Here is a 55,029-nt window from a genome sequence, read left to right as displayed (position 1 = left end):
GCGTCGACGTCGTCTGGGCGCGGGCCATACAGGTCGGCGGCACCTCGATCGCCTCCTTCTGCTTCGCCGCCGCGCCCGAGGACCGGCGGCGGGAGATCGAGGCGGCGGTGCTGGCCGCCGTCTGAGTAGTTGTCCCTAGTTCGACCGGGGGCGATCACGCTCCTGGGCTTTCGTCCGGTTCGCGATGCTGGAACCCGCACAACGGGGAGGGTGTGCGGACTCGGGACTGGGCTCGTCGAGGGGTCGAGCCCGTCCCGACGTCCATACCCGGGGAGCGGCTACCCTCGACGTCGTGTTCGACACTCTTTCCGACCGGCTCACCTCGGTCCTGCAGAACCTGCGCGGCCGGGGCCGGCTGTCCGACGCCGACATCGACGCCACCGCGCGCGAGATCAGGATCGCGCTGCTGGAGGCCGACGTCGCCCTGCCCGTGGTGCGGACGTTCATCGCGAACGTCAAGGAACGCGCCAAGGGAGCCGAGGTCTCCGGGGCGCTCAACCCGGCGCAGCAGGTCGTCAAGATCGTCAACGAGGAGCTCGTCGGCATCCTCGGCGGCGAGACCAGGCGGCTGAGCCTGGCCAAGACGCCGCCGACCGTGATCATGCTCGCCGGCCTGCAGGGTTCCGGTAAGACCACGCTCGCCGGCAAGCTCGCCAAGCACCTGGTCGGCCAGGGCCACACGCCACTGCTCGTCGCCTGCGACCTCCAGCGGCCCAACGCGGTCACCCAGCTGCAGGTCGTCGGCGAGCGCGCCGGCGTGCCGACGTTCGCGCCCGAACCGGGCAACGGCGTCGGCGACCCGGTCGACGTGGCGCGCCGGTCGATCGAGGAGGCCAAGCGCGCCCAGCACGACATCGTCATCGTCGACACCGCCGGCCGGCTGGGCGTGGACGAGGAGATGATGCGCCAGGCCGCCGACATCCGCGAGGTCGTGCAGCCCGACGAGGTGCTGTTCGTGGTCGACGCGATGATCGGCCAGGACGCGGTCAGCACGGCCGAGGCGTTCCGCGATGGCGTCGGCTTCACCGGCGTGGTCCTCACCAAGCTCGACGGCGACGCCCGGGGTGGCGCCGCGCTGTCGGTCCGCGAGGTCACCGGTCAGCCGATCATGTTCGCGTCGAACGGCGAGAAGCTCGAGGACTTCGACACCTTCCACCCCGACCGGATGGCCTCGCGCATCCTCGGCATGGGCGACGTGCTCACCCTGATCGAGCAGGCCGAGCAGGCGTTTGACCAGGAGCAGGCCGAGGCCGCCGCGGCGAAGATCGGCACCGGCGAGCTGACCCTGGAGGACTTCCTGGAGCAGATGCTCGCGGTCCGCAAGATGGGCCCGATCGCGAACCTGCTCGGCATGCTGCCCGGCGCCGGCCAGATGAAGGACCAGCTCGCCCAGGTCGACGACAAGCACCTCGACCGGCTGCAGGCGATCATCCGCGGCATGACCCCCGCGGAGCGGGACAACCCCAAGATCATCAACGCCTCCCGCCGGCAACGCATCGCCAAGGGCTCCGGCGTCGCGATCCGCGAGGTCAACGACCTGGTGAACCGGTTCTACGAGGCCCGCAAGATGATGCAGCAGATGGCCGGCCGGTTCGGCCTGCCCGGCGGCAACCGGGGCAGCAAGTCCCGCAAGGGCAAGAAGGGGAAGAAGGGCAAGGGGCGCGGCCCGACGCCGCCCAAGGTGCGCGGCGGCCTGCCCGGCATGATGCCGCCCGGCGGCGCGATGCCCGACCTGTCGAAGATGCCGCCCGGCCTCAACCAGCTGCCGCCGGGACTCGCCGGCCTCGACCAGCTCCCGCCGGGCTTCGACCCCAAGAACATCAAGCTGCCGAAGGACGGCAAGGGCAAGGGCAAGTGACCGCTCTCCACCTGCGCGGCGTCGTGCTCCCCGAGGAGGAGGAGCGCGACCTCTGGATCGTCAACGGCCGGATCCGCACCGAGCCGGTGCCGGGCGCGCGGACCGTGGTCGACGGCGGCTACCTGCTGCCCGGCCTGGTGGACGCCCACTGCCACGTCGGCATCGCCGAGGACCTGGCGGAGGCGGCGACCCAGGCGGTCACCGACCGCGACGCGGGCGCCCTGCTGATCCGCGACTGCGGCTCACCGATCGACACCAGCCCCCTGCAGGAACGCCTCGACCTGCCCAGGCTGATCCGCGCCGGCCGGCACATCGCCCGCCCCAAGCGCTACATCCGGGGGATGGCCGAGGAACTCGACGACCCGTCGCTGCTGCCCGACGTCGTCGCCGAGCAGGCCGCCAACGGCGACGGCTGGGTGAAGCTCGTCGGCGACTACATCGACCGCGAGGTCGGCGACCTCGCGCCGCTCTGGCCGGACGACATCCTCGCCGAGGCCATCCGCGTCGCCCACGCCGCCGGCGCGCGGGTGACCGCCCACGTCTTCGGCTCCGACGCGCTGCTGCCCCTGATCGAGGCCGGCATCGACTGCATCGAGCACGGCACCGGCCTCACCGACGACACCGTCGCCGCCATGGTCGACCACGGCACCGCCCTGGTCCCGACCCTGATCAACATCGAGACGTTCCCCGGCATCGCCGCCGGCGCGAGCAAGTACCCGCGCTACGCCGGCCACATGCTCGACCTCTACGGCCGCGTCCGCCGCACCGTCGGCACCGCCATCGAGGCCGGTATCCCCGTCTACGCCGGCACCGACGCCGGGGGCGGCATCGCCCACGGCCGCATCGTCGACGAGATCGTCGCCCTGCACGAGACCGGCATGACCCGCGAACAGGCCATCGCCGCCGCGTCCTGGAACGCCCGCTCGTGGCTCGGCTGGTCCGGCATCCAGGACTCCTCCGCCGCCGACATCGTCGCCTACGCCACCGACCCCCGCGAGAACCTGGACACGCTCCGCACCCCCACGCACCTGATCCTCCGCGGCCGCCTGCTCCCACGCTGAACCCGCGAGTCGTACGTTCCCGTCCCGCGAGTCGTACGTTCCCGTCCGGCGAGTCGTACGTTCCCGTCCTGCTTCATCCCCGAAAGCCCCAGCTTGTCCGGTTGCGCGCGGCCGAACGGACTACTCTCGAACAAGTGACGACCGAACGGGAAGCGACGGAGGCCGCGGCGACGGACCGCACCGACCCGCCGACCCGGACACACCGCTGGGGGTTCGGCGCCTTCCTCGTCGTCTACGCCGTCTTCGTTCTCTCCGCGGTCGTCATCGGCGCCCTCGTCGGCGTCGTCGCCCCGGACGCCCCCACCTCCAGCACCGTCGTCCTGCTCGGCACCATGGTGCCCACCGTCCTCGCCGCGGTCACCGCGGTGCTGGTCACCAAGCTCCGCGGCAACGGGCCCAAGCTCGACCTGCGCTGGTCGTTCCACCGCGAGGACCTCCGCGCCGGGTTCAAGTTCGGCGCGATCGGCCTGGTCTGCACCACGGTCGGGGCCGTCGTGTGGACCAACGTCGTCGGCGACGAGAACGCGTCCTCCGCCGTCGGCCGCCTCGTCGAGAACGAGCGGATGCCCCTGGCCGCCGCGATCACCATGTTCCTGTTCGTCTGGCTGGTCGCGCCGGTCTGCGAGGAGGTCATCTACCGCGGCCTGCTCTGGGGCGCGCTCGAACGGCTCAAGTGGGGCCGGTGGGCGGTGTTCACCCTGACCACGGTCATCTTCGCGATCAGCCACCTCGAGCCGCTGCGTACCTCGCTGCTGCTCGTGATCGGCATTCCGATCGGTCTCGCGCGCCTGTTCACCGGCCGGCTCGGCGCGAGCATCGTCGCCCACCAGATCAACAACTTCCTGCCCGCGCTCGCGGCGCTGCTGGTCGCGGTCGGGGCCATGCCGGCCTGACCGGACCGGTCTGGCAGAATGTACGGCTGTCCGTCGTGGCCGGACCCTCTCACCGCGCCATGACGCCACCGAACTTCGGGCACCAGCGGTTCCGCAGTCCCCACGCGGGCAGCCGGCGCCCTGAACCATCACCAGTTGAGGAGCACCACCACCCGTGGCAGTCAAGATCAAGCTGCAGCGTCTCGGCAAGATCCGGGCGCCGTACTACCGCGTCATCGTCTCCGACGCCCGCACCCGCCGCAGCGGCAAGGCGATCGAGACGATCGGCCGGTACCACCCGAAGGACGAGCCGAGCCTGATCGAGGTCGACTCCGAGCGCACCCAGTACTGGCTGGGTGTCGGCGCGCAGCCCACCGAGTCGGTCCAGCGGATCCTGGAGATCACCGGCGACTGGCAGAAGTTCAAGGGCCTGCCGGGCAGCGAGGGCACGCTGAAGCACGCGGAGGCCAAGCCGACCAAGCAGGAGCTGTTCGAGGCCGCCCTCAAGGCCGCGGGCGAGGAGCCGACCACCGAGGCCACCACCCCGAAGAAGAAGGGTGGCGCGGCCAAGAAGAAGGCCGATGACAAGGCCGACGCGAAGACCGACGCGAAGGCCGACGAGAAGGCCGAGAAGCCGGCTGACGAGGGTGCCAAGGAAGAGTCGTGAGTTTCTTGGCTGATGCTCTCGAACACCTGGTACGTGGCATCGTCGACAACCCGGACGACGTGCGTGTCGAGCTGGTGACCACCCGCCGCGGCCGCACCCTCGAACTGCACGTCAACCCGGACGATCTCGGCAAGGTCATCGGCCGGGGCGGCCGCACCGCCACCTCGCTGCGCACCGTGATGGCCGGCATCGGCGGTCGCGGCATCCGAGTGGACGTCGTCGACACCGACCAGTAGATGACCGATCTGCTCCTGGTCGGCCGCGTTGCCAAGGCACACGGCATCGCCGGCGAGCTGGCCGTCGACATCCACACCGACGCGCCGGATGAACGTTTCGCCCCCGGGGCCGTGCTCTCCGCACGGCTCCGGGACCGTTCGCGCCGCGCGCTCACGGTTTCGTCGGTGCGCCACCACTCCGGCCGCCTGCTGGTCCGCTTCGACGAGGTTCCCGACCGCGACGCCGCCGAGACCCTCCGCGGCGCGCAACTGCTGGTCGACGCGGCCGAACTGCCGCCGTCCGACGACCCGGACGCCTTCTACGACCACGAGCTCGAGGGCCTGGTCGCCGTCCTCGCCGACGGCACCGAGGTCGGCCGGGTCGCCGAGATCGCCCGCGGGCCCGGCGGCGAACTGCTCGTCCTGCGCCGGGACGACGAAACCGAGGTGCTGGTGCCGTTCGTCCGCGCGATCGTTCCCGAGGTCGACGTCGCCGGCGGCCGCGTGGTCCTGGACCCGCCGGAAGGCCTGCTGTAAGTGCGCATCGACGTCGTGACGATCTTCCCCGAGTACCTGGACCCGTTGCGCCAGGCGCTCCTCGGCCGCGCGATCGAGCGCGGCCTGCTCTCCCTGGACGTCCACGACCTGCGCAAGTGGACCCACGACGTGCACAAGGCCGTCGACGACAGCCCCTACGGCGGCGGTCCCGGCATGGTGATGAAGCCCCAGGTCTGGGGCGAGGCCCTGGACGAGCTGTGCGCCACCGGCACCCCGCGGCTCGTCGTGCCAACCCCCGCCGGCCGCCCGTTCACCCAGGCCCTCGCCCGCGAGTACGCGGGGGAGGAGTGGCTGCTGTTCGCCTGCGGCCGCTACGAGGGCATCGACCAGCGTGTGCTCGACGACGCCGCCCGCCGGATGCCGGTCGACGAGGTCTCCGTCGGCGACTACGTGCTGGTCGGCGGCGAGGTCGCGGTGATGACGATGGTCGAGGCCGTCGCCCGCCTGCTGCCCGGCGTGCTCGGCAACCCCGCCTCCGCCGAACAGGACTCGTTCTCCGACGGCCTGCTCGAAGGCCCGAGCTACACCCGACCCGAGGTGTGGCGCGACCTCGCGGTCCCGGACGTGCTGCGCTCCGGCAACCACGGCGCGATCGCCCGCTGGCGGCGTGACCAGGCGCTGGAGCGCACGTTCCACCGCCGCCCCGACCTGTTGGACGCCCTGCCGGACGGGTCGCTGGACAAGCACGACCTCGCCACGCTGGAGCGACTGCGCGCCGACGGCTGATCCCCCCGCGCCCGTCGACTAATCGCGCGTGACATAATCGGTGGGTTGCTGCGACCGGGTGGCGTCTCGGGCGCGCTCGACGTTGACTTCCCTCAAGGTTGATCTGGACTCGTACCGAGCCTTGGGGACGCACGAACGACATGAGGACGGATACACCGATGAACACCCTGGATGCCCTGGACGCGAAGTCGCTGCGCTCCGACGTCCCGGCTTTCCGCCCGGGCGACACGCTGAAGGTCCACGTCCGCGTCATCGAGGGCTCCCGCGAGCGGACCCAGGTCTTCAAGGGCGCCGTCATCCGCCGGCAGGGCGGTGGCATCCGCGAGACCTTCACGGTGCGCAAGATCTCCTTCGGCGTCGGCGTGGAGCGCACCTTCCCGGTGCACTCCCCGAACATCGCGAAGATCGAGGTCGACCGCCGGGGTGACGTGCGCCGCGCGAAGCTGTACTACCTGCGCGAGCTGCGCGGCAAGGCCGCCAAGATCAAGGAGAAGCGCGAGACGGCGCCGACCTCCTGACCGGGAGCCACGGTTCGCGATCTCCCGTAGCCTGGTTTCGTGGTCACCCCTGTGCATGCTCAATCGCCTGAGGATGACCCGGACCGCACCGAGCAGATCCCGACGGTCGGCGGGAACGACCCCGCCGACCACTCCGATCGCCCGGCACCAGGGGAGTCGCCCGCCGACGAACCGGCCGACGCGCCAACCGACGACACCCGCCGGTCGAAACGCCGTGGCCGGCACCGCCGCCCCCCGAAGAAGCAGCCGCTGTGGCGTGAGCTGCTGACCCTGGTCGCGGTGGCGGTACTGCTCACCTTCCTGATCCAGCAGTTCATCGGTCGCGTCTACTCCATCCCGTCCGGCTCCATGGAGAAGACGCTGCACGGCTGCCCCGGCTGCACGGGCGACCGCGTCCTCGTCGACAAGCTCGTCTACACGTTCGGCGACCCGGAACCCGGCGACGTCGTCGTCTTCAAGGGCCCCGACGCGTGGACGGAGAACGACGTCGCCGAGCCCGAGTCCGACAACGTCGTGGTCGACGCCCTGCGCCAGATCGGCGCCCTGGTCGGCCTGGCGCCCCCGGACGAGCGCGACTTCGTCAAGCGGGTGATCGCGGTCGGCGGCCAGACCGTCCAGTGCTGCGACGACCAGTGGCGGGTCCTGGTCGACGGCCGGCCGCTCGACGAGCCGTACATCTATTGGCAGAACGGCGAACCGGACGCCCAGCAGCGGTTCGAGCCGGTCCTGGTCCCCGAGGGCACCCTGTGGGTGATGGGGGACAACCGCAGCGACTCGTGCGACTCCCGCTGCCAGGGTGGCGGCGGCATTCGGGGTGTGGTTCCGCTGGACAACGTGATCGGCAAGGCGCGGTACATCGTGCTGCCGCCGTCCCGCTGGCGCGGGGTCGGCGATCACAACCCGCAGGCCGGCATCCCGATGGCGATGGGCGCCCCGGCGTGGCAGGCCGGCCTGCCCGCGACCGTCGGTCTGGTGGCCGCGTGGCCGGCGTTGTGGCTGACTCGCCGCCTGCGCTGGGTGGTCCGCCCACCCCGCCGGTCCGACCCTTCCTCCTAGGTACCCTGCACAAGTGGCAGACGTCGCACACTCCGGAAACAACAGGGACAACGAGGACGAGGGGGACGACCGGCCGGAGCCGGATCGCGAAGAGACCCTCGGACGCAAGAACCGGCGCAAGAAGAAGCAGCGATCCTTTTGGAAGGAGCTGCCGATCCTCATCGGGGTCGCGCTCCTGCTGGCGCTGCTCATCCAGACCTTCCTGGCCCGGGTCTTCGTGATCCCGTCCGAGTCGATGGAGCAGACGCTGCACGGCTGCGCCGGCTGCTACGGCGACCGCGTGCTGGTCGACAAACTGGTCTTCAACTTCGGCGAGCCGGAGCCGGGCGAGGTCGTGGTGTTCGAGCGGCCGGACACCTGGAACCAGTCCGAGTTCAGGTCCGAGCGCTCCAGCAACGCGTTCGTCTCCTGGCTGCAGGACATCGGCGCCGCGTTCGGCCTCGCCTCACCCGACGAGGACGACGTCGTGAAGCGCGTCGTGGCCGTCGGTGGCCAGACCGTGGAGTGCTGCGACGAGCAGAACCGGGTGCTGGTCGACGGCCGGCCACTGGACGAGCCGTACATCTACTGGGCGCCAGGGTCGGGGGAGCAGGAACAGTTCCCGCCGATCAACGTGCCGGACGGCTACCTGTGGGTGCTCGGCGACAACCGGAACAACTCGTGTGACTCCCGCTGCCAGGGCGGCGGTGGCCGCAACGGCCTGGTGCCGGTGGACAACGTGATCGGCAAGGCGCGGTACATCGTGCTGCCGCCGTCGCGCTGGCAGGGCGTCGGCGACCACGACCCGCAGGTCGACAACGTCGCCCTGTCCTTCGTTCTGCCGTCCAGCCTGCCGCTCGGCGTCGGTCTCGTCGCCGCCTGGCCGACCCTCTGGCTCGGCCGCCGGGTCCGCAACACCGTAAAGTCCATCCGATCGAGTGAATCTCCGGGATCGGGAGACAAGCAGTGACCCGGGCCCATCTCGACTGGCTGGAGTCCCGCCCCCCGCGGGCGATCATGCGGCGGGACTCCGGCAACTGGGCGTTGCAGGCCGCCCTCGACCGCCGCGGCCTCGGCCCGGTCGCCGGCGTGGACGAGGCGGGCCGAGGCGCGTGCGCCGGTCCGCTCGTGGTCGCCTCGTGCGTGCTCCGCCCCGGCGACGCGGCCCGCTTCGAGGGCCTGACCGACTCGAAGCTGCTGACCGCGGCCGCCCGCGACCGCATGTTCGACCTCGTGCGCAAGCGCGCCCTCGACTACTCCGTGGTGATCGTCCCGGTGGAGGAAGTCGACCTGATCGGGGTACACGTGTCGAACATCGAGGGCATGCGCCGCGCGATCGCGCGCCTCCGGACGCATCCTGGATACGTGCTGATCGACGGTTTCCGGGTGCCGGGGCTCACCGCACCGAGCATGCCGGTGGTCAAGGGCGACCAGGCCGTGGCGTGTGTGGCGGCGGCGTCCGTGCTGGCCAAGGTGACCCGTGACCGCATCATGGCCGAGCTCCACGAGTCGCTGCCGGCGTACGGCTTCGACGAGCACAAGGGCTACTGCACGGGGGCGCACAGCGCGGCGTTGGCGGCTCACGGCCCCAGCCACGCGCACCGCTGGTCGTACGTGAACGTGGCCGCGGCGGGCCTGGCCCACGGGATGCGCGCGCCACACCCGGTGGCCTTGAGTGTGGCGGCGGCCGCCGTGGTTCAGAATGGGAGGTCGACACCAGTCGAGCAGGAGGAGCGCGAAACCGCATGAGCGCGGAGGATCTCGAGAAGTACGAGACCGAGATGGAGCTGCAGCTCTACCGGGAGTATCGCGACATCGTCAGCCAGTTCTCCTACGTGGTGGAGACGGAACGGCGGTTCTACCTGGCCAACGGGGTCGACGTGCAGGTACGCGACTCCGACGGTGAGGTCTACTTCGAGGTGCGGATGTCCGACGCGTGGGTGTGGGACATGTACCGCCCCGCCCGGTTCGTGAAGAACGTCCGAGTGATCACGTTCAAGGACGTCAACGTGGAGGAGCTGGACAAGCCCGAGCTCCGCCTGCCAGAAGAAGGCCCCTTCGGCACCTGACCGCTGGCAGCGCCCGCTACCACACCCACCGTCCCATCCCACCCCGGCTATCCACAGCCGCCGCCAACCCCCCGGGTTGTCCACAGCTGAGCGCACCCCCATGGCCCCCGTCCCCATGAACCGGGACGGTGAGTGCCATGACGACCCACACCACCCCCACAGCCCCGCACCTACGCACCGGCGCGAAAGGCGAAGTCCTGGCCGCCCGGTACCTGGAGCGCCAGGGCCTGATCGTGCTGTCCAAGAACTGGCGGTGTCCCGAGGGTGAGCTGGACCTGGTGGCCACCGACAGGCACAACCTGATCATCTGCGAGGTCAAGACCAGAACCAGCACCAACTACGGCCACCCCGCCGAGGCCGTGACCTTCGAGAAAGGCCTCCGAATACGCCGCCTGGCGCGCCGCTGGCGAGCCGACCACCACGTCAGATGGTGCCCGGAACGCTTCGACATCATCGCCATCACGTGGCCCCGGAACGAGCCCCCGAAGCTCCAACACTTCAAGGCGGCGTTCTGATGCCCACGCCACCGAGGCCCACGCTGAACTCCCGGCCGTCCCCCGCTCCGATCCTCCCAACACCCCCCTCACCGACACGCGCACGGCCCGCACCGGCCCTCGCTCAGTGCGCCCCATCGACCCTGTCCTCAACCCCGACCCCACGACCCACACCAAACCCAGCACGAACCCGCCGACAATCTCCGATCCCCGTCCCGACCCTCGTGGTCATGCGCGAGCGGACCACCTGGCCCGCGTCGTCTCCCGACCAGGGCCCCGCGTCGCGACCCGAACCCAGCCCGGGCCGTCATCGCACGATCGGAGCCGCGTGATGCCACTCGCTCGTGCCTGGTCCGTCGCCCTGTTCGGCGTGGACGGCGTCGCCGTCGAGATCGAAGCCGACATCGGCGGCGGGCGCCCGAGAACCCAGATCGTCGGCCTTCCCGACGCCTCCCTCAACGAGGCGAAGGAACGCGTCCGAGCCGCCATCCGCAACAGCTCCGAGGAATGGCCGGGCGAACTCGTCACCCTGGCACTGTCCCCGGCCGCACTGCCGAAGGGCGGTTCCGGCTACGACCTGGCCCTGGCCTGCGCGGTCCTCGTCGCCGCGGACCGCGTGCCAACAGACCGCCTGTCCGGCACCGTCATGATCGGCGAACTCGCCCTCGACGGCCGGGTCCGCCCGGTCCGGGGCGTCCTCCCCGGTCTGCTCGCCGCCCGCAAGGCCGGCCTGCGCCGCGCCATCGTGCCCGAGCCCGCACTGCCCGAGGCAGCGCTGGTCACCGGCCTGGAGATCCTCGGCGCCCGCACCCTCCTGGACACCCTGACCTGGCTCCGCGGCGACGACGCCGCCCTGCGCACCCCCGACCCCGAACGCGTCCACCCGCCCCCCGAGATCCCGGACCTCCGCGACGTCATCGGCCAACCCGAGGCCCGCTGGGCACTGGAGGTCGCCGCCGCGGGCGGCCATCACATCCTGCTCACCGGCCCACCCGGCACCGGCAAGACCATGCTCGCCGAACGCCTCCCGGGCCTCCTCCCACCCCTGACCGACGAACAAGCCCTGGAGGTCACCGCGATCCGGTCGATCGCCGGCACCCTGGCCCCCGACTCGCCGCTGATCACGGTGGCGCCGTTCGTCGCCCCACACCACTCGACGTCGGTCTCCGGCCTCATCGGCGGCGGCGCCGGCATGGCCAAACCAGGCGCGATCAGCCAGGCCCACCACGGCATCTTGTTCATGGACGAAGCCTGCGAGTTCGGACCCCACCGCCTCGAGTCCCTCCGAACCGCACTCGAACAGGGCGAGATCCGCCTGGCGAGGCGGGACGGCGTGTCCCGCTACCCCGCCAACTTCCAACTGGTGTTGGCGACCAACACCTGCCCCTGCGCCCCGCCGAGGGACTCCGACTGCACCTGCTCCCCGCACGCCAGACGCAGGTACTTCGGCCGTCTCTCGGGCCCTCTCCTGGACCGAGTGGACCTCAGAGTCCGAATGCGCCCGATGACAGCGATGTCCGCCGAACTGGACACGCCTGAGTCGACAGCCCAGGTCCGAACAAGAGTCGACAAGGCCCGCCGCCGAGCCGTCGAACGCTGGCAGCAACACGGCTGGCTCACCAATGCTCAGGCGCCGGGCCCCGCCCTACGCCGCGAGTTCGCCTTACCCAGAAAGACAACCGCCCTCCTGGACCGAGGCCTGGACATCGGCGCCGTCACCGCCCGAGGCGCCGACAGATGTCTGAGAGTCGCCTGGACCCTCAGCGACCTCGCCGAAGCCGACCGTCCAGGCCCCGACCACGTAGCCGCCGCCCTCGAATTCCGCGACCGGAGAGCAGTATGACCAGCCCTAGCCCTAGCCCCAGCCTCGTCGAACGTCTACTGGCCAGGCAGTGCACCGCCACCAAGACCCGCACCCCACTCCCGACCACCGACCACGTCACCCCAGCCCCAGCCACCGAGAAGCCCACCTCCGCCGAGTCTGGTCCCGTCGGACCCACCTCCGATAGCTCCAGTTCCGACGTTTCAACCTCCGCCGAGCCCAGCCCCGCCGAGCTCATACCCGCCGTCGCGGAGTCCGGTCTCGCGAAGCGCGACTCCATGGGACGCGGCACCGTGGAGACCGGCACCGTTCTGGCCGGAACGGTGCAACCTCACGTTGTCGAGCTTGGTGGCCTGCCGTCTGGAGCCGTGGAGCCTCGCGATGTCGAGCCCACCGCCGTACCGCCCGGGAGCGGGGAACCCACCGCCGTCGAGCCCACCGAGGTCGAGCCCACCGAGGTCGAGCCCACCGAGGTCGAGCCCACCGAGGTCGAGCCCACCGCCGTACCGCCCGGGAGCGGGAAGCCCGCCGACGTCGAGTCCGCCGACGTCGAGCTCACTCCCACCCTCACCGCGTCGACCGGCACCGATCGCGGCTCGACGCGCAAGCCTCGGAAAGGCCCACGCCGCGCCGACCTCAAGCTGCCGCACCTCGGCCCAACCAGTGGAACCGCTCCTGCCCAGGACCACCTTGCCGACCGAGAGCCTCCGCAACCCGACCCTGCACACCCCGCTCCTCCACAACCCGACCGCCGCGAAGACGCGCGCTCCGAGGATGAACGCTCCGAACCCGCGCCATCCGCTCCCGAACCGGGGAAAACAGCCGAGCCCGCACGAGAACGCGCCGATCCCACCTCCGGCCCTCCAGAACCCGGAACCGGCTGGCCAACCCCGCGTACCGACACCCGCCGGCACAAACCCGATGCGCTTCGGCTCGCTCGCGCGTACCTGATGCGGGTCGCCGAACCGCCGGCGCCCGCGCTCGTCGCCTTCATCGACGCGGTCGGCCCGATCGAAGCCGAGGCGGCCGTACGTGCGGCGGAAGTTCCGCCGCGGGTTCTGGCCGAGACCGCAGCGCGTCGCCACCTCGACCTCGCCGCCGGCGACATCGCCGACGCCGAACGAGTGGGCGCCCGGCTCGTCGTGCCCGAGGACGACGAGTGGCCGGCCTGGCCCCTGCTCAGCCTCGCCGCCGCCTCCGATCGAGGCCAGCGCTGGGCCGGATCCGCCGTCGGCCTGTGGGCGAAGGGCACGGCACGTCTCGGCGACAGCGTCGACCGCGCCGTCTCCATCGTCGGCTCGCGGTCGGCGACCGGGTACGGCGAGTTCGTCGCCTCCGACCTCGCTCACACCATGGCTCTTGCCGGCACGACGATCGTGTCCGGGGCCGCGTACGGCATCGACGGGGCCGCCCACCGGGGCGCGCTCGCCGCCGACGGGGTCACCATCGCCGTGCTCGGGTGCGGGATCGACGTCGGCTACCCGGCCGGCCACGCGGACCTGCTCAAGCGCATCACTCCGCGCGGTCTGGTGCTCAGCGAGTACCCACCGGGCACCCCGCCGGCCCGCTACCGCTTCCTCGTCCGCAACCGGCTGATCGCCGCGCTGTCGAGTGGCACGGTCGTGGTCGAGGCCGGCATCCGCAGCGGTGCGCGCAACACCGCGACCACCGCCGCCGCGCTGGGCAAGGTCGTGCTCGCCGTGCCTGGACCGATCACCTCCGCGCAGTCCGCCGGCTGTCACGACCTGCTGCGCACCGGCGGCGCGATCCTCGCCGGCTCGGTGTCCGAGGTCCTCGAAGCCGTCAGCCCGGTCGGTGAGCACCTGGCCGACCGTCCGGAGAGCCCGACCCGCCGGACCGACGGCCTCGGGACCGAAGCCCTGCGCGTCCACGAGGCCCTCCGCCGCCGCGCGGCGCGCACCCCCGCACAGGTCGCGGTCGACTCCGGCGTGTCCATCGACCGGGTACGCGCGCTGCTGCCCGAACTGGAGCTGACCGGCCTGGCGGAACGATGTGAGGAGGGCTGGCGCCAGGCACCCAAACCATGACAACCGCCACCGGCGCGTGGCGGTGCTTGACTCACCTCACGGTCATGACGCAGCGTCGCTTCCATGGCAGGAAGACGGGCGGCAGGCAACCGAGTCGATCTCCATCGGGTCCGCGCCGAGCTGCCGGCCCCCGTCCAGGACCTCGTGCACGAGTACGAGCGCCACCTCGCGCTCGAACGAGGCCTGTCCACGCACACGGTCCGCGCTTACACGGGTGACGTCGTCTCCCTGCTCGGCTTTCTCCACGGCCTACCCGTCACCCCCACCGACGGGACCGGCTCGGAACCCGCTGGTCGGGCTGGCCAGGACGACGACACACCGGACGAACCCCACGGGCGGCCGGTTGCCGAGCTCGACCTGCCGGCGCTGCGTGCCTGGCTCGCCGCCCTGCGTGCCGCGGGCACCGGGCGGACCACGCTCGCCCGGCGGTCGGCGGCCGCGCGCACCTTCACCGCCTGGGCGCACCGGCGCGGCCACCTGGCCACCGACCCTGGCGTTCGGCTGGCGGCGCCGCGGGCTCGGCGTGCGCTGCCGTCCGTGCTGCGGCAGGACCAGGCCGGCGACCTGATGCGGGCCTCCGAGTCCGGTGCCGCCGAGCGCGATCCGGTCGCTCTGCGTGATCGCGCAGTGCTCGAACTGCTGTACGCGACCGGGGTACGGGTCTCCGAGCTGAGTGGGCTCGACGTCGATGATGTCGATCTTGATCGGCGGGTCGTGGTGGTGCTCGGAAAAGGCGGTCGGGAACGTACGGTGCCGTTCGGCGAACCAGCGGCTCGGGCGGTTCGGGAGTGGCTCGCGCACGGCCGGCCGGCGCTTGCCCGACCCACTTCACCACCTGCTCTTCTGTTGGGCGCACGTGGTGGCCGGTTCCAACCGAGCAGTGTTCGACGTATCGTGCACGAAGCGCTGGGTTCGGTTCCGGGCGCTCCCGTCATGGGCCCGCACGGACTGCGTCACACTGCCGCGACTCATCTGCTGGAGGGGGGTGCCGATCTTCGTAGCGTCCAGGAGCTTCTTGGTCACGCTACGCTCGCAACGACCCAGCTATACACACATGTGACCGTCGAACGGCTGAAGGCGATACATGACCGAGCCCACCCCCGCTCCCAATGATCCAGGGGAAGACTGTGGGAAACCGGGGCCGACGCCCACCGCCGGGGCCGGCGCGCCCGGTGCGTCGACCAACGGTCATTCCGTGTCGTTCGGGTTCGGCGAGACCGCCGGCGTGCTGCCCGGTGACCACCGCACCTTCGACGACATCGAAGCCGGCATCGTCGCGCTCTGGCGGGCTTTCGGCCAGCGGCGGGAACAGCCGCTGCGCGACCGGCTGGTGCTGCACTACGCGCCCCTGGTCAAGTACGTCGCCGGCCGCGTCGGCACCGGTTTGCCCGCGCACGTCGAGGTCGCCGACCTGATCCAGTCCGGGATCTTCGGCCTCGTCGACGCCATCGAGAAGTTCGAGCCGGAGCGCGGCCTGAAGTTCGAGACCTACGCCATGCAGCGCATCCGCGGCGCCATCCTCGACGACCTGCGCGCCCAGGACTGGGTGCCGCGTTCGGTCCGCGGCCGCGCCCGCGAGGTCGAGCGCGCGCTCGAACGCCTCGGCGCCCAGCTCCGCCGCACCCCGACCGACGCCGAGCTGGCCGAGGAGCTCGGCATGACGGTCGGCGAGCTCCGCGAGGTCTACGCCCAGCTGCAGCTCACCAGCGTCGTCGCGCTCGACGAGTTGGCCGCCGCCGGGCGCGGTGTCACCCCGCTCGCCGACATCCTCGAGGACCAGGAGGCGCCCGACCCCGCCGCCCTGCTGGTGGACCAGGACAACCGGCGGCAGCTCGCCGAGGCCATCCGGCACCTCACCGAGCGGGACCGGGTCGTGGTGACCCTGTACTACTTCGAGAACCTCACCCTCGCCGAGATCGGGCGGGTTCTCGGGGTCACCGAGTCGCGGGTCTGCCAGCTGCACACCCGAGCCGTGCTGCGGCTGCGCGCGAAGCTCCTCGAGAAGACCGAGGTCTGAGCACCCGAGCTAGTCGTCCTCCTTCCACGGAAGCAGCCGGACGCGGCTGACCGACACCAGGACGAGCGGGTCCAGGTACTCCGCCTGACGTCGCACACCCCAGTGCAGGCACGCCGGCGCTCCGGGGCAACCGGCGTGCCCTGGCCGCAGGTGACCGAGCACGGCACCGGCCGCGACGCGCTGCCCGGCGGTGACCGAGGGGACCACCGGCTCGTAGGTCGTGCGCAGCCCGTTCGCGTGGTCGACCGACACCACGCAGCGATCGACCACCTGGCCGGCGAACACGACCACGCCCTCGGCGGCGGCCAGCACCGCCTCGTCGACCGAGCCACCGAGGTCGACGCCGCGGTGCCCGGGGCCGTAGGGGGAGAGGGGCGCCTCGAACGGCCGGAGCACAGGATGTGGGGGCGCCAGCGGCCACCGGAAACGGCCGGGCTGCCGTGCGGACGGGAGTGGGGGCGCGGGTTGCGACGGTCGAGCGCGGCAGAGCGGACCCGCCCGGGGTACGTGGCTGGACCACACGCCCGCGCCGAGCACCGTCGGGCCGGCTCGCGGAGGCGAACCGACCCGCAGGGAACCTGCATACACCGGGGAGCCCGCGTGGGGAGGCCCGCTGACGTGGGGAGGCCCGCTGACGTGGGGAGGCCCGCTGGCGTGCGGGGTCGAGTCGTGGTGCGGGGTCGAGTCGGGGTGCGAGGTCGAGTCGACGTGCGAGGTCGAGTCGGCGTGCGGGGTCGAGTCGGCGTGCGAGGTCGAACCGACGTACGGGGTCGAACTGGTGTGCGGGGTCGGCCCGGCATGTGGGGACCCGCCGCCGGGCGGCGGATCGGTGAGCACCTGGTGGGTGTCGAGCGGTGCCGGGGGAGGGGCGGTCGCCATGGCCAGCAGTAGCGGGCTCGTGAGCAGGGCGCACACGACGGCGGAGGTCACGGCGGTCGCGCGGGGCGACGGGATCGAGGTCATGCGTCCACACTGCCGCCGAGTGCCTGGCGTCGCGGGGGGCGGAGGGGAATCTGTGGGCAACCGGAGTGGTTGTGGATAACTGGCAGGTGGAGAGGCGGGTGTGTCGGGCGACGACACCTCGACCGCGTACACTGCCATCGCGGTCCGTGGCAGCGCGGATCGACTTCGCGTGCCAGTGCTCCAGCTCAGCGCGGAACGGCATCCGGCGGTCCCTCGGCAACACCCTTGTCGCGGGTCCGGCTGCCGGCACCGGCACCAGGGCGGCTCCCACCGCGGGACGCCGCGACAACCGACCCCGCACCTGGGCGAACGCCCGGGCGCGCTGACCAGAAGAAGGTGCGAACAAGGCCATGGCCGTCGTCACCATGAAGCAGCTGTTGGATTCCGGCGTGCACTTCGGGCACCAGACCCGCCGCTGGAACCCGAAGATGAAGCGCTACATCCTCACCGAGCGCAACGGCATCTACATCATCGACCTCGAGCAGACGCTGTCCTACATCGGCCGCGCCTACGAGTTCATCAAGGAGACCGTCGCGCACGGCGGCTCCATCCTCTTCGTCGGCACCAAGAAGCAGGCGCAGGAGGCCATCGCCAACGAGGCGCTTCGCGTCGGCATGCCGTTCGTCAACCAGCGCTGGCTCGGCGGGATGCTCACCAACTTCTCCACCGTGCACAAGCGCCTCCAGCGGCTCAAGGAACTCGAGTCGATGGAGCAGACCGGCGGCTTCCAGGGTCTCACCAAGAAGGAGATCCTGATGCTCACCCGCGAGAAGGACAAGCTCGAGCGCACCCTCGGCGGCATCCGCGACATGGCGAAGGTTCCCTCCGCCGTCTGGATCGTGGACACCAAGAAGGAACACATCGCCGTCGGCGAGGCGCGCAAGCTCAACATCCCCGTGGTCGCGATCCTCGACACCAACTGCGACCCCGACGAGGTCGACTACCCGATCCCGGGCAACGACGACGCGATCCGCTCCGCCGCGCTGCTGACCAAGGTCGTCGCCGAGGCCGCGGCCGCCGGGCTGATGGCCCGCGCCGGCGTGCGCAACGGCGTGCCGGACGGCCAGGACAAGCCGGCCCCGGGCGTCGCCACCGACGAGCCGCTGCCCGAGTGGGAGCAGGAGCTTCTCGTCGGCCAGAACGCGCCGGGCGCCGACGCCGGCGGCAAGCCGGCTGACGCCCCGAGCGAGTCCTGAGCACGTACCGAAAGAAGGATGGACAAGAGCCACGATGGCGAACTACACCACCGATGACCTCAAGCGGCTCCGGGAGCTCACCGGCGCCGGCATGATGGCCTGCAAGAAGGCCCTCGACGAGGCTGACGGCGACTTCGACAAGGCCGTCGAGTTCCTGCGCATCAAGGGCGCCAAGGACGTCGGCAAGCGCGCCGAGCGCACCACCGCCAACGGCCTGGTCGCCGCCGACGGCACCGCCATGATCGAGCTGAACTGCGAGACCGACTTCGTCGCCAAGAACGCCGACTTCATGGAGCTGGCGAACCGGATCCTCGCGGTCGCCAAGGCCACCAAGCCGGCCGACCTGGACGCCCTCGCCAACGCCGACCTGGACGGCAAGCCGGTCACCGACGCCGTGCAGGCGCTGTCGGCCAAGATCGGTGAGAAGCTGGAGCTGCGCCGGGTCGTCGTGTTCGACGGCCCCGTCGTCACCTACCTGCACCGTCGCGACCCCGACCTGCCGCCGACCGTCGGCGTGCTGGTCGAGTACACCGGCGACGACGCGGAGGCGGCACGCGGCGCGGCCATGCAGATCGCCGCGATGAAGCCGCGCTACGTCACCCGCGACGAGGTGCCCGAGGACGTCGTGGCCAGCGAGCGGCGCATCGCCGAGGAGACCGCCCGCGAGGAGGGCAAGCCGGAGGCCGCGCTGCCCAAGATCGTCGAGGGCCGCGTCAACGGCTTCTTCAAGGACAGCGTGCTGCTCGAGCAGGCGTCCGTGCAGGAGTCCAAGAAGACCGTCAAGGCCGTCCTCGACACGGCCGGCGTGACCGTCACGCGGTTCGCCCGCTTCGAGATCGGCCAGTCCTGACCCCGCGATCAGGATGCGAGGCAGTGCCCCGCCCCCGCGTTCGCAGGGGGCGGGGCACGCTCCTGTAATCAGTCGCTCGCACGCCAGAGAGGACGTCGTCATGGAAGGCCGTAGGCACGGTTTCCGCCGGGTGCTGCTCAAACTGGGTGGCGAGATGTTCGGTGGGGGCCAGGTCGGCGTCGACCCGGACGTGGTGGCCGCCGTAGCCCGCCAGATCGCCGAGGTCGTGCGGGATGGGGTCCAGGTCTCGGTGGTGATCGGCGGCGGCAACTACTTCCGTGGCGCGGAGCTGTCCCAGCGCGGCATGGACCGCGACCGGGCCGACTACATGGCCATGCTCGGCACCGTGATGAACTGCCTCGCTTTACAGGACTTTCTGGAGAAGCTCGGTATCGACACCCGGGTGCAGACCGCCATCACCATGGGCCAGGTCGCCGAGCCCTACATCCCCCGGCGGGCCGAGCGGCACCTCGAGAAGGGCCGGGTCGTCATCTTCGCCGGCGGGGTCGGCATGCCCTACTTCTCCACCGACACCGCCGCCGCCCAGCGCGCGCTGGAGATCGGCTGCGAGGTCGTCCTCATGGCCAAGTCCGTCGACGGGGTCTACACCGCCGACCCCAAGACCACCCCGGACGCCGAGATGTTCGAACACATCACGCACCGGGCCGTGCTGGAGAAGGGCCTGAAGGTCGCCGACGCCACCGCGTTCAGCCTCTGCATGGACAACAACATGCCGATCATCGTCTTCAACCTGCTTGTCGAGGGGAACATCGCGCGCGCGGTGCGTGGTGAGAGGATCGGAACGGTCGTCAGCACTCCCTGACAGCGGCTGGGGAGACAACTACAGGAGCAGCTTTGATCGACGAGACACTCCTCGACGCCGAGGAGAAAATGGAAAAGGCCGTCTCGGTGGCCAAGGAGGAGCTCGGCTCGGTGCGCACCGGGCGCGCGAACCCGGCGATGTTCGCGCGCATCGTCGTCGACTACTACGGCGCGCCGACGCCGCTGAACCAGGTGGCCGGGGTCAGCATCCCGGAGGCCAGGATGGCCGTGGTGAAGCCGTACGACGCGACCCAGCTCAACGCGATCGAGAAGGCCATCCGCGACTCCGACCTCGGGGTGAACCCGTCCAACGACGGCACGATCATCCGCGTGGTGATCCCCCAGCTGTCCGAGGAGCGCCGCCGCGAGATGGTCAAGGTGGCCAAGGGCAAGGGCGAGGACGCCAAGATCTCCATCCGCAACGTGCGGCGCAAGGCCAACGAGGAGCTGCACCGCATCGTCAAGGACGGCGAGGCGGGCGAGGACGAGGTGGTCCGCGCGGAGAAGGAACTCCAGCAGACGACCGACAAGTACGTCGCCCAGATCGACGAACTGGTCAAGCACAAGGAAGCCGAGCTGCTCGAGGTTTGAGCACGCCGATCCGTGACCAGTGAACCAGTGACCAGCGACATGACGAGCGACGTGGCCGCCGCCGAACAACCCGAACCGGACCGACGACCGGACCCGACCACCCGCGCCCCGGCGGAACGGTCCGGACCGGCGGCTGGGGGAGAGCCGGGTACCCCCGCCGAGCGTGCGGCGCGGCCCGAGCCGGGCGGTACGGCCGAGCCCGCCCGGTCCGAGCCGAGCGCGGAGAGCGCCGTGCCGGCCGGTGGGGCCGCGGCCGCCACGCCCTCGCGTGCGGGCCGCAACGTGCCGGTCTCGATCGCGGTCGGGGTGGTGTTGGGGGCGGCCGTCCTGCTGTCGTTGCTGACCGTGCGCCACCTCTTCGTCGGCGTCGTGGCGGTGGCCGTCGCGGTCGGCACCTACGAACTCGCCGGTGCGCTGCGGCGGGGCGCGGACATCCGGGTCACGCTGCCGCCCGTGCTCCTCGGCGGGCAGGCGATGGTGTGGCTGTCCTGGCCGTTCGGTCTCGACGGGGTGCTCGCCGCGTTCGTGCTGACCGTGCTCGCCGCCATGGTGTGGCGGTTCCGCGGCGGCGTCGACGGCTATGTGCGCGACCTCGGCGCGTCCGTCCTCACGGTCGCCTACGTGCCGCTGATGGCCTCCTTCGCGGCGATGCTGGTCCTGCCGGAGGACGGCGTGGCCAGGGTCGTCTGCTTCATGATCCTCGTCGTCTGCTCGGACACCGGCGGGTTCGCCGCCGGCGTGTGGCTCGGCCGGCACCCGATGGCGAAGGTCATCAGCCCGAAGAAGTCCTGGGAGGGCTTCGCCGGCTCGATGGTCGCCGGCATCACCGCCGGGATCCTGTCGGTGACGCTGCTGCTCGACGGGCAGTGGTGGCACGGCGCGCTGCTCGGCGTCGCGCTGGTGTGCACCGCCACCGTCGGCGACCTGGTCGAGTCGCTGGTCAAGCGGGACCTCGGCATCAAGGACATGGGCAACCTGCTGCCCGGCCACGGCGGGCTGATGGACCGGCTCGACTCCCTGTTGCCGTCCGCGGTGGCGTCCTGGCTGCTGCTGCACCTGTTCGTGCCCGCCTGATCCTGGTTTGCTGGCGGCGTGGGAATGGTGTCCAGGGCGCGGGAGCGCATCGCCGCGGTGCGGCGGGGGACGGGGACGTTGCCCAGCCCGAACATCTGGCACTGGCCCGAGGTCTACGAGATCGAGAACCGGGCACAGGACGCCGACGGCGAGGTCTGGCGGGTGCTCGGCGAACTGGTCGACTGGACCGGCCGCGACGTGGTCGACGTCGGCTGCGGCGACGGGTTCCACCTGCCCCGCTTCGCGTGGACCGCGCGGCGGGTGGTCGGCGTCGAGCCCCACCCGCCGCTGGTCCGCCGCGCTCAGGACCGGGTCGCCGGGCTGAGCACCGTCGAGGTGCTGACCGGGTCGGCCCAGCGCATCCCCCTGCCGGACGCGAGCGTGGACGTGGTGCACGCGCGGACCGCCTACTTCTTCGGCCGGGGCTGTGAGCCGGGGCTGGCCGAGGCCGACCGCGTGCTGCGGCCGGGTGGGCGGCTGGTGATCGTCGACCTGGACGTGCGGCACCGCCCGTACGGGCACTGGATGCGGGCCGATCTGCCGGACTACGACCCGTTCGAGGTCGACGAGTTCTTCGTCCGGCACGGGTTCTCGATCCGCCCGGTGTCGACGCTGTGGCGGTTCGCCGACCGGGCGGACCTGGAGGCGGTGCTGCGGATCGAGTTCTCCGCGCGGGTGGCCGCGCGGGCGGCCGAGGAGGTGCCCGGCCTGACGGTGCCGGTCGGCTACCGGGTGCTGCACCGGGAGAAGCCGAGCGGCCTGCTCAGGCCGTGACTGCTCAGTCCTCCGGCTCGGCCGAGTCGTCCTCGCCGAGGATCGCGTACAGCTCGCGGCGCGCGTTGTTCAGCACCTCGATCGCGCGCTGCTTCTGACGTTCGGTCGCGGCGTTGGCCACCTGCGCGGTGGCGCCCATGAGCTGCCCGATCGCGTCGCGCAGGGAAACGTCCCGCGGGTCGACGTCCTGGGCGATCTGCTCCCAGGGCGGGTTGCTCTGGTGCCTGGCGGCGGCCTCGCGGCCCTCGTCGGTCAGCTCGTAGCGGCGCTTGCCCCCGCTGCCCTCGGCGACGACGACCAGGCCCTCGTCGGCCAGCAGTTGCAGCGTCGGATACACCGAGCCGGGGCTCGGACGCCAGTTCTGGCCGCTGCGCTCGGTGATCTCCTGGATCATCTCGTAGCCGTGCATCGGCCGCTCCGCGAGCAGCACGAGGATGGCCGCGCGGACGTCGCCGCGCCGGCTGCGGCGCCCGCCGTGCCGGTGCCCGCGACCCCTTCGGTGGTGGTCGCCGGGGCCGAAGGACGGTCCGCCCGGCCAGGGGCCGAACGGCGGAACGGGCGGCGGTGGCGGGAACGGGCCCCGCGCCTCCAGCGGCGTGAACGGCGGCTGCACGTGCCGCTCGCCGAAGAACGGTTGGTGCCGGGGGGTAAGGCCCCCGGGTTCGAATGACGGTCGCATGGTTCCCCTCCTGGTCCGTCGCGATGGTATCGCGATAGGTTTACGATATATCGGAACGTATCGCGATGCAACGTTGTTCCCGTCGAAAAGTCGCTGGTACCGGTTCCGTGCAGGTGGTACAAAGTGTGGGAGCGCTCCCACAGGCACCGACGTCAAGGGGATGAGCAATGAGTGGCCTTTCCGTGCAGCTGTACTCCGTCCGCGAGGCCTTCGCCGACGAGCCGGGCGACACGCTCCGCCGCCTGGCCGCGATCGGCTTCACCCAGGTCGAGCCGTACGGGCTCGCCGAGCACGCGGCGACGCTGCGGACCGCGCTGCCCGACGCCGGGCTCACCGCGCCCACCGCCCACGCCCAGCTCATCGGCGCCGACCAGGACGCCGTGTTCGCCGCCGCGGCGGCCTGCGGCGTCGGGCTCGTCATCGACCCGTTCGTGCCGGCGGAGCGGTGGCGCGACCGGGACGCCGTCGCCGCCACCGCCGCGGCGCTCAACGACGCCGCCGAGCGCGCCGCCGGGCACGGCCTGACCGTCGGCTACCACAACCACTGGTGGGAGCTGGAGTCGACGATCGACGGGCGGAGCGCGCTCGAGGTGTTCGCCGACCAGCTCGCCCCCGAGGTCGTGCTGGAGGTCGACACCTACTGGGCGGCCGCGGGCGGGGCGGACGCGCCGGAGCTGCTGCGCCGGCTCGGCGGCCGGGTGCGCGCGCTGCACGTCAAGGACGGCACCCTCGCTACCGACCCCTCCGGCCAGGTACCGGCCGGCCAGGGCCGGATGCCGGTCCGCGAGGTCCTCGCCGCCGCCCCGGACGCCCTGCGCGTGATCGAGTTCGACGCCTACGACGGCGACCTGTTCGACGGGCTCGCCCAGAGCCACGCCTACCTGACGGGCACCCGGTGAGCCCCGTCGGAGTCGGCGTGATCGGCGCCGGCGTCATCAGCGACACCTACCTGACGAACCTCACCGGCTTCCCCGACGTGCGGGTGCTGATGGTCGCCGACCTCGACCGCGCGCGCGCCGAGGCGCAGGCCGCCAAGCACGGCGTGCCCCGCGCCGGCGGCGTCGCCGAGCTGCTGGCCGACCCGGCGGTCGAGCTGGTCGTCAACCTGACCGTGCCCGCCGCGCACGTCGAGGTCGGCCTCGCCGCGCTGGAGGCCGGCAAGCACGTGTGGACGGAGAAGCCGCTCGCGCTCGACCGGGAGACCGGCCGCAAGCTGCTCGACCGGGCCGAGGAGCGCGGGCTGCGGGTGGCGAGCGCGCCGGACACCGTCCTCGGCGCCGGCATCCGGACCGCACGCGAGGCGGTCGACACCGGACGGATCGGCGAACCGCGCACGGCGCTGGCGATGTTCCAGTCGCCAGGACCGGAGAGCTGGCACCCGGCGCCCGAGTTCCTGTTCGCGGCGGGCGGCGGCCCGCTGCTGGACATGGGCCCGTACTACCTGACCGCGCTGGTGCACCTGCTCGGCCCGGTGCGCCGGGTGACCGCCGCCGGCGGACGGGCCCGCGAGACCAGGGTGATCGGATCGGGCCCCCGGGCGGGCACCGAGTTCGCGGTGGCGGTGCCGACGACGGTCAGCGCGCTGGTCGAGTTCGAGCGCGGCGGATCCGCCCAGCTGGTGCTGACCTTCGACTCCGCCCTGCCGCGGGTGCTGCTCGAGGTCACCGGCACCCTCGGCGCCGCGGCCCTGCCCGACCCCAACGGCTTCGACGGCACCACGACCCTGCACCTGCCGGGCCGGGCGGAGCCGGAGACCCTCGCCCCGCGCGGCCACCGGGCCACCCGGGGCACCGGCGCGCTCGAACTCGCCCGAGCCATCCGCGCCGGCGTCCCGGAACGCGCGTCCGGCCGGCTCGCCTACCACGTCCTCGACACGATGCTGGCCATCGACGAGTCCCTCACCCGAGGCCACCCGGTCACCGTGGAGAGCACCGCCGACGTCCCACCCGCCCTGCCGGAGGACTGGGACCCGCACGCACGAACGCTCGACTAGACCGGAGGCTGGCCGGGAAGCGGTTGCGAGCTGGGCAGCGCGCTCTGCTGGCGTTGCAGCGGCAGCGCCGGGTTGGCCGTCACGATCCGGTTGCGCCCCTGTTCCTTGGCGCGCAGCAGCGCGTCGTCGGTGATGAGCAGGAGCGGACTGAGCTCGGTGGCGTGCTCCGGGTAGCGGCCGGCGCCGATGGACACGGTGAGCCCGGTGATGTGGACCTCGGTGTTGGTGCGGTCCCGGGTGGTGACCGACAGCGAGGCGATGTGCGCGCGGATCCGTTCGGCGGCCGCCTCGGTGTCCTCAGCGGACAAGCCGGGCATGAGCACGGCGAACTCCTCGCCGCCCCACCGGCCCACCAGGTCGTAGCCGCGGACGGACTGGCGGATGGCCGTGGAGATCTCGCGCAGTACCCGGTCGCCCGCGAGGTGCCCGTAGCGGTCGTTGACGTGCTTGAAATGGTCGAGGTCCAGCATCAGCACGGCGACCGTGCTGTGCAGCCGGCGGGCACGGTCGAGCTCCCGGGCGGCGATCGTCTCCCACCACGTGGGGTCGACGAGCCCGGTCTTGCTGTCGGTCTGGGACGCCACCCGCAGCTGCGGGAGCAGCAGGCCGAGGTGCACGGCCAGCACGGTGACCAGCAGGACCGGCGCGCTCCACGGCACGTGCACCACGACGAACGCGACCGCGCTGCCGAGCCCCATGCTCCCCGCGATGATCAGCTGGTCGGACGGGTTGCCCAACGCGGCACGCGCCGGCTTGTCCGGGCTCGTGGCCGCGATCGCCCCGACGACGAGCGCGTAGTTCACGAGCCAGTAGAGGAACCCGGCCCCGACCAGCCCGAGCAGTCCCCTCGGGCTGTTGAGCACGGCGGTCTCGGGCGGGTGCCCGAAGGAGAACGCGGAGAAGACGGCCGCCGCCGCCGCGCACCCCAGGACGACCGTGCTGGCCGAGAAGACCTTGCGGAAGGCGATGGCGCGACCCCGGTACACCACGTACCACTCGTGCGCGAAGCTGACCGCGATCAGCGCCGCGAGCAGCGGCGGCGGCAGCAGCAGGATCCCGGCGAAGAACCAGGTCGACTGCATGTGGGCGTACGGGCTGCCCTCCGCGGCGATCTCCCGGACCCGTTCGATGCCGCGCGCGGCCTCGAGGTGCACCACGCTGCCCACCGCGAGCATCCCGAACCACAGCCACGACGCCGAGGTGACCGGTTCGAGCCGCGCGGACACGACGACGACCAGAAGTGCGGCGAGATCGACCGCGACCAAGTATGCGAAGACCGGCCGGGGGAGGGACCATAGTTTCCAGCAGCGTGGATCGAGCCGGCGACGAAGAGGCCCATGAGGTTGGTCCTGGGACTCCACGGAGTCTGATCGAGCCACCTGTCACCCCCAGGAGCAGCCGGTCGGGAGAATCCTCCCCAGGAAGGGTTGACAGTACCGGCCGTGTCGCTCAACGTCATGACGCCATGTGGGGGGCATGGCCGGTTACGTTCCGTACAGGAAAGGCAGATTCGAATGACGACCACCAGCACGTCTCCGCGCACCGGCCGTCCCAACGCGGGGCGGACGCGCCGCGGCCGCCCCCACGAGTGGCGGTCCGGCCGCTGACGCGAAACCACACGGTTGCCGGACGCGGGTCAGCCCGCGTCCGGCGCCGCCTTCGCGCGTTCGGCGGCGCGCCACATCCAGCCCACCCACAGCGCGGCCAGGACCCCCAGGACTCCCGCCGCGCCGACGACCCCGTGCGTCGTCGCCTGTTCGGCGGCGACCCCGGCGAGCGCGACCCCGGCGCCCTGCGCCACCTTCAACGCGGTGACGGCCAGCCCGAACGCCTGCCCCCGGCGCGCGTCGGGAACGGCGAGCACGAACGTCGTGGAAGCGATCAGGTGATAGGCGCTTCCCGCCCCGGACAACGCGAACAGCCCCACCACGATCGGCAGACCGGGGTCGGCGAGGCAGACGACCAGCGGCACACACGCGCAGACCGCCAGTGGCGGCAGCACCCGCAGCCGCGTGCTCTCCGGCAGCCGCGCCACCACCAGCATGCCCACGGCGGTGCCCGCGGCGAAGGCGCCGAAGAGGAGCCCGACCGCGGCCGGCCCGGCACCCAGCTCGGCGGCGTAGGGCGCGGCCAGCGCCTCGCCGCTGATGTAGAACCCCGCGAGGCAGGCGAACGCCACCAGCGTGCGTAACCGCGCGTCGGACCACACCAGCGTGGCGCCCGCGACCACGTCGTGCCACCAGCCGTGCCGCACCACGTCGGCGTCCGCCGCCGACGCGGGGCGCGGTTTCACCCACCACCAGACCACCGCGGCCGACACCGCGAAGGTGACCGCGTCGGCGAGCAGCGCGACGCCGGTGCCGACCAGCGCCACCAGCCCGCCACCGCCGACGAACCCGATCACCTGGGCCGCCTGGGTCACCGTCTGCAGCACCGCCTGCCCGGCCGGGTAGCTGTCCTCGTCCAGCACCTGTGGCAGCATCGCCGCGCGCGCCGCGGTGGCCGGCGAGCCGGCCAGCTGCACCACCACCAGCAGCCCGGCCACGACGGCCAGCGGCATCCCCGGTACCGCCATCAACCCCACCAGCAGGGCGCGGGTCACATCGGCGACGACCATCACCGTTCGGCGCGGATACCGGTCCGCGAGACCGGACAGCAGCGGTCCGCCGATCAGGTCCGGCAGGAACGTCAGCCCGTAGGTCAACGCCGTCCACGCCGGCGACCCGGTGCGGTCGAACACCAGCACGGACAACGCGACCCGCGCGAACTGGTCCCCGACGACGGTCACCGACTGCGCGGCGAACAACGCTCGGAACTCGCCCACGCGGAAGATCGAGCGGTACGCGGTAGGCCGGGATCGCTCAACACTCATGCAGTCCCCCAGACTCATGATCGTCGACACGCATGGCCACGCATCGCCATCGTGTAGCCACGTACCGTACTACGCGCCGATGCCCGCGAAGCCCGAGAAGACGGTTGTGGTGATCCCTCGCGACGACCCGCCGACGGGGAAAACGGCCGGCGGACGGCGCGGCGCTATCCCTCGGCGGCGAGCTGGCCGCACGCGGCGGCGATCTCCTGGCCCCGGGTGTCGCGCACCGTGCACGCCACGCCGCCCTCGTTGACGCGGCGGACGAACTCGCGCTCCACCGGCTTCGGGGACGCGTCCCACTTCGAGCCAGGAGTCGGGTTGAGCGGGATGACGTTCACGTGCACCAACTGGTTCAGGTGCTCGCGCAGCCTCCTGGCCAGCAGGTCCGCCCGCCACGGCTGGTCGTTCAGGTCCCGGATCAGCGCGTACTCGATCGACACCCGCCGGCCGGACGCGTCGGCGTAGTAGCGCGCCGCGCTCAGCACCTCGTCCACCGACCACCGGGTGTTCACCGGGACCAGCGTGTCGCGCAGCTCGTCGTCCGGGGTGTGCAGGGACACCGCCAGCCGCACCTGCATCCGCTCGTCCGCCAGCTTGCGGATCGCGGGAGCCAGGCCCACCGTGGAGACCGTGACCGAGCGCTGCGAGATGCCAAGGCCCGCCGGCGCCGGCTCGGTGATCCGCCGCACCGCGGCCACCACCCGCTTGTAGTTCGCCAGCGGTTCACCCATGCCCATGAACACGATGTTCGACAGCCGCCCCGGCTCGCCGAGCTCGCCGTCCCGCATGGCCGCCGCGGCCGCGCGGACCTGGTCGACGATCTCGGCCGTGGACAGGTTCCGCTGCAGCCCACCCTGGCCGGTGGCGCAGAACGGGCACGCCATTCCGCACCCGGCCTGGCTGGACACGCACAGCGTCGTCCGGTCGGGGTAGCGCATCAGCACGCTCTCCAGCAGCGTCCCGTCGTGCGCGCGCCACAGCGTCTTGCGGGTCGTGTCGTCGTCGCAGGCGACGTGGCGGACCACCGACAGCAGCCGGGGCATCATCGCCTCGGCCAGCCGGCCCCGGCTGGCCGCCGGGATGTCGGTCATCGACTCCGGGTCGGCGGTCAGCCGGGCGAAGTAGTGGTGCGACAGCTGGTTCGCGCGGAACGGCTTCTCGCCCAGCTCGGCCACCGCCGCGCGCCGTTCCTCGGCGGACAGGTCGGCGAGGTGGCGGGGCGGGAGGCCGCGGCGCGGCGCGTCGAAGACAAGCGGCAGAGCGGTCATGGCCCCGCCATTGTCCCACGTGGGGTCACAGCGCCGGCGCCGGCTCGACCCGCCGCTGCCGGCGCAGCGTCGCCGCCAGCGCCAGCCACGCGACCGCCGCGCCCCCGGTCATCGTGACCGCCATCGCCGGGCCGTCGTTGCCGAGCACCCCGACCAGCGGGGCGATCGCCGCGCCGAGGCCGAACTGGGCGGCCCCCAGCAGCGCCGCCGCCGTGCCGGCCGCCTCGCCGTGCCGGGACAGCGCCAAGGCCGGGGCGTTCGGCAGCACGAAACCGACCGCGCCGAGCAGGAAGAACAGCGGCACCACGAACCCGAGCAGCCCGCCCGCTCCGGTCGTCGTCAGCGCGACGAGCACCAGCCCGGACACCACCGCCGCGGTCAGCGCGCGCAGCACGATGCCCGCCGGGGTCAGCCGGTTGAGCAGCACGACGTTCAGCTGGGACGCGCCGATGATCGCGACCGCGCCCACGGCGAACACCAGGCCGAACTCCTGCTGGTCGAGCCCGTAGTGGTCCTGCAGCACGAAGCTCGACCCCGACACGTACGAGAACAGCGCCGACATTCCCAGCGCCGCGACCAGCGCGAGCACCACGAACTCCCGGTCGGCCATCAGCGAACGATAGGTCGCCAGCACCGGCCGCAGCGCACCCGTACGGCGACGCTCCGGCGGCAGCGTCTCCTTCAGCAGGAACACCGCCACCAGCATCAGTGCCACCCCGAGCGCGGCCAGTACCGCGAACACGCCGCGCCACGAGCCGTTCAGCAGGATCGCCGCGCCCAGCGTCGGCGCCAGGATCGGCGCGACGCCCATCACCAGCATCAGGCGCGACAGCACGGTCGCCGCCGCGCGCCCGGAGAACAGGTCCCGCACCACGGCCATCGCCACCACCATCGCCGCCGCCGCGCCGACGCCCTGCAGCAGCCGGAGCAGGCCGAGCACGGCCACGTTCGGCGCGAGCAGGCACAGCGCGGACGACACCACGTGCACGGCAGTGCCGGCGATCAGCGGCATCCGGCGGCCCATCGCGTCGGACAGCGGGCCGATCACCAGCTGGCCGATGCCCAGGCCGAGCAGGGTGCCGGTGAGCGTGAGCTGGACGGCGGACGACGTGGTCAGCAGGTCGTCCGCGATCGCCGGCAGGGCCGGCAGGTACATGTCGATGGTCAGCGGGCCGAGGGCGATCAGCGCCCCGAGGACGAGGATCAGCCGCACCCGGGCGAAACCGGTCGGCGACACCGCGCTGTCCGTGCTGTCCGTTGTAGACGTTCTGGGCAGGGTCGTGCTCGACATCGACTGCCTTTCGAAAGGAGTGGGATTCGGGAGACTGACGGCGGTGTCCCTGTGATCAGCAAACCGGACCCACGGTTTTGTTCCACCATTCGCTGATCGTCTTCGGATTCATGGTTATGCCCGGATTCGCCGGGTACACGGACCGCCCGAGCCCACCTTCGGGAGGACCAGATGACTTACCCTGAACAGTCCACACCTCGGGCCGCGAAGGAGGAGGCGGCCGAGGTCGCGCGCACGGCCGCGCACAGCGGCTCCCAGGTCGGCGACGCCGCGGGGCACGAGGCCCGCCGGGTCGCGCACGAGACCACCCAGCAGGCCAGGGACCTGGCCCGAGAAGGCCGCGACCAGCTCCTCGACCAGGCCAGGCAGGGCCAGCGGAAGGCCGCCGACAGCCTGCACACGCTGGCCGACCAGCTGGGCGAGATGAGCGCCCGCTCCGACGGCTCCGGCCTCGCGCCCGAGATGGTCCGCCAGGCCTCCGAACGCACCAGGGACCTCGCGTCCTGGCTCGGCGACCGGGAGCCCGGCGGCCTGCTCGACGACGTCCGCGCGTTCGCCCGCCGCAAGCCCGGCGCGTTCCTCGCCGGTGCCGCGATGGCCGGCGTGCTCGCCGGCCGACTCACCCGCGGCGCCACCGCGGCCGCCCAGGACCACCACGGTTCGCAGGACGGCACCCGGTCCGCCGCCGAGCCGCCGCAACCGTCCTCGGCGGCCCCGCCGCCACCGGTGCCGCCACCGGCGCCGCCACCCGTGCCGCCGATGCCCACGGCCACCCCGCCGCCGGCACCGCAGCCCACACCGCCGGTGCCGCCCGCGCCGCACCTGCCGCCACAACCGGGCTACCCGCCGCGGCCCGGCTCCTACCCGGGCAGGTGAGGCGCGATGACCACCTCGTCGACCCCACCGACGACACCTGGTGAACAACGCACCGAGTCCGCTGCCGACGTCTCCGTCGGTGAGCTGCTCGGGAACGTCTCACGGGACCTGTCGACCCTGTTCCGGCAGGAGCTCGCGCTCGCCAAGGCCGAGGTCAAGACCGAGGCCACCAAGGCGAGCAAGGGCGCCGGCATGCTCGGCGGCGCCGGGTTCGCCGGCTACATGGTGCTGCTGTTCCTGTCGTTCGCGCTCTGGTGGGCACTGGCCAACGCCATGGACACCGGCCTCGCCGCGCTGCTCGTCGCCGTCGTGTGGGCGGTGATCGCGGCCGTGCTCTACGTCACCGGCCGGCAGCGGCTGCGCCAGGTCAATCCCACCCCGCAACGCACCGTGGACACCGTCAAGCAGGTCCCGGACACCCTCAAGCCGACCGAGGAGCGAACATGACCGTCCCCAATGACGCCTATTCCGACGATCCCGACCGGCTTCGCCGGGACATCGAGCACACCCAGCGCAACCTCTCCACCGACGTCGACATGCTGACCGACAAGGTGAGCCCCGGACGCATCGTGCACCGCCGGGTCGGCCGCGCCCGCCGGGCGGTGCACTCCATGCGCGACCGGGTCATGGGCACCGCTTCCAGCGGCATGTCCAGCGCGTCCGACGGGATGTCGCACGCCGGCCACCGCGTGGGCGACGCGGCGTCGTCCGCGACCTCGTCCGCACGGGAGGGCGCCGCGAACGTGGCCGAGACGGTCCGCGAGACCCCACAGGCGGTCCGGCACGGCACCGAGGGCAACCCCCTGGCCGCCGGCCTGATCGCGTTCGGCGCCGGCTGGCTCCTGTCGTCGCTGGTCCCGCCGAGCCAGGCCGAGCAGCACCTGGCCGAGCAGGCCAAGGAGAAGGCCCAGGAGCACGGCGTGACCGAGCACATGAGCCACGCGGCCGAGCAGGTGAAGGAGAACCTGCGGGAACCGGCGCAGCACGCGGTGGACTCGGTCAAGTCGACCGCGAGCGACGCCGCAGGCACCGTGCAGGACGAGGCGCGGCACGCGACGGGCGACGTCACCGACCGCGCTCAACAGGCCAGGACCAACGTTCAGGAGCGTTGACCCCGGAAAGGATCAGCGGCGCCAGGCGGTGCGCTGCCGCACGCGGGACCAGACCAGGCCGGCGGCCACCGCGATGCCGAGCCCGGCCATCCACAGCTGCTCGGTCGGCGCCACGTGGTTGCCGATGAACGCCATGGCGAACAGGCCGATCACCGAGATCCAGCCGCCGATCTCGCGGCCACGGGGGAACCGGCCGTGCCAGCCCCACTCCGCGGACGGCTCCTCGTGCGGGTCGACCGCGTTCTTCGGTCGCTTCACCAGCTGTGAGCCAGCCACGTTCCCTCCCGGCACCTCGGTCCTTGCCGCACATGTTCGCACACGCCCCTGACACGCCGCGCACACCGTGCCCGGCCGGCCGAGGCGACGTCGGACACAATGTCACGCGATGACCAAGCGCTCCGTCCTCGTACTCGGCTCGACCGGCTCCATCGGCGTGCAGGCCCTGGACGTCGTCGCCGCCAACCCCGACCGGTTCGAGGTCGTCGGGGTCGCGGCGGGCGGCGGGAACCCGGCCGTGCTCGCCGAGCAGGCGATCGCGACCGGCGCCCGAGCCGTCGCCGTGTCCCGCGCGACCGCGTTCGAGGACGTCCAGCTCGCCCTCTACGCCGAGGCCAAGCGGCGTGGCTACGACGCGGGCGGGTTCGCGATGCCCCGCATCCTCGCCGGCCCGGACGCCGTCGCCGAGCTGATCGACACGGTCCCGGCCGACATCGTGCTCAACGCGGTCACCGGCTCCATCGGGCTCGAGCCGACCCTGCGCGCGCTCGCCACCGGCGCCACGCTCGCGCTGGCCAACAAGGAGTCGCTGATCGCCGGCGGCCCGCTCGTGCTGCGCGCGGCGAAGCCCGGCCAGATCGTGCCGGTCGACTCCGAGCACTCCGCGATCGCCCAGTGCCTGCGCGGCGGGCGCGCCGAGGAGGTGGCCCGGCTGGTGCTGACCGCGTCCGGCGGCCCGTTCCGCGGCCGGCGTGCCGAGGATCTCACCGACGTCACGGTCGCCGACGCCATGGCGCACCCCACCTGGGCGATGGGCCCGGTCATCACCATCAACTCCGCCACCCTGGTCAACAAGGGCCTGGAGCTGATCGAGGCGCACCTGTTGTTCGGGGTGCCCTACGAGCGGATCGACGTCGTCGTGCACCCGCAGTCGATGATTCACTCGATGGTGGAGTTCGCCGACGGCTCGACGATCGCGCAGGCCAGCCCGCCGGACATGCGGCTGCCGATCTCGCTGGCACTCGGCTGGCCGGACCGGGTGCCCGGCGCCGCGCGGCCGACCAGGTTCGACGAGGCGACCGCCTGGACCTTCGAGCCCCTCGACGACGACACCTTCCCCGCCGTGCGCCTGGCCCGGCTCGCCGGCGAGGCGGGCGGCTGCCTGCCCGCGGTGTACAACGCGGCGAACGAGGAGGCCGTCGGCGCGTTCGTCGGAGGACACACGCCCTTCACGGCGATTGTGGACACTGTGCACCGTGTCCTCGACGACGCGGACGGCTGGCACGGCGAGCCGTCCGGGGTCGAGGAGGTACTCGCCGCGGAGGCATGGGCGCGCGCCAAGGCCAGGGAGCGGCTCGGGGCAACGGTCGAGCTCGGTGTGACTGAACGGAAAGAGGACTGACGAACGTGGTCGCGTGGATCCTGGGGGTCATCCTCTTCGCGCTCGGCATCTGCATCTCGGTCGCGCTGCACGAGGCGGGCCACATGGGCGCGGCCAAGATGTTCGGCATGCGCGTGCGGCGCTACTTCATCGGCTTCGGGCCGACGCTGTGGTCGTTCCGCCGCGGTGAGACCGAGTACGGCCTCAAGGCCATCCCGGCCGGCGGGTTCTGCGACATCGCCGGCATGACCGCGCTGGACGAGGTCACGCCGGACGAGGCTCCGCGCGCGATGTGGCGTTACCCCACGTGGAAGCGCTTCGTGGTGATGGTCGCCGGTTCGGTCACCCACTTCATCCTCGGCTTCCTCATCCTGTACGTGATGGCCATCACCATGGGCCTGCCGAACACGGAGCCGGTGCGGCCCGAGATCGCCTCGGTCAACCAGTGCGTGGTCGACAAGGGCAACACCTCCGAGGACGGCTGCGCCCCCGGCGCGCCCGCGCCCGCGAAGGACGCCGGCCTGCGCGAGGGCGACCTGGTGCTGTCCGTCGACGGCACGCCGACGCCGACCTGGGGCGAGATGGTCGCGAAGGTCGAGGGCCTGTCCGGTCCGGCCGAGTTCGAGGTCCGGCGCGGTGGCGAGGTGCTCACGCTGACCGTCGACGTGGCCCGGGTCTCGGCCCCGAACGGCGAGCAGGCGGGCGCGATCGGGGTGTCGGTGGCGCTGCCGCCCGCGATGATCGGCTACGGCCCGCTCGACGCCGTCGGCGGCACGGTGTCCTTCACCGGGGACATGTTCGTCGGCGTCTGGAACGGGCTGCTCGACATCCCGGAGAAGGTTCCCGCGGTCATCGAGGCGATCGGCGGCGGGGAGCGCGACCCGAACACCCCGGTCAGCGTGGTCGGCGCCAGCATCATCGGCGGGGACGCGGTCGAGCAGGGCATCTGGGAGATGTTCGTCCTGCTGCTCGCGACGCTGAACTTCTTCATCGGCGTGTTCAACCTGCTGCCCCTGCTGCCGTTGGACGGCGGGCACATCGCGGTCCTGTTCTACGAGAAGGTCCGCGACTGGCTCCGCCGCCTGCGCGGCAAACCCGCGGGTGGCCCGGTCGACTACACCAAGTTGTCGGCGGTCACGATGGTGTTCGTCGTCATCGGCGGCGCGTTCATGTTGCTCACCCTCACAGCCGACATCGTGAACCCGATCCGTATCGGTCAGTAGCCGCCGTCGCCCGGTCGGTAGGCTGAAAGCATGACCGAAAGCATCATGCTGGGGATGCCCGCGGCGCCGCCGCCCGTGCTGGCGGAGCGCCGCAAGACCCGACAGCTGATGGTCGGCGGTGTGGGGGTCGGCAGCGAGTACCCGATCTCGGTGCAGTCGATGACCACCACGGTCACCGCCGACGTCAACGCCACCCTGCAGCAGATCGCCGAGCTGACCGCGGCCGGCTGCGACATCGTCCGGGTGGCGTGCCCGTCGCAGGACGACGCCGAGGCGCTGCCGGCCATCGCGGCCAAGTCGCAGATCCCGGTGATCGCCGACATCCACTTCCAGCCGAAGTACGTGTTCGCCGCGATCGAGGCCGGCTGCGCCGGGGTCCGGGTGAACCCCGGCAACATCAAGAAGTTCGACGACAAGGTGCGCGAGATCGCCGCCGCCGCGCGCGACCACGGCACCCCGATCCGCATCGGCGTCAACGCCGGCTCGCTCGACCCCCGGCTGCTGGCCAAGCACGGCAAGGCCACCCCGGAGGCGCTGGCGGAGTCCGCGCTGTGGGAGGCGTCGCTGTTCGCCGAGCACGACTTCCACGACCTGAAGATCTCGGTCAAGCACAACGACCCGGTGGTCATGGTCCGGGCCTACGAGATCCTCGCGGAGCAGTGCGACTACCCGCTGCACCTCGGCGTCACCGAGGCCGGCCCGGCGTTCCAGGGCACCATCAAGTCGGCGGTGGCCTTCGGCGCGCTGCTGCGGCAGGGCATCGGCGACACGATCCGGGTGTCGCTGTCCGCGCCGCCGGTCGAGGAGATCAAGGTCGGCACGCAGATCCTGCAGTCGCTGAACCTGCGGCCGCGCAAGCTGGAGATCGTGTCCTGCCCGTCCTGCGGCCGGGCCCAGGTCGACGTCTACAAGCTGGCCGACGAGGTCACCGCGGGCCTGGAGGGCATGGAGGTTCCGCTGCGGGTCGCCGTCATGGGCTGCGTGGTGAACGGGCCGGGCGAGGCGCGCGAGGCAGACCTCGGCGTGGCCTCCGGCAACGGCAAGGGCCAGATCTTCGTCAAGGGCCAGGTCATCAAGACCGTGCCGGAGCACCAGATCGTGGAGACCCTGATCGAGGAGGCCATGCGCATCGCCGAGGAGGCGGGGGAGACCGCCGGCGCCGGCGAGCCGGTCGTGACGGTCTCCTGACCCGCTACCCCTTCTCGTACCGCAGCAGCACCGTGCCGTTGTCGAACGTCTTGGTCTCGACCAGCCGCAGGTTCAGCCAGCTGTCCAGGTCCCGGAAGTACGGTGCGCCGGCGCCGATCGCGACCGGCGCGTAGTACAGCCAGTACTCGTCGACGAGCCCGGCCCGGATCGCCGCGCCCGCCAGCATGGCACCGCCGATCTCCAGCGATCCGCCGTCGCCCTGCTTGAGCCGCCGGATCTCCTCGACCGCGTCGCCGCTGTGCAGCCGGCTGTTGTGGCCGACCTTGGCGACCGCCTCCTCGGTCAGCGTCGAGGAGAACACCACCTTGGGCTGCGCGCGCCACCGCCTGGCGAAGTCGGCCATCACCGCCGGCACGTCCGGTCCGTCCCCGACGGACGGCCAGTAGCCAGCCATGTTGTCCCAGAGCCGGCGGCCGTACAGCGCCACCGTGTCCTCGGTCGTCCGCTCGTTGTGGTGCCAGTGCAGGTCGTCGCTGGGTTCCGTCCAGCCGATGTCGTCGCCCGGCGCGGTGACGTACCCGTCGAGCGACAGCGTCATGGCGTACTTGAGCCTTCTCATCCGTTCTCCCTTCCGTTCCGCCCGTACTGACTGGGCGACGGCCGGGAACTCATCGGTGCGCCCGCCGCGACCTGCGCGCGAAGGTACTCCTCCTGCGCCCGCAGCTCGGGCGTGTCGGCGACCTCCTCGCCTTCGTCCTCCCGCATTCCGTCCTCCTCTCGGCCCCCACCACCGCGTCGAACCGGGACACGCCGGATCGACAGGCCGGGCTCAGCTGTCCCACGAGCCGGACTTCTGGCACGCTTGAGCATGTGTTGCGGCTTGCTGGAGCGCGGCTGCTCGACGAGCGGGACCGGATGGCCGTGCGTGCCATGCTCACGGCGGACCCGGTCGCGTCCTGCATGGTCGCCTCGCGTGTCGAGGCGCTCGGCATGGACCCGTGGCGGCTGGGTGGCGAGCTGTGGGGCTGTGAGCCCCGCGGCTTCCGCGGCGGGCGCCTCGACGCGCTGTGCTTCGCCGGCTCGAACCTGATCCCCCTGCAGGGCAACCGCGCGTCCCTGCGTGCGTTCGCCGACCGGGCACTGCGCAGGCGGCGGATGTGCTCGTCGGTGGTCGGCCCGGCCGAGCAGGTGCTCGGGCTGTGGGACGAGCTGGAGCTGGACTGGGGTCCGGCCCGCGAGGTCCGCGCCGACCAGCCGCTGATGTCGATGACCCGCGAGTCCCTGGTCGAGGCCGATCCGCTGGTGCGCCCGGTGCGGCCGAACGAGCTCGAACGGTACCTGCCGGCGGCCATCGCGATGTTCATCGAGGAGGTCGGCGTCGACCCCCGGACCGGTGACGGCGGCGCGAGCTACCGGGCGCGGGTCGCGGAGCTGATCGCGGCCGGGCGCGCTTTCGCCCGCTTCGACGGCGGCGACGTGGTCTTCAAGGCCGAGATCGGCGCGCTGTCCAACGCGGTCGGCCAGATCCAGGGCGTGTGGGTGCACCCGGACCGGCGCGGCAAGGGCCTCGGCTCGTCGGGCACGGCGGCGGTGGTCGACCGGCTGGTACGCGGCATGGGGCGGACCGCGAGCCTCTACGTGAACTCCTACAACGTGGTCGCCCAGTCGGCGTACAAGCGGATCGGGTTCACCACCGTCGGCCAGTACGCGACGGTCCTGTTCTGAGGTGCCGGCACGCTCGGTCATACTCGCCGGGTGCGTGCTACCTCCCGAGTGATCCTCACGGCACTGCTCATCCTGCTCCTGGCCGGCTGCGGCCTGTTCGGCGACTCCGGTCCGCAGCCCGCGGACGTCGCCGACGACTACCTCGGCGCGTTCGCCGCCGGCGACAACGCGAAGGCGGCGACGTTCACCGACTCGCCGGAGTCCGCCGAGGCGCTGCTGGACGAGATCCGCGAGAAGCTCGCGCCGGAGAAGGTGTCCGCGCAGCTCGGCAACGTCGCCACCAACGAGGACGAGACGTCGACCTGGGCGAACTTCACCGTCAAGTGGGACTTCGGGCACGGCCAGGTGTGGGACTACGGCGGCCGGATGGAGCTGCGCGCGCAGGACGACACCTGGCGGGTGCACTGGACCTCGTCCGTCGTGCACCCCGAACTCGCCGAGCAGCAGTCGATCGCCATCGAACACCAGCAGCCCGACCTGGCGCCGGTGCTCGACCGGGACGGCAAGCTGCTGATGTCACCCGACCAGATCGTCTACGTGCTGTTCGAGCCGGAGAAGGCGGGTGACGCGCCCGCGGTCGCCGGCGCGCTCGCGTCCGCGGTGTCCGCGTTCGACCGGACGATCACCCGGAAGACGATCCTGGACGGCGCCGCCAAGGCCGAGGCGGAGGACCCGGACGTGCCCTACCGGGTGGTCGCGCTGCGTTCGGCCGACTACGAGCTGGTGAAGCCGAGGATCTACGACCTGCCCGGGGTGCGGTTCACCTCGGCGCCCCGGCTGCTCGCCACCGACAAGGAGCTCGCGCCGACGGTCCTGCCCCGGGTCCGCGACGTCGTCGAGGAGGAGCTGGCCGGCAGCGCCGGCTGGCGGGTGTACACCACCGACGCGTCCGGCGCCGAGGTGGCCGAGCTGCACGCGGAGCCGGCCGACCCGGCGGACGCGGCGCGGGTGACGTTGAGCCTGGACGTGCAGAACGCGGCCCAGGCGGCGGTCGCGGGGGAGCGGACCGCGGCCATGATCGTGGCGATGAAGGCGTCCACCGGGGAACTGCTCGCGGTGGCGCAGAACCCGGTCGCCGACAAGGAGGGCCCGGTCGCGCTGACCGGCCGCTACCCGCCCGGCTCGACGTTCAAGATCGTCACCACGATCGCCGCCATCGAGGCCGGGAAGGTGCGCGCCGACCAGCGCGTCGGCTGCCCGCCGACGGTGACCATCGAGGGCAGGGAGATCCCGAACGCCGGCCGGTTCGACAAGGGCACGCTCCCGCTGCACAGCGCGTTCGCGTTCTCCTGCAACACCACCTTCGCGCGCCTGGCCACCGAGCTGGAGCCGTCCGCGCTCACCGACGTCGCCCGCCGCCTCGGGCTCGGCGCCGACTTCGTGATGCCCGGCGCCACCACCATCACCGGCTCGGTGCCGCCCGCCACCGACACGGTCGAGCGCGCGGCCGACGGGATCGGCCAGGGCAAGGTGCTGGCCAGCCCGTTCGGCATGGCGCTGGTCACCTCGACCGTGGCGGCCGGGACCATGCCGACGCCGACCCTGCTGGCCGGCTCCACCACCGAGAGCGACACCCGCGATCCAGAACCCGTCGACCCGGCCGTACTGAAGTCGATGCGCGCGATGATGCACGAGGTCACCCAGCGCACCCCCGCGCTGGCCGCCTACCCGGACGTGCGGGGCAAGACCGGCACCGCCCAGTTCGGCGACGGCACCCACTCGCACGGCTGGTTCGCCGGCTACCGGGGTGACCTGGCGTTCGCCGTCCTGGTCACCGACGCCGGCACCTCGGCGAAGGCCGTCGACGTCACCGCCCGCTTCCTCGGCGGGTTGCGGTAACCCGCGCCGAAACCCACGTCGTAGGGTGGAGTCATGCCCGTACGAGCACCCCTGCTGCCCGGCGTCCAGACCCCTCGCCGGCAGGTCCCGTCGTCCATCGAGCGCCCCGAGTACGTCGGCCGGCCCGCGCCGAAGCGGAACACCGAGCCGTGGGTGCAGACCGACGAGACGATCGAGGCCATGCGGGTGGCCGGCCGGATCGCCGCGCAGGCGCTGCAGGAGGGCGGCAAGGCGGTCAAGCCGGGCGCGCTGACCGACGACATCGACGCGGTGGTGCACGAGTTCCTGCTCGACCACGGCGCCTACCCGTCCACACTGGGCTACCGGGGCTTCCCGAAGTCGTGCTGCACCTCGCTCAACGAGGTCATCTGCCACGGCATCCCGGACTCGACCCCGATCGAGGACGGCGACATCGTCAACATCGACGTGACCGCGTACATCGGCGGCGTGCACGGCGACACGAACGCCACGTTCCTCGCCGGTGACGTGGCCGAGGACGTGCGGCTGCTGGTGGAACGCACCCACGAGGCCACCATGCGCGCCATCAAGGCGGTGCGCCCCGGCCGCGCGCTGAACGTGATCGGCCGGGTCATCGAGTCCTACGCCAAGCGGTTCGGCTACGGCGTGGTGCGGGACTTCACCGGGCACGGCATCGGCCGCGCGTTCCACAGCGGCCTGGTGATCCTGCACTACGAGGAGCCGACCGTGGACACGGTGATCGAGAAGGGCATGACCTTCACCATCGAGCCGATGATCACCCTCGGCGGCATCGACTACGACATCTGGGACGACGACTGGACGGTCACCACCAAGGACAAGAGCTGGACCGCCCAGTTCGAGCACACCATGGTGGTCAACGAGGACGGCGCCGAGATCCTCACCCTGCCCTGAGTAACTCCCCGAGCACCGCCAGCACCGCGCCGGAGACCGGCTCCGGGTCGTCGGCCGGCGCCAGGTGGTGCGAGTCCAGCCGCCGCACCGGCCAGCCCAGCCCGGCCGCCGCGTCGGCGTCGGCCGCGTACGGCTCGGACAGCGCGACGTAGCCGGCCGGCCCGGACCACGTCACGTCCGGGCGCGGCTCCTTGAGGAACGCCACCGGTACCTCCGGGGCCTCGTCGGCGATGTCCGCCCGCAGCGCGGTGTCGGTCACCAGCTCCGCCAGCGGGTCCGGCTCGAACCAGCGGTGCCAGCGGGGGAGCTGGCCCTCCCGCGACATCCCCTTCAGCCGCGTGTACAGCTCGGCCGGCACGGTGTCCCGCCAGCTCCGCCCCGGCGTCGGCAGCCCGGCGTCGACGAACACCAGCCCGGTCACGGTGTCCTCAAGCGCGTCGGCGAACGCCGGCAGCAGCGGGCCGGCGCCGCTGTGCCCGATCAGTACGACCTCGCCGGCCAGCTCCTCCTCGCTCATCGCGTCGGCGAACGCGCCGAGCAGCACCTGGTGCACCGGCGGCGCGACCACGCTCGGCCGCAGGTCCAGCAGCAGTGCCGGGTGCCCGTGGGCGGCCAGCGCGTCGGCCAGCGGGCGCAGGCTCGCCGGGCCGAGGAACGGGCTGTGCACCAGGACGGCCGTGATGGGGGAGGCGGGCATGCCCGCGATGATGGCAGACATGCGTGGAGCGTTGTTGGTCGCCGGCACGTCCTCGGACGCGGGCAAGAGCGTGCTGGTCGCTGGCCTGTGCCGGTGGCTCGCGCGGCGGGGTGTGCGGGTGGCGCCGTTCAAGGCCCAGAACATGTCGAACAACTCCGCGGTGACCCCCGAGGGCGGCGAGATCGGCCGCGCCCAGGCCATGCAGGCCGCCGCGTGCTGGCTGGTGCCGAGCGTCCGGTTCAACCCGGTGCTGCTCAAGCCGGGCGCCGACCACAGCTCCCAGGTCGTCGTGCTCGGCGAGGCCGTCGGGCACGCGACCGCACTGTCCTACCGGGAGCGCCGGACGGCACTGCACGACGTCGTACTGTCCACCCTGGACGGTCTACGCGCCGAGTTCGACGTCGTGGTCTGCGAGGGCGCCGGCTCACCCGCGGAGGTCAACCTGCGTGCCGGGGACATCGCGAACCTCGGCCTCGCCCGCGCGGCGAACCTGCCGGTACTGGTGGTCGGCGACATCGACCGCGGCGGCGTCCTCGCCCACCTGTTCGGCACCCTCGCCATCCTCGACCCCGCCGACCAGGCGCTGATCTCGGCCTTCGTGGTCAACAAGTTCCGCGGCGACGCCACCCTGCTCGGACCCGGCCTGCGGCGGCTGACCGAGCTGACCGGCCGCCCGGTCCTCGGCGTGCTGCCCTGGCACCCGGACCTGTGGCTGGAGGCCGAGGACTCGCTGTCCTACGCGGCCGACGGCGTGGTCGGCCGCCCCACCCCGCCGGTGGGCGCCCAGTGGCTGCGGGTCGCCGTCGTCCGCCTGCCCCGGATCTCCAACGCCACCGACGTGGAGGCCCTCGCCTGCGAGCCCGGCGTCTCGGTCCGGTTCGTCACCGACCCGTCCCGCCTGCCCGACGCCGACCTGGTCGTGCTGCCCGGCACCAAGTCCACCGTGGACGACCTGCGCTGGCTCCGCGACCGCGGCCTGGACCACGCGCTCGCCACCCACGTCCGCGCCGGCCGCCCCCTGCTCGCGATCTGCGGCGGCTACCAGATGCTCGCCCGCACCATCACCGACGACGTCGAATCGGCCGCCGGCACCGTCCCCGGTCTCGGCCTGCTCGACCTGGACGTGACCTTCGCCCGCACCAAGACCCTCGCCCGCCCCGCCGGCACCGCCCTCGGCGAGCCCGTCACGGGCTACGAGATCCACCACGGCGTGGTGACCCGCCGCGGGGACCAGCCCCCACTGGTCGACGTCGACGGCGAGCCAGAGGGCGCGCTCACCGGTCCGATCGCCGCCACCCACTGGCACGGCCTGCTCGACAACGACGCGTTCCGCCGCGCGCTCCTGACCTGGGCCGCCGATCACGCCGGCCGCCACGGGTTCACCCCGGCACCGGACACCCGGGTCGCCGACCTCCGCGACGCCCAGCTGGATCTGCTGGCCGACCTGGTCGCCGACCACCTGGACACCGACGCCGTGACCCGCCTCGTCGAGCACGGCGCGCCGGCCCTGCCGACCCTGTCAGTCCAGCGGCAGGTTCAGTAGCGCGTTCTCGATCAGTTCCGGCATCGCCGGGTGGATCCAGTACTGGCCGCGGGCCATCGACCGCGCGTCCAGCCCGAAGCTCATCGCCTGGATCAGCGGCTGGATCAGCGTCGACGCCTGCGGGCCGATGATGTGCGCGCCGATCAGCTGCCCGGAGGCCGGGTCGGCCAGCAGCTTCGCGAACCCGGTGGTGTCCTCCATCGCCCAGCCGTAGGCGATGCCGGCGTACTCCTGGGTGGCCGTCACGTACCTCCGGCCCTGCGCCTTCGCCTCCCGCTCGGTCAGCCCCACCGCCGCCACCTGCGGCGAGCTGAACACCGCGTGCGGCACGAACCGGTGGTCGGCGTCGATCGGCGCGTCCGGGTGGAGCAGGTTGTGTTGCACGACCCGCGCCTCGTGGTTCGCCACGTGCTTGAGCTCGAACGGCGAGGCGATGTCGCCCAGCGCCCACACGTGCGGCGCGGTCGTGCGCTGCGTCCTGTCCACCACCACGTGCCCGGAGGTCGTCACCCCGACCCCGGCGGCCGGCAGGTTCAGCAGGTCGGAGTTCGGCGTGCGGCCGATCGCGACCAGCACCACGTCGGTCGACACCGACGAGCCGTCGGTCAGGTCCACCCGGATGCCGTCCGACTCCTGGGCCGCGCCCGCGACGGTGCCGTTCAGCCGCAGGTCCCAGCGTTTGCGCGCCAGCTCGGTGAACCGCTCGCTGATGTCGGCGTCCTCGTGCCGCAGCATCGCCCCGGACCGGCCGAGCACGGTCACGTCCACGCCGAACGACGAGAACACGTGCGCGAACTCCGCGGCCACGAACCCGGTGCCGACGATCACCATCCGCCGCGGCAGCTCGTCCAGCCGCATGACCGTGTCGCTGGTGTGGAACGGCACGTTCTCGAGCCCGTCCGGCACCACCGGACGCCCGCCCGCGGCCAGCACGACCCGGTCCCCGGTGATCGACGTCCGGTTCCCGTCGGCCAGCGCGATGTCCAGCTCGTGCGGGCCGGTGAACCGGGCGGTCCCCTCGAACACCGTCACGTTGTCGTTGTCCGGGTGCGTGAACCGGTACTCCCGTCCGCCCGCGGCGATCGGGTCGATCCGCCCGAAGATCCGGTCCCGCACGTCGGTCCACCGCACGCCGAGCAGCTCCGCGTCCACCCCGAGCTTCGCGCCCGCCGACGGGGCGGCGGCCAGTTCGGCGGTGTGCACGAACATCTTCGTCGGGATGCAGCCCACGTTCAGGCAGGTGCCGCCGAAGGTCCCGCGCTCGACGACCGCCACCCGCCAGCCGGCGAAGCGCTCGTCGAGGATCGAGTTGCCGGACCCGGTGCCGACGATGACCAGGTCGAAGTCCGCCATCCGACGGCTCAGTGCCGGTAGGTCGGGGTGAGGACGGCCCGCGCCAGCGTGTGGAACGCCAGGTTGAAGCTCACCACGGCGGCCGAGGCGTCGCCGTCGACCTCGAGCGCGTCCACGTCGACCGCGTGCACCACGAAGTAGTACCGGTGCACCTGGTCGCCCTGCGGCGGGGCGGCGCCGGCGTAGGCGCGGGCGGACATGTCGTTGCGCACGTGGAACGCGTCGCCCGGCAGGCTCGCGTCGTCCGCCCCGGCGCCCGAGGGCAGCTCGGTGGTCGAGACCGGCAGGTTCACCGCGATCCAGTGCCAGAAGCCGCCGGGGATCGGCGCGTCCGGGTCGAAGCAGGTGACCACGAAGCTCCTGGTCCCCTCCGGGAACCCGGACCAGGACAGCTGCGGCGAGGTGTTCTGCCCGCCCGCGCTGTCGTGCACCGCGCTCATCGGCAGCTGCTCGCCGTCCCGCACGTCGGTCGAGGTCACCGTGAACGTGCCGGTGGCCGGCAGCAGCTCGTAGGGATCGGGCGCGACAGGACGCTCCAGGCTCATCGGTTCGTCTCCCGGGTGGTGATCGTCTGGGGTGCCGCCCAGCCTAGGCCCTACTCTGGGCGGTGACCGAGGGAGTGGTGCACGGTGTCCGAGAACGTGAACGGCGGGGACGAGCTGGAGCGGAGCACGCGGGTGCGGTTCCCCGGGATCAGCCCGAGGGCCTACGAGCACCCGGCCGACCGGGGCGCGATGGCGACGCTCCGCGCGGTGCCGGGCGTGTCGTCGGTGCTCAAGGCCGTCGCCGGGATGTGGAACGAGCGCGCCGAGCGGCTGTTCGCGGTGGCGTCGGCGATCCGGGTGAGCGAGAAGCAGTACCCGAGGCTGAACCGGCTGCGGGTGGACTGCGCCGAGACGCTCGACCTGGACACCGTGCCCGACCTGTACGTCACCCGCGACCCCAGGGCCAACGCCTACGCCATCGGCATCGACAAGCCGTTCATCGTGGTCACCACGGGCCTGGTCGAGGCGCTCGACCGGGACGGCCTGCGCGTGGTGATCGGCCACGAGACCGGGCACATCCTGTCCGGGCACAACGTGTTGCGCACCCTGCTGATGCGGCTGCTGCGCCTGCAGGCCACGGTCAACTGGGTGCCGGTCGGCGCGCTCGGCCTGCGCGCGGTGATCGCCGCGTTGATGGAGTGGTACCGCAAGGCCGAGCTGACCGCCGACCGCGCCGGCCTGCTGTGCGGCCAGGACCCGGCCGCCGCGCTGCGCCAGCACGTCTACCTGGCCGGCGGCACCAGCATGGACGACATCGACATCCCCGAGTTCATGGCGCAGGCCAGGGAGTACGAGGAGGTCGACGACATCCGCGACAGCGTGCTCAAGCTGATGACCGTGGAGAGCATGAGCCACCCGTTCGCCGTGGTGCGGGCCGCGCAGTTGCAGCGCTGGGCCGCCTCCGAGGAGTACCGCGCGATCCTCGCCGGCGACTACCAGCGCCGCGCCGACGACGCGCCGTCCAGCTCCATGATGGACGACATCAGGTCGGCCGGCCGGTCCTACAAGGAGTCCTGGTCCGACTCGACCGACCCGCTGACCAAGGTTCTCAGCGACGTCGGCGAGGCCGTGTCCGGCGCGGCCGGCAAGGTGTTCAACCGCTTCGGCGGCGGTGGGTCCACAGAGGACACGGCCGGCCGGTCCTAGACCGCGATCGCGTGGTCCTCGGCGAACACCTTCCGGCACGACGGCGCGCAGAACGCGTACGTGGAACCGTCGTGGTCGAGGGTGAACGCCGCGGTCGCCAGCTCGACCACCATGCCGCAGACCGGGTCGACGACGCTGCCCTCCGGGGCCGTCACACGCTCGCCGGAACGCCGGTAGTTCTCGGTCATCAGCCGGGTGATCTCGGTGCTGGTGGTGGCGCGGCCGAGGGTGCCGACGGCGTGCTCGCGCAGGCCGACGATCTGCACCACGCAGTGCGGCTCGCGGTACAGCCGGGTCGGGTCGTCCTCGAACGAGGCGACGATCTCGGTGACCCTCGGGATGATGTACGGGCCGAACTCCACCGCGTTCCACGAGCCGGGCACCGTGACCCGCACGAGGTGGCGCGGCGAGCCGGCCGGACCGCCGGTGGCCCAGGCCACCGGCTCGTGCACGACGACGTGGACGAACTCGCTGGCGCCGGTGAGCACCGCCTCCGGCGCGTGCTCCTCGGCCAGCAGGTCGGCCAGTAGCCGGTCGGCGAGGGCACGCCGGCTCTCGGCGCTGCCGTGTGTGGTGAACACCTCGACGGTCATCATGGGTGGATCTCCCTTGCTGGGACGAGGGCGAGCAGTTCGTCCACCGACCACTGGTCGTTGGCGTGCTCGCCGTACTTGCCGGCGACCGTGCGGCCGTCGGGGGCGATGAGGAAGTCGGCCGGCAGCCCCAGCCGCCCGCCGTGGACCCGGCTCGCCGGCGTCTTGTCGCGGTGGCGCAGGCCGGTGGCGATCGCGCGGACGATGCCGGGCCAGGCGCGCGGATCGAGCAGGGCGCGGGGCGCGGACTCGACGTCGTACTCGCGGTAGAGACGCTTGTCCGGGTCGGCGACCACGTCGAACGGCAGCTCGGCCGCGTGCTCGAGCAGCTCCGCGCGTGACGAGTGGAAGACCACCACCTCGCGGACGCCGGCGGAACGGATCTCGTCATGCCGGGCGACGATCGAGCGCAGGTGGAGGTTGCACACCGGGCAGCCGGCGAAGCGCCGGAACTGCAGGTGCACCAGCCGGTCCGGATCGGGCACGGGTACCGGTGTCCCGTGGATCGAGGTGAGCATGACCCTCCTACTTCGTAGGCGTACATCGTACATCTACGGTTTATCGCGTGCCTTGTACGCTGTCAACCCGTGCCCCGCCCACGTTCGCTGACCAGATCCGGGATCGCCGCCGCCGCGCTCGCGGTGGTCGACCGGGACGGCCTCGCCGCACTCACCATGCGAGCCGTGGCCAAGGAGCTCGGCATGGCCGCCATGTCGCTGTACCGGTACGTCGCCGACCGCGACGAGCTCGAGGTGCTGGTCGTCGACCACGTGCTCACCGACCTGGACCTGTCGGTGCCGCCCGGCCCGTGGCGCGACCGGATCGCGGGCCTGCTGGAGCGGATGCGCGCGGCCACCCAGGCGCACCGCGAGGTGGTGCCGCTCGTGGTCCGCCACCGGCACGCCGCGCCGGCGTCGCTGCGCTGGATCGAGGCGACCCTCGCCGTGCTGACCGAGGCCGGTTTCACCGGGCGGCGCCGGGTCGTCGCGCAGCGGACGCTGGTGGCCTACCTGCTCGGCGCGCTGCAGAACGAGCACTACGGCCCGCTGTCCGGCTCCGGCACGGCCGCGATGGCCGAACTGTCCATATCGGACTTCCCGGTACTGGCCGAGACCGCCGCGCAGGCCCGCGCGCTCCCGCCGGCCGACGAGTTCCGCGCGGGCCTCGCCATCGTGCTAGACGGGCTCAGTGCAGCAGCTTCAGCCCGATGACGCAGCCCACGATGCCCAGCAGCAGCAACACCTTCACCGCCGACGCGGTCTCCGCGCCGCTCCACATTCCGTACGCGACGGTGAGTGTGGCGCCGATACCCACCCAGACCGCGTAGGACGTGCCGACCGGCAACTCGCGCATGGCGAACGCGAGCCCCGCCATGCTGAGCACGAGCGCGATCCCGAACACGACCGACGGGCCGAGCCGGGTGAACCCGTTGGACTTGTCCAGAGCGGTCGCCCACACGGCTTCCAACACCCCGGAGACGACGAGCACGAGCCAGGCCATGTTGCACTCCCGTGGCGCCGTCTTGTCGCACACCGGGTACGGCACCGCTCGTCCGGGAGTCCACTCGGGACTCTGCGGGCATTGTCGCACACCGAAAGTTCACCTGGTCGGGCGACATGTTCCAAGTTGCCGGCGACCGCTCCGCACGAAAGTCTGGTCGGTGCAGTCTCGACCAGCGTGAGGAGCTGAGCACATGGGGGGACCCACCCGGTACCGGCGGCTACTGCTCGCCGTCGTCCTTGCCGTCACCGGTGTCGCCACCGGTGTCGCCGGCCAGGCCGGTGCCGACGAGCGGATCGTCGGCGGCAGTCGGGCGAGCATCGCCGACCACAGCTACATGGTCTACCTCGCGACCGTCGACGGCTTCCAGTACTGCGGCGGCTCGCTCGTCGCCGAGGACAAGGTCATCACCGCCGCGCACTGCGTGGCCGGCGAGCGCCCGGCCGACATCACCGTCGTCGCGGGCCGCGAGGACAAGCAGAGCGAGACCGGCCTGATCTCGCCCGTGGCGTCGCTCTGGGTCCACCCGGACTTCACCGACGTGCGCGACGGCGCCGACGTGGCGGTGCTGACCTTGCGCGAACCGCTGCCGTACCGGCCGATCGAGCGCGCCGGTGCGGACGACGCCGCGCTGTACGAGGCGGGCAAGCCCGGCCTGATCCTCGGCTGGGGCCGCACCACCGCCGGCGGCGAGCCGTCCCGCTTCCTGCTCGGGGCGGAGGTGCCGCTGGTCGCCGACGCCGACTGCGCCAACTCGTACTCGACCTTCAAGGCCGAGTCGATGATCTGCGCCGGCCTGCCGGAGGGCGGAGTCGACTCGTGCCAGGGCGACTCGGGCGGCCCGCTGGTCGTCGAGGGCGTGCTGGTGGGCATCACCTCGTGGGGCGAGGGCTGTGCCCTGGCCGGCAAGCCCGGCGTCTACACCCGGCTGATGGCATACGCCGCGGTCCTCGACGAACAGGTCTGATATCCACCTGGGGTGACCACACCGCGTTTCGCCGCCGGCGACGAGCTGACGGCCGCCGAGTTGTACGCCGTGCTCCGGCTGCGGGTCGACGTCTTCGTGGTGGAGCAGAACGCTCCCTACCCCGAGCTGGACGGCCGTGACCTGCTGCCGGAGACGGTCCACCTGTGGAGCCCGCCGACCGGCGAACCCCAGGCCTACCTGCGCATCCTCCACGACCCGAACGGCGTGCGCCGGATCGGCCGGGTGTGCACCACCAAGGCCGCCCGCGGCACCGGTCTCGGCCGGCTGCTGATGGCCGAGGCGATGGCCCGCATCGGCGACGCGGAGGCCGTGCTGGACGCCCAGTCCTACGCGCAGGGTTTCTACGCCAGGTTCGGCTTCGTGCCCGAGGGTGAGCCGTTCCTCGAGGACGGCATCGAGCACATCACGATGCGGCGCCGGCCTCGGGCGGAGCGCACCGGGTGATCACGTCCACCGCGCGGTCGACGTCGCCCTCGGTGAGGTCCGCCCGCGCGGTCAGCCGCAGCCGCGACACCTGATCCGGCACCGACGGCGGCCGGAAGCACCCCACCCACACGCCGGCCGCCCGGCAGTCGTCGGCCCAGCGCACCGCCAGCTCGGGCGACGGCGCGAGCACCGACACCACCGCCGCGGCCGGCTCGGTGACCGTCAGCCCGGCCGCCCGCAGCCGCTCGGCCAGCGACAGCGCGGTCGACCGCACCCGGGTGGCCAGCTCCGGCTCCTCCCGCAGCACGCCCAGCGCGGTCAACGCGGCCGCGGTGCTCGCCGGCGCGAGCCCGGTGTCGAAGATGAAGCTGCGCGCCGAGTCCACCAGGTGCTTGATCACCCGTCGCGGGCCGAGCACCGCGCCGCCCTGCGCCCCCAGCGCCTTGGACAACGTGATCGTCGTCACCACGTCCGGTTCGCCGGACAGGCCCGCGTCGGCCACGGCGCCCCGGCCGCCCGGCCCGAGCACGCCGAGACCGTGCGCGTCGTCCACCACCAGCGCCGCGCCGTGCGCGCGGCAGGCCGCCACCAGCTCCGGCAGCGGTGCCAGGTCACCGTCCACGGAGAACACCGAGTCGGTCACCACCAGGGCACGCTCGGTCCGCCTCGTCCGCAGGGCGTGCGCCACCGCCGCCGGATCGGCGTGCCCGACCACCGCCACGTCCGCCCGGGACAGCCGGCAGCCGTCGATCAGCGACGCGTGCAGGTAGGCGTCGGTGACGATCGCGCTGCCCTTGCCGGACAGCGCCGTGACCGCGCCCAGGTTCGCGGTGAACCCGGACGAGAACACCAGCGCCGCCTGCGTGCCGCAGAACGCGGCCAGCTCGTGCTCCAGCTCGGTGTGCAGTTCGGTGGTTCCGGTGACCAGCCGCGATCCGGTCGACCCCGCGCCCCACCGCAGGGTCGCGGCCGCGGCGGCGCCCGCCACCCGCTTGTCCCTGGCCAGGCCGAGGTAGTCGTTGCCGGCCAGGTCCAGCAGGTCGGAGTCGGGCCGGCGGGGGCGGAGCCTGCGCGCCAGACCGGCCCGTCGCCGTTCGTCCGCGCGGGTGTCCAACCAGTCGAAAACCGAGGTCACGGCGTCGAGTCTGACAGCCCCCGGATCGTGGACCACTCGAGGCCGTCCGCACGGCCGAACCCTGAAAGGATCCGTCAGAAATTTTCCCCCACGGTAGCGTCGAGCGTGGTCGAATGGGGGTATGACGGCAACGGTGACCGTGATCGGTGTGGATGGACACGATCTCCCGCCTGGCGCCGGGAATGCCCTTGCCGCCGCGGGCCTGGTGGTCGGCGGCCGCGCGCTGCTGCGGCGCTGGGCGACCGCCGCGCTGGGTACCGGTGCCGGCTCGGCCTCGGTTCCGGACAAACCGCGCACCATCGAGCTGTCCGGCCAGAACGAGTTACCCGGCACCGCCCTGGACGCCTTGGCCGCGTCGGTCGATGCGGACGAACACGCGGTCGTGCTCACCGCAGGCGACCCCGGGTACTTCGGGGTGCTGCGCGCGCTGCGGGAGCGCAGTCTGCCGACCGTGTGCTGGCCGTCGGTGACGCAGGTGCAGCGGGTCGCCGCCATGGTTCACCGGCCGTGGGACGACATCACGGTGGTCAGCGCGCACGGCCGCGCCTTCCGCGACGCGGTGAACGTGTGCCGCGCCCGCCCCGCCGTCGGCGTGCTCACCGCCCCCGGCACCGGCCCGGCCGAGTTCGGCGCGGCCCTGTCCGGCTGGCGGCGCACCCTTGTCGTGCTCGAGGCCGTCGGTGGTGATCAGGAAACCCTGTCGATCGTCGACCCGGCCGAGGCCGCCGACCGGACGTGGCGGCAGCCCTCGGTGGTGCTGTGCCTGGCCGACCTGGACCGGGTGGGCCGGTCCGGGTGGATCGCCGGCGGCGAGCCGGCGCCGCCGGTGAACGGGTGGGCGCTCGACGAGGCCGAGTTCACCCACCGCGAGGGCATGGCGAGCGGCCCGGAGCTGCGTGCGCTCGCGCTGGCCAGGCTGGCGCCGAGACCGGGTGCGCTGGTGTGGGACGTGGCGGCGGGCTGTGGTGCGCTCGGCGTCGAGGCCGCCCGGCTCGGCGCGGCGGTGATCGCCGTGGAGAACGATCCCGGGCTGTGCGTGCGGATCGTCGCCAACGCCAAACGGCACGGTGTGGACGTTCGGCTCGTCGACGGCCAGGTTCCCGAGGCGCTGGTCGGCCTGCCGCAACCGGACGCCGTGTTCCTCGGCACCGCCCGCACCGACGTGGTGCGCTCCTGCGCGGGTGCCGGGGCGAGCCGGATCGTGGTCGAGGTGCGCGAGCTGGGCAGCGTCGGCCCGGTCCGCGACACGCTCACCGACGCCGGCTACGCGGTGGACGGCCGGCTGCTGTTCGCGGCCCCGGTGGACGGGTTGGCGCAGGGCTCGGCGGCCGTGCGGCAGGCGTCCTCGACGATGCTGCTGTGGGGAATCCGCCGCTGATCCGGCCGCCCGAGATCAAGTCCAGCCGAACGTCGGGTGCCGGTTGTTTCCATCGTTTCCGCAGGTCAAAGCCCGGTTACCGATCGGTAGGGGGCCATTCGGCCCACGACGATCGGGCGTTGTGGCACGCGGTGACCGCCTTGTAGCCATGAGTCAGCCCGTGAGGACGTCGACTCGCGGGGGAGACAAGGGAGAGAGTCATGGCTGAGGCAAGGCGCCTGCTCCGCCTGGCCGGGGTTGCCGCAGCGGTTCTCGCGTCGGTCGGGGTCGCGGCATCGGTGTCGACAGCGAGCGCGGACCCGGCACCGGCTGACGTTCAGCCGAACATCATCGGTGGCGAGGAGACCACCATCGAGGAGAACCCGTTCGTGGTCGCGCTGACCACGCCGGACGGGTTCCAGTTCTGCGGGGGCTCGATCGTGGCCCCGAACAAGGTCGTCACGGCCGCGCACTGCACCGAGGGCTCCTCGCCTGCGGACATCCAGGTCGTTGCCGGCCGCACGTCGCTCAGCGGCGGCGGAGGCACGGTCGCCGGCGTGACCGACATCTGGATCCACCCGGACTGGGACTCCGGCGCGCTGATCAACGACGCGTCCGTGCTCACCCTCGACACCGAGCTGTCGCAGGCGCCGATCGCGCTCGCGTCGCCGTCGGACGGTGACCTGTATGCGGAGGGCGCGACCAGCACGGTGCTCGGCTGGGGCGTGACCGACAGCGGGTCGCCGTCGGACACCCTGCGCAAGGTCGACGTGCCGGTGACGTCCGACGACACCTGCTCCTCGGCGTACCCGGGTTCCTACGACCCGGCGTCGATGGTGTGTGCCGGGCTGCCCGAGGGCGGCAAGGACAGCTGCCAGGGCGACTCCGGTGGCCCGCTGGAGGGCGTCACCGCGGACGGCACCCGCAAGCTGATCGGCATCGTGTCCTGGGGCCAGGGCTGCGCGGAGCCGAACTTCCCCGGCGTCTACGGCCGGGTGGCGGCGTTCCACGACCTGATCCAGCAGCAGATCGGCTGACTCGGAGTCCGATACCGGGGGCCGCTCCCGCTGGGGGCGGCCCCCGGTCCGGTCAGCCGAACCAGGCGGGCTCGTTGCCCGGCCTCCACTTGATGTTGCAGCCGATGCTGGCGAGCTGGCCGACCTCGATCTCCTCGCCCGCGACCACCGAGGCGACGGCGGCGTCCAGCTCGTCGCCGGTCACCGGGACGCCGTTGCCCGGCCGGGCGGCGTCGAACCGGCCGCGGTAGACGAGCGCGCGGTCGGCGTCGAACAGGAAGAAGTCCGGCGTGCAGGCGGCCCGGTAGGCGTGCGCGGCGGTCTGCTCGGGGTCGGACACGTAGGGGAACGTCCAGCGCCAGGCGGCGGCGTTGGCCGCCATCCGCTCCGGCACCTCGTCCGGGTAGGCCTCCGGGTCGTTGCTGTTGATCCCGACCACGCCGATGCCCTGCTGGCGCCAGCGGGCCGCGGCCGCGCCGAGCGGGACCGCGATGTGCTGGACGTACGGGCAGTGGTTGCACAGGAACGCGACGAGCGTGCCGCGCGGCCCGGCGACCCGGTCGAGGGTCCAGGTGACGCCGTCGGGGTCCGGGAGCTCGAACGGGGGCGCGGTGGTGCCGAGCGGCACCATCGTGGAGTTGACCGAGACCATGGGCCGACCCTACCGGCCACCGCGTTTCCGCTGCGGCATGCTGGTCGCATGACCGAGCTGCACTACCTGGCCGGACTCGACCTGGCCGGCCGCCGTGTCGTGGTGGTCGGCGGCGGGACCGTGGCCGCTCGACGGCTGCCGAGGCTGGTGTCCTCCGGGGCCGCGGTCGAGGTGGTCGCACCGGAGGCCACGCCCGCGGTCGTGGGGCTCGCCGAGTCGGGTGCGCTGGTCTGGCACCGGCGCCCGTACGCGCCGGGCGACCTCGACGGCGCCTGGTACGTGCTGTGCTGCACCTCCTCGCCGTCGGTGAACGCCGAGGTGTCGGCGGCGGCCGAGCGGCTGCGGGTGTTCTGCGTACGCGCCGACGCCGGATCGGCCGGCACGGCGGTGACCCCGGCGACGGGCAACCACGACGGCCTGCTGGTCGGGGTGCTGGCCGGCGGCGAGCACCGCCGGTCGGCGACCGTCCGGGACGGTCTGCTGCGCGCGCTCGGCTCCGGTCTGGTGGCGCCGGGACCGCGCCCGGTCGGCGTCGCGCTGGTCGGCGGCGGGCCGGGCGATCCGGACCTGATCACCGTGCGCGGGCGGCGGCTGCTGGCCCAGGCGGACGTCGTGGTCGCCGACCGGCTGGCACCGGGCCCGCTGCTCGACGAGCTGGCGCCGGACGTCGAGGTGGTGGACGCGGCGAAGAACCCGTACGGGCGGGCCGCGTCGCAGGACACGATCAACGAGCTGCTGGTGTCCAGGGCGCGGGCCGGCCGGTTCGTGGTCCGGCTCAAGGGCGGGGACCCGTACGTGTTCGGGCGCGGGTTCGAGGAACTGCTCGCCTGCGCGGCCGCCGACGTGCCGGTGACGGTGGTACCCGGCGTGACCTCGGCGTTCGGCGTGCCCGGGGTCGCCGGGGTGCCGGTGACCCACCGCGGCGTCGCGCACGAGGTCGTGGTGGTCTCCGGGCACCTGCCGCCCGGACACCCGGACTCCCTGGTGGACTGGCCGGCGCTGGCGTCGCTGCGCGGGACGCTGGTGCTGATGATGGCGGTGGAGCGGATCGCCGCGTTCGCCGAGGTGCTGCTCACCGGCCGCGCGGCGGACACCCCGGTGGCCGTGGTCCAGGAGGGCACCACCCGCGCCCAGCGCCTGGTCCGGTCCACCCTGGACAAGGTGGCCGACGACGTGCGCACGCACGGTGTCCGTCCGCCCGCGGTGATCGTCGTCGGCCCGGTGGCCGCCCTCGGTGACGGCCTGCCCAGCACCTGACGTGGCGCCCGCCGGGGGGGCGGCGGCCCCGGGCGGGGCGTGCCAGCGCGGGTGCGGCCCGGGCCGGCCGCCCCGG

General features: G+C 72.3%; 61 protein-coding genes and 1 riboswitch (1 of these 62 only partly in view). Of the genes, 43 read left to right on the top strand and 18 right to left on the bottom strand.

The genetic code is table 11. The annotated features are described in order from the left end of the window. From JT362_RS16690 to JT362_RS16620, 15 genes are all read left to right on the top strand, one after another. On the top strand, window positions 1-125 hold the final stretch of the coding sequence (locus JT362_RS16690) for a [protein-PII] uridylyltransferase (protein ID WP_260192136.1). Its footprint begins 2,179 nt before the window's first position; 125 of the gene's 2,304 nt are visible here — the last part of the coding sequence; its start codon lies beyond the left edge, outside the window; it ends in the stop codon at window positions 123-125. 167 nt (window positions 126-292) lie between these two features. Then, the gene (gene ffh, locus JT362_RS16685) at window positions 293-1,858 is read left to right on the top strand and encodes a signal recognition particle protein (protein ID WP_260192135.1); all 1,566 of its coding nucleotides are present in this window, start codon (window positions 293-295) and stop codon (window positions 1,856-1,858) included. Continuing rightward, the gene (locus JT362_RS16680) at window positions 1,855-2,919 is read left to right on the top strand and encodes an amidohydrolase family protein (protein ID WP_260192134.1); all 1,065 of its coding nucleotides are present in this window, start codon (window positions 1,855-1,857) and stop codon (window positions 2,917-2,919) included. The genes ffh and JT362_RS16680 overlap by 4 nt, the downstream gene beginning before the upstream one ends. Window positions 2,920-3,053: 134 nt before the next feature. Next, window positions 3,054-3,812: a CPBP family intramembrane glutamic endopeptidase gene (locus JT362_RS16675; RefSeq protein WP_260192133.1), complete on the top strand. Its 759-nt coding sequence runs from the start codon at window positions 3,054-3,056 to the stop codon at window positions 3,810-3,812. A 154-nt stretch (window positions 3,813-3,966) separates the two neighbouring features. After that, window positions 3,967-4,458, top strand: coding sequence for a 30S ribosomal protein S16 (gene rpsP / locus JT362_RS16670; RefSeq protein WP_260192132.1), 492 nt, complete (start codon window positions 3,967-3,969; stop codon window positions 4,456-4,458). Further along, entirely contained in the window at window positions 4,455-4,694 is a 240-nt protein-coding gene (locus JT362_RS16665; protein WP_260192131.1) for an RNA-binding protein, read from the top strand. Before rpsP ends, JT362_RS16665 begins: the two co-directional genes overlap by 4 nt. Beyond that, window positions 4,695-5,210 carry a ribosome maturation factor RimM gene (rimM, locus tag JT362_RS16660; protein ID WP_260192130.1) on the top strand — a complete coding sequence of 172 codons (516 nt, stop codon included), beginning with the start codon at window positions 4,695-4,697 and terminating at the stop codon, window positions 5,208-5,210. Then, entirely contained in the window at window positions 5,211-5,957 is a 747-nt protein-coding gene (gene trmD, locus JT362_RS16655) for a tRNA (guanosine(37)-N1)-methyltransferase TrmD (protein ID WP_260192129.1), read from the top strand. It abuts the gene before it with no gap. Between the two features lie 158 nt (window positions 5,958-6,115). After that, window positions 6,116-6,475, top strand: a complete 360-nt coding sequence (gene rplS, locus JT362_RS16650) for a 50S ribosomal protein L19 (RefSeq protein WP_260192128.1) — start codon at window positions 6,116-6,118, stop codon at window positions 6,473-6,475. 51 nt (window positions 6,476-6,526) lie between these two features. Further along, complete coding sequence (gene lepB / locus JT362_RS16645) at window positions 6,527-7,531, top strand: signal peptidase I (RefSeq protein WP_260192127.1); 1,005 nt, start codon at window positions 6,527-6,529, stop codon at window positions 7,529-7,531. A gap of 13 nt (window positions 7,532-7,544) precedes the next feature. Continuing rightward, a complete protein-coding gene (lepB, locus tag JT362_RS16640) occupies window positions 7,545-8,480 on the top strand; it encodes a signal peptidase I (protein WP_260192126.1) in 936 nt (311 codons plus the stop codon). 47 nt (window positions 8,481-8,527) lie between these two features. Then, the gene (locus JT362_RS16635; RefSeq protein ID WP_260192626.1) at window positions 8,528-9,259 is read left to right on the top strand and encodes a ribonuclease HII; all 732 of its coding nucleotides are present in this window, start codon (window positions 8,528-8,530) and stop codon (window positions 9,257-9,259) included. Beyond that, window positions 9,256-9,579: a DUF2469 domain-containing protein gene (locus JT362_RS16630; protein WP_075135190.1), complete on the top strand. Its 324-nt coding sequence runs from the start codon at window positions 9,256-9,258 to the stop codon at window positions 9,577-9,579. The genes JT362_RS16635 and JT362_RS16630 overlap by 4 nt, the downstream gene beginning before the upstream one ends. A 137-nt stretch (window positions 9,580-9,716) precedes the next feature. Continuing rightward, entirely contained in the window at window positions 9,717-10,094 is a 378-nt protein-coding gene (locus JT362_RS16625) for a YraN family protein (RefSeq protein ID WP_260192125.1), read from the top strand. A 310-nt stretch (window positions 10,095-10,404) separates the two neighbouring features. Further along, a complete protein-coding gene (locus JT362_RS16620; protein WP_260192124.1) occupies window positions 10,405-11,916 on the top strand; it encodes a YifB family Mg chelatase-like AAA ATPase in 1,512 nt (503 codons plus the stop codon). A 182-nt stretch (window positions 11,917-12,098) separates the two neighbouring features. Here the strand turns inward: JT362_RS16620 and JT362_RS16615 are convergent, their stop codons facing one another. Further along, entirely contained in the window at window positions 12,099-12,545 is a 447-nt protein-coding gene (locus tag JT362_RS16615; RefSeq protein WP_260192123.1) for a hypothetical protein, read from the bottom strand. Window positions 12,546-12,845: 300 nt separating this feature from the next. On the opposite strand from JT362_RS16615, the gene dprA reads away from it, so the two are divergent. The 3 genes from dprA to JT362_RS16600 all read left to right on the top strand — a co-directional run bounded on the left by dprA (window position 12,846) and on the right by JT362_RS16600 (window position 15,960). Continuing rightward, window positions 12,846-13,943, top strand: a complete 1,098-nt coding sequence (dprA, locus tag JT362_RS16610) for a DNA-processing protein DprA (protein WP_260192122.1) — start codon at window positions 12,846-12,848, stop codon at window positions 13,941-13,943. Window positions 13,944-14,006: 63 nt separating this feature from the next. Next, window positions 14,007-15,056 carry a tyrosine-type recombinase/integrase gene (locus JT362_RS16605; RefSeq protein ID WP_260192121.1) on the top strand — a complete coding sequence of 350 codons (1,050 nt, stop codon included), beginning with the start codon at window positions 14,007-14,009 and terminating at the stop codon, window positions 15,054-15,056. Beyond that, window positions 15,028-15,960, top strand: a complete 933-nt coding sequence (locus JT362_RS16600) for a FliA/WhiG family RNA polymerase sigma factor (protein WP_260192120.1) — start codon at window positions 15,028-15,030, stop codon at window positions 15,958-15,960. Before JT362_RS16605 ends, JT362_RS16600 begins: the two co-directional genes overlap by 29 nt. 9 nt (window positions 15,961-15,969) lie before the next feature. On the opposite strand, the gene JT362_RS35410 is transcribed toward JT362_RS16600, so the two are convergent. Continuing rightward, window positions 15,970-16,923: a murein hydrolase activator EnvC family protein gene (locus JT362_RS35410; protein WP_311202720.1), complete on the bottom strand. Its 954-nt coding sequence runs from the start codon at window positions 16,921-16,923 to the stop codon at window positions 15,970-15,972. Between the two features lie 350 nt (window positions 16,924-17,273). Between JT362_RS35410 and rpsB the strand changes: the two genes are divergently transcribed. From rpsB to JT362_RS16565, 6 genes are all read left to right on the top strand, one after another. Then, window positions 17,274-18,119 carry a 30S ribosomal protein S2 gene (gene rpsB, locus JT362_RS16590; protein WP_260192119.1) on the top strand — a complete coding sequence of 282 codons (846 nt, stop codon included), beginning with the start codon at window positions 17,274-17,276 and terminating at the stop codon, window positions 18,117-18,119. A 34-nt stretch (window positions 18,120-18,153) separates the two neighbouring features. Then, window positions 18,154-18,969, top strand: coding sequence for a translation elongation factor Ts (gene tsf, locus JT362_RS16585; RefSeq protein ID WP_260192118.1), 816 nt, complete (start codon window positions 18,154-18,156; stop codon window positions 18,967-18,969). Window positions 18,970-19,069: 100 nt separating this feature from the next. Further along, on the top strand, window positions 19,070-19,792 hold the full coding sequence (pyrH, locus tag JT362_RS16580; RefSeq protein ID WP_260192117.1) for a UMP kinase: 723 nt from the start codon (window positions 19,070-19,072) through the stop codon (window positions 19,790-19,792). Between the two features lie 32 nt (window positions 19,793-19,824). Beyond that, window positions 19,825-20,382, top strand: coding sequence for a ribosome recycling factor (gene frr, locus JT362_RS16575; protein ID WP_260192116.1), 558 nt, complete (start codon window positions 19,825-19,827; stop codon window positions 20,380-20,382). 12 nt (window positions 20,383-20,394) lie between these two features. After that, window positions 20,395-21,456 carry a phosphatidate cytidylyltransferase gene (locus JT362_RS16570; RefSeq protein WP_311202719.1) on the top strand — a complete coding sequence of 354 codons (1,062 nt, stop codon included), beginning with the start codon at window positions 20,395-20,397 and terminating at the stop codon, window positions 21,454-21,456. Between the two features lie 24 nt (window positions 21,457-21,480). Further along, complete coding sequence (locus tag JT362_RS16565) at window positions 21,481-22,230, top strand: class I SAM-dependent methyltransferase (RefSeq protein WP_260192622.1); 750 nt, start codon at window positions 21,481-21,483, stop codon at window positions 22,228-22,230. A gap of 4 nt (window positions 22,231-22,234) precedes the next feature. On the opposite strand, the gene JT362_RS16560 is transcribed toward JT362_RS16565, so the two are convergent. Then, window positions 22,235-22,909 carry a PadR family transcriptional regulator gene (locus JT362_RS16560; protein ID WP_260192115.1) on the bottom strand — a complete coding sequence of 225 codons (675 nt, stop codon included), beginning with the start codon at window positions 22,907-22,909 and terminating at the stop codon, window positions 22,235-22,237. 167 nt (window positions 22,910-23,076) lie between these two features. Between JT362_RS16560 and JT362_RS16555 the strand changes: the two genes are divergently transcribed. After that, a complete protein-coding gene (locus JT362_RS16555; RefSeq protein ID WP_260192114.1) occupies window positions 23,077-23,808 on the top strand; it encodes a sugar phosphate isomerase/epimerase family protein in 732 nt (243 codons plus the stop codon). Beyond that, a complete protein-coding gene (locus tag JT362_RS16550; protein WP_260192113.1) occupies window positions 23,805-24,902 on the top strand; it encodes a Gfo/Idh/MocA family protein in 1,098 nt (365 codons plus the stop codon). The genes JT362_RS16555 and JT362_RS16550 overlap by 4 nt, the downstream gene beginning before the upstream one ends. Here JT362_RS16550 and JT362_RS16545 read toward each other — a convergent pair. The 4 genes from JT362_RS16545 to JT362_RS16530 form a co-directional block, all read right to left on the bottom strand. Next, window positions 24,899-26,167: a GGDEF domain-containing protein gene (locus tag JT362_RS16545; protein ID WP_260192112.1), complete on the bottom strand. Its 1,269-nt coding sequence runs from the start codon at window positions 26,165-26,167 to the stop codon at window positions 24,899-24,901. The two genes, JT362_RS16550 and JT362_RS16545, sit on opposite strands and share 4 nt — an antisense overlap. Before the next feature lie 371 nt (window positions 26,168-26,538). Next, on the bottom strand, window positions 26,539-27,726 hold the full coding sequence (locus JT362_RS16540; RefSeq protein ID WP_260192111.1) for an MFS transporter: 1,188 nt from the start codon (window positions 27,724-27,726) through the stop codon (window positions 26,539-26,541). Between the two features lie 212 nt (window positions 27,727-27,938). Then, window positions 27,939-29,042: a dual-specificity RNA methyltransferase RlmN gene (gene rlmN, locus JT362_RS16535; RefSeq protein ID WP_260192110.1), complete on the bottom strand. Its 1,104-nt coding sequence runs from the start codon at window positions 29,040-29,042 to the stop codon at window positions 27,939-27,941. A gap of 25 nt (window positions 29,043-29,067) precedes the next feature. Next, a complete protein-coding gene (locus JT362_RS16530) occupies window positions 29,068-30,333 on the bottom strand; it encodes a multidrug effflux MFS transporter (RefSeq protein WP_260192109.1) in 1,266 nt (421 codons plus the stop codon). A gap of 171 nt (window positions 30,334-30,504) precedes the next feature. On the opposite strand from JT362_RS16530, the gene JT362_RS16525 reads away from it, so the two are divergent. Genes JT362_RS16525 through JT362_RS16515 form a run of 3 tightly spaced genes read left to right on the top strand, consistent with a single transcriptional unit; the run spans window position 30,505 to window position 32,321 of the window. Continuing rightward, window positions 30,505-31,209 (top strand): hypothetical protein, encoded by a 705-nt coding sequence (locus JT362_RS16525; RefSeq protein ID WP_260192108.1) that lies wholly within the window; start codon window positions 30,505-30,507, stop codon window positions 31,207-31,209. 6 nt (window positions 31,210-31,215) lie between these two features. After that, complete coding sequence (locus tag JT362_RS16520) at window positions 31,216-31,656, top strand: phage holin family protein (RefSeq protein WP_260192107.1); 441 nt, start codon at window positions 31,216-31,218, stop codon at window positions 31,654-31,656. Further along, the gene (locus tag JT362_RS16515; protein WP_260192106.1) at window positions 31,653-32,321 is read left to right on the top strand and encodes a DUF3618 domain-containing protein; all 669 of its coding nucleotides are present in this window, start codon (window positions 31,653-31,655) and stop codon (window positions 32,319-32,321) included. The genes JT362_RS16520 and JT362_RS16515 overlap by 4 nt, the downstream gene beginning before the upstream one ends. Window positions 32,322-32,333: 12 nt before the next feature. On the opposite strand, the gene JT362_RS16510 is transcribed toward JT362_RS16515, so the two are convergent. Beyond that, on the bottom strand, window positions 32,334-32,597 hold the full coding sequence (locus JT362_RS16510; RefSeq protein WP_260192105.1) for a DUF2631 domain-containing protein: 264 nt from the start codon (window positions 32,595-32,597) through the stop codon (window positions 32,334-32,336). A gap of 109 nt (window positions 32,598-32,706) precedes the next feature. On the opposite strand from JT362_RS16510, the gene dxr reads away from it, so the two are divergent. Genes dxr through ispG form a run of 3 tightly spaced genes read left to right on the top strand, consistent with a single transcriptional unit; the run spans window position 32,707 to window position 36,329 of the window. Next, a complete protein-coding gene (gene dxr, locus JT362_RS16505) occupies window positions 32,707-33,939 on the top strand; it encodes a 1-deoxy-D-xylulose-5-phosphate reductoisomerase (RefSeq protein WP_260192104.1) in 1,233 nt (410 codons plus the stop codon). Between the two features lie 5 nt (window positions 33,940-33,944). Continuing rightward, window positions 33,945-35,141: a M50 family metallopeptidase gene (locus JT362_RS16500; protein WP_260192103.1), complete on the top strand. Its 1,197-nt coding sequence runs from the start codon at window positions 33,945-33,947 to the stop codon at window positions 35,139-35,141. Between the two features lie 30 nt (window positions 35,142-35,171). Beyond that, on the top strand, window positions 35,172-36,329 hold the full coding sequence (gene ispG / locus JT362_RS16495) for a flavodoxin-dependent (E)-4-hydroxy-3-methylbut-2-enyl-diphosphate synthase (RefSeq protein ID WP_260192102.1): 1,158 nt from the start codon (window positions 35,172-35,174) through the stop codon (window positions 36,327-36,329). A gap of 4 nt (window positions 36,330-36,333) precedes the next feature. Here the strand turns inward: ispG and JT362_RS16490 are convergent, their stop codons facing one another. Then, complete coding sequence (locus JT362_RS16490; RefSeq protein WP_260192101.1) at window positions 36,334-36,909, bottom strand: dihydrofolate reductase family protein; 576 nt, start codon at window positions 36,907-36,909, stop codon at window positions 36,334-36,336. Then, on the bottom strand, window positions 36,906-37,055 hold the full coding sequence (locus JT362_RS16485; protein WP_260192100.1) for a hypothetical protein: 150 nt from the start codon (window positions 37,053-37,055) through the stop codon (window positions 36,906-36,908). Before JT362_RS16485 ends, JT362_RS16490 begins: the two co-directional genes overlap by 4 nt. Window positions 37,056-37,160: 105 nt before the next feature. On the opposite strand from JT362_RS16485, the gene JT362_RS16480 reads away from it, so the two are divergent. From JT362_RS16480 to map, 3 genes are read left to right on the top strand one after another with little or no spacing between them, the layout of a single operon-like run. Further along, window positions 37,161-38,015 carry a GNAT family N-acetyltransferase gene (locus tag JT362_RS16480; RefSeq protein ID WP_260192099.1) on the top strand — a complete coding sequence of 285 codons (855 nt, stop codon included), beginning with the start codon at window positions 37,161-37,163 and terminating at the stop codon, window positions 38,013-38,015. Between the two features lie 30 nt (window positions 38,016-38,045). Beyond that, window positions 38,046-39,854, top strand: a complete 1,809-nt coding sequence (locus tag JT362_RS16475; RefSeq protein WP_260192098.1) for a penicillin-binding transpeptidase domain-containing protein — start codon at window positions 38,046-38,048, stop codon at window positions 39,852-39,854. 33 nt (window positions 39,855-39,887) lie between these two features. Beyond that, a complete protein-coding gene (map, locus tag JT362_RS16470; RefSeq protein ID WP_260192097.1) occupies window positions 39,888-40,745 on the top strand; it encodes a type I methionyl aminopeptidase in 858 nt (285 codons plus the stop codon). On the opposite strand, the gene JT362_RS16465 is transcribed toward map, so the two are convergent. Then, on the bottom strand, window positions 40,732-41,463 hold the full coding sequence (locus tag JT362_RS16465; protein ID WP_260192096.1) for an alpha/beta fold hydrolase: 732 nt from the start codon (window positions 41,461-41,463) through the stop codon (window positions 40,732-40,734). The genes map and JT362_RS16465 overlap by 14 nt on opposite strands. On the opposite strand from JT362_RS16465, the gene JT362_RS16460 reads away from it, so the two are divergent. Further along, window positions 41,462-42,985, top strand: coding sequence for a cobyric acid synthase (locus tag JT362_RS16460; protein WP_260192095.1), 1,524 nt, complete (start codon window positions 41,462-41,464; stop codon window positions 42,983-42,985). The two genes, JT362_RS16465 and JT362_RS16460, sit on opposite strands and share 2 nt — an antisense overlap. Here the strand turns inward: JT362_RS16460 and JT362_RS16455 are convergent. Both JT362_RS16455 and JT362_RS16450 read right to left on the bottom strand, forming a co-directional pair. Continuing rightward, entirely contained in the window at window positions 42,962-44,338 is a 1,377-nt protein-coding gene (locus JT362_RS16455; RefSeq protein WP_260192094.1) for a mycothione reductase, read from the bottom strand. The genes JT362_RS16460 and JT362_RS16455 overlap by 24 nt on opposite strands. Before the next feature lie 8 nt (window positions 44,339-44,346). After that, complete coding sequence (locus tag JT362_RS16450) at window positions 44,347-44,883, bottom strand: YbhB/YbcL family Raf kinase inhibitor-like protein (protein WP_260192093.1); 537 nt, start codon at window positions 44,881-44,883, stop codon at window positions 44,347-44,349. Between the two features lie 84 nt (window positions 44,884-44,967). Here JT362_RS16450 and JT362_RS16445 point away from each other — a divergent pair, with 84 nt between their 5' ends. Continuing rightward, window positions 44,968-46,029: a M48 family metallopeptidase gene (locus JT362_RS16445; protein ID WP_260192092.1), complete on the top strand. Its 1,062-nt coding sequence runs from the start codon at window positions 44,968-44,970 to the stop codon at window positions 46,027-46,029. Here JT362_RS16445 and JT362_RS16440 read toward each other — a convergent pair. Both JT362_RS16440 and JT362_RS16435 read right to left on the bottom strand, forming a co-directional pair. Next, on the bottom strand, window positions 46,026-46,625 hold the full coding sequence (locus JT362_RS16440) for a YHS domain-containing protein (protein ID WP_260192091.1): 600 nt from the start codon (window positions 46,623-46,625) through the stop codon (window positions 46,026-46,028). The two genes, JT362_RS16445 and JT362_RS16440, sit on opposite strands and share 4 nt — an antisense overlap. Beyond that, a complete protein-coding gene (locus JT362_RS16435; protein ID WP_260192090.1) occupies window positions 46,622-47,140 on the bottom strand; it encodes a peroxiredoxin-like family protein in 519 nt (172 codons plus the stop codon). The genes JT362_RS16440 and JT362_RS16435 overlap by 4 nt, the downstream gene beginning before the upstream one ends. 69 nt (window positions 47,141-47,209) lie before the next feature. On the opposite strand from JT362_RS16435, the gene JT362_RS16430 reads away from it, so the two are divergent. Next, on the top strand, window positions 47,210-47,833 hold the full coding sequence (locus tag JT362_RS16430) for a TetR/AcrR family transcriptional regulator (RefSeq protein WP_260192089.1): 624 nt from the start codon (window positions 47,210-47,212) through the stop codon (window positions 47,831-47,833). Here the strand turns inward: JT362_RS16430 and JT362_RS16425 are convergent. Next, window positions 47,808-48,122, bottom strand: coding sequence for a DMT family transporter (locus JT362_RS16425; RefSeq protein WP_260192088.1), 315 nt, complete (start codon window positions 48,120-48,122; stop codon window positions 47,808-47,810). The two genes, JT362_RS16430 and JT362_RS16425, sit on opposite strands and share 26 nt — an antisense overlap. Before the next feature lie 11 nt (window positions 48,123-48,133). Beyond that, window positions 48,134-48,198, bottom strand: a riboswitch (guanidine-III (ykkC-III) riboswitch). A gap of 117 nt (window positions 48,199-48,315) precedes the next feature. On the opposite strand from JT362_RS16425, the gene JT362_RS16420 reads away from it, so the two are divergent. Then, window positions 48,316-49,089 carry a S1 family peptidase gene (locus JT362_RS16420; protein WP_260192087.1) on the top strand — a complete coding sequence of 258 codons (774 nt, stop codon included), beginning with the start codon at window positions 48,316-48,318 and terminating at the stop codon, window positions 49,087-49,089. Between the two features lie 12 nt (window positions 49,090-49,101). Beyond that, the gene (locus JT362_RS16415) at window positions 49,102-49,554 is read left to right on the top strand and encodes a GNAT family N-acetyltransferase (protein ID WP_260192086.1); all 453 of its coding nucleotides are present in this window, start codon (window positions 49,102-49,104) and stop codon (window positions 49,552-49,554) included. On the opposite strand, the gene JT362_RS16410 is transcribed toward JT362_RS16415, so the two are convergent. Then, window positions 49,514-50,671: an 8-amino-7-oxononanoate synthase gene (locus tag JT362_RS16410; protein ID WP_260192085.1), complete on the bottom strand. Its 1,158-nt coding sequence runs from the start codon at window positions 50,669-50,671 to the stop codon at window positions 49,514-49,516. The two genes, JT362_RS16415 and JT362_RS16410, sit on opposite strands and share 41 nt — an antisense overlap. Before the next feature lie 121 nt (window positions 50,672-50,792). Here JT362_RS16410 and JT362_RS16405 point away from each other — a divergent pair, with 121 nt between their 5' ends. After that, entirely contained in the window at window positions 50,793-52,049 is a 1,257-nt protein-coding gene (locus JT362_RS16405; RefSeq protein WP_260192084.1) for a bifunctional cobalt-precorrin-7 (C(5))-methyltransferase CbiE/decarboxylating cobalt-precorrin-6B (C(15))-methyltransferase CbiT, read from the top strand. Window positions 52,050-52,249: 200 nt separating this feature from the next. Further along, window positions 52,250-53,065: a S1 family peptidase gene (locus JT362_RS16400; protein WP_260192083.1), complete on the top strand. Its 816-nt coding sequence runs from the start codon at window positions 52,250-52,252 to the stop codon at window positions 53,063-53,065. Window positions 53,066-53,117: 52 nt separating this feature from the next. On the opposite strand, the gene JT362_RS16395 is transcribed toward JT362_RS16400, so the two are convergent. Further along, complete coding sequence (locus JT362_RS16395; RefSeq protein ID WP_260192082.1) at window positions 53,118-53,696, bottom strand: thioredoxin family protein; 579 nt, start codon at window positions 53,694-53,696, stop codon at window positions 53,118-53,120. Between the two features lie 48 nt (window positions 53,697-53,744). On the opposite strand from JT362_RS16395, the gene cobA reads away from it, so the two are divergent. Continuing rightward, window positions 53,745-54,953, top strand: a complete 1,209-nt coding sequence (gene cobA, locus JT362_RS16390; RefSeq protein WP_260192081.1) for a uroporphyrinogen-III C-methyltransferase — start codon at window positions 53,745-53,747, stop codon at window positions 54,951-54,953. The last annotated feature ends 76 nt before the right edge of the window (window positions 54,954-55,029 follow it).

It is taken from the genome of Actinophytocola gossypii (assembly GCF_025165815.1).
In the GTDB taxonomy this organism is placed as follows: domain Bacteria; phylum Actinomycetota; class Actinomycetes; order Mycobacteriales; family Pseudonocardiaceae; genus Actinophytocola; species Actinophytocola gossypii.
Note: the sequence above shows the minus strand (reverse complement) of the source record. Positions and strands in the feature narration are given on the sequence as shown.

What these genes read in the sequence shown, in the direction of transcription:
- rimM (WP_260192130.1), top strand. Translation starts at nt 4,695, where the DNA reads ATGACCGATCTGCTCCTGGTCGGCCGCGTTGCCAAGGCACACGGCATC.
- rplS (WP_260192128.1), top strand. Translation starts at nt 6,116, where the DNA reads ATGAACACCCTGGATGCCCTGGACGCGAAGTCGCTGCGCTCCGACGTC.
- JT362_RS16635 (WP_260192626.1), top strand. Translation starts at nt 8,528, where the DNA reads ATGCGGCGGGACTCCGGCAACTGGGCGTTGCAGGCCGCCCTCGACCGC.
- JT362_RS16630 (WP_075135190.1), top strand. Translation starts at nt 9,256, where the DNA reads ATGAGCGCGGAGGATCTCGAGAAGTACGAGACCGAGATGGAGCTGCAG.
- JT362_RS16625 (WP_260192125.1), top strand. Translation starts at nt 9,717, where the DNA reads ATGACGACCCACACCACCCCCACAGCCCCGCACCTACGCACCGGCGCG.
- JT362_RS16620 (WP_260192124.1), top strand. Translation starts at nt 10,405, where the DNA reads ATGCCACTCGCTCGTGCCTGGTCCGTCGCCCTGTTCGGCGTGGACGGC.
- dprA (WP_260192122.1), top strand. Translation starts at nt 12,846, where the DNA reads ATGCGGGTCGCCGAACCGCCGGCGCCCGCGCTCGTCGCCTTCATCGAC.
- JT362_RS16605 (WP_260192121.1), top strand. Translation starts at nt 14,007, where the DNA reads ATGGCAGGAAGACGGGCGGCAGGCAACCGAGTCGATCTCCATCGGGTC.
- JT362_RS16600 (WP_260192120.1), top strand. Translation starts at nt 15,028, where the DNA reads ATGACCGAGCCCACCCCCGCTCCCAATGATCCAGGGGAAGACTGTGGG.
- JT362_RS35410 (WP_311202720.1), bottom strand. Translation starts at nt 16,923, where the DNA reads ATGACCTCGATCCCGTCGCCCCGCGCGACCGCCGTGACCTCCGCCGTC.
- rpsB (WP_260192119.1), top strand. Translation starts at nt 17,274, where the DNA reads ATGGCCGTCGTCACCATGAAGCAGCTGTTGGATTCCGGCGTGCACTTC.
- tsf (WP_260192118.1), top strand. Translation starts at nt 18,154, where the DNA reads ATGGCGAACTACACCACCGATGACCTCAAGCGGCTCCGGGAGCTCACC.
- pyrH (WP_260192117.1), top strand. Translation starts at nt 19,070, where the DNA reads ATGGAAGGCCGTAGGCACGGTTTCCGCCGGGTGCTGCTCAAACTGGGT.
- JT362_RS16565 (WP_260192622.1), top strand. Translation starts at nt 21,481, where the DNA reads ATGGTGTCCAGGGCGCGGGAGCGCATCGCCGCGGTGCGGCGGGGGACG.
- JT362_RS16560 (WP_260192115.1), bottom strand. Translation starts at nt 22,909, where the DNA reads ATGCGACCGTCATTCGAACCCGGGGGCCTTACCCCCCGGCACCAACCG.
- JT362_RS16555 (WP_260192114.1), top strand. Translation starts at nt 23,077, where the DNA reads ATGAGTGGCCTTTCCGTGCAGCTGTACTCCGTCCGCGAGGCCTTCGCC.
- rlmN (WP_260192110.1), bottom strand. Translation starts at nt 29,042, where the DNA reads ATGACCGCTCTGCCGCTTGTCTTCGACGCGCCGCGCCGCGGCCTCCCG.
- JT362_RS16530 (WP_260192109.1), bottom strand. Translation starts at nt 30,333, where the DNA reads ATGTCGAGCACGACCCTGCCCAGAACGTCTACAACGGACAGCACGGAC.
- JT362_RS16525 (WP_260192108.1), top strand. Translation starts at nt 30,505, where the DNA reads ATGACTTACCCTGAACAGTCCACACCTCGGGCCGCGAAGGAGGAGGCG.
- JT362_RS16520 (WP_260192107.1), top strand. Translation starts at nt 31,216, where the DNA reads ATGACCACCTCGTCGACCCCACCGACGACACCTGGTGAACAACGCACC.
- JT362_RS16515 (WP_260192106.1), top strand. Translation starts at nt 31,653, where the DNA reads ATGACCGTCCCCAATGACGCCTATTCCGACGATCCCGACCGGCTTCGC.
- dxr (WP_260192104.1), top strand. Translation starts at nt 32,707, where the DNA reads ATGACCAAGCGCTCCGTCCTCGTACTCGGCTCGACCGGCTCCATCGGC.
- ispG (WP_260192102.1), top strand. Translation starts at nt 35,172, where the DNA reads ATGACCGAAAGCATCATGCTGGGGATGCCCGCGGCGCCGCCGCCCGTG.
- JT362_RS16490 (WP_260192101.1), bottom strand. Translation starts at nt 36,909, where the DNA reads ATGAGAAGGCTCAAGTACGCCATGACGCTGTCGCTCGACGGGTACGTC.
- JT362_RS16485 (WP_260192100.1), bottom strand. Translation starts at nt 37,055, where the DNA reads ATGCGGGAGGACGAAGGCGAGGAGGTCGCCGACACGCCCGAGCTGCGG.
- map (WP_260192097.1), top strand. Translation starts at nt 39,888, where the DNA reads ATGCCCGTACGAGCACCCCTGCTGCCCGGCGTCCAGACCCCTCGCCGG.
- JT362_RS16460 (WP_260192095.1), top strand. Translation starts at nt 41,462, where the DNA reads ATGCGTGGAGCGTTGTTGGTCGCCGGCACGTCCTCGGACGCGGGCAAG.
- JT362_RS16465 (WP_260192096.1), bottom strand. Translation starts at nt 41,463, where the DNA reads ATGTCTGCCATCATCGCGGGCATGCCCGCCTCCCCCATCACGGCCGTC.
- JT362_RS16455 (WP_260192094.1), bottom strand. Translation starts at nt 44,338, where the DNA reads ATGGCGGACTTCGACCTGGTCATCGTCGGCACCGGGTCCGGCAACTCG.
- JT362_RS16450 (WP_260192093.1), bottom strand. Translation starts at nt 44,883, where the DNA reads ATGAGCCTGGAGCGTCCTGTCGCGCCCGATCCCTACGAGCTGCTGCCG.
- JT362_RS16440 (WP_260192091.1), bottom strand. Translation starts at nt 46,625, where the DNA reads ATGATGACCGTCGAGGTGTTCACCACACACGGCAGCGCCGAGAGCCGG.
- JT362_RS16435 (WP_260192090.1), bottom strand. Translation starts at nt 47,140, where the DNA reads ATGCTCACCTCGATCCACGGGACACCGGTACCCGTGCCCGATCCGGAC.
- JT362_RS16425 (WP_260192088.1), bottom strand. Translation starts at nt 48,122, where the DNA reads ATGGCCTGGCTCGTGCTCGTCGTCTCCGGGGTGTTGGAAGCCGTGTGG.
- JT362_RS16420 (WP_260192087.1), top strand. Translation starts at nt 48,316, where the DNA reads ATGGGGGGACCCACCCGGTACCGGCGGCTACTGCTCGCCGTCGTCCTT.
- JT362_RS16405 (WP_260192084.1), top strand. Translation starts at nt 50,793, where the DNA reads ATGACGGCAACGGTGACCGTGATCGGTGTGGATGGACACGATCTCCCG.
- JT362_RS16400 (WP_260192083.1), top strand. Translation starts at nt 52,250, where the DNA reads ATGGCTGAGGCAAGGCGCCTGCTCCGCCTGGCCGGGGTTGCCGCAGCG.
- JT362_RS16395 (WP_260192082.1), bottom strand. Translation starts at nt 53,696, where the DNA reads ATGGTCTCGGTCAACTCCACGATGGTGCCGCTCGGCACCACCGCGCCC.
- cobA (WP_260192081.1), top strand. Translation starts at nt 53,745, where the DNA reads ATGACCGAGCTGCACTACCTGGCCGGACTCGACCTGGCCGGCCGCCGT.